The organism is Rickettsiella endosymbiont of Litargus connexus (assembly GCF_964277335.1).
Lineage (GTDB): Bacteria > Pseudomonadota > Gammaproteobacteria > Diplorickettsiales > Diplorickettsiaceae > Aquirickettsiella > Aquirickettsiella isopodorum.
Genome location: NZ_OZ195516.1, coordinates 863,650 through 921,320, shown reverse-complemented (window position 1 = coordinate 921,320; position 57,671 = coordinate 863,650). Strand labels below are relative to the sequence as shown.

Sequence of the window (57,671 nt, the reverse complement as noted above, 5' to 3'; positions counted from 1 at the left end):
ACAGCAGGAGGGGCTATTGCCTATGCGCAAATGAAGCTCTTTGCGACAGCGATCACACACTATTTAACGAGTTTTAATAGTTACATTAATCCATTGTTACATTGGGGACAATGGTTATTCCTATCCTTATTAACTATTAATCTCGTTTGGATGGCTTTATGGCATGCGTTTGATCAGGATACTTTTTCGCATACCATGCCTACTTTTATCAGAAGATTTTTTGTTATTAGTGTTTTTTACACCATCATGATCCATCCTGAGTGGTTAACACAATTACTCCAAACGTCAGAGTATATGGGGGGAACATTAACAAAAATAAGTTTAACACCACAAGCGATTATTCTCGCGGGTATTAAGCTCAGTAATAAAATAATGATACCACTAGCAGGCGGGAATTTATTAACCGGTGGCGTTGGATTTATCGTGGCGTTATTGGTTTCTTTACTGGTTTTATTTGTATTTCTTATGGTGAGCTTAGATCTGCTGGTGACTTTGATTACAGCCACGCTATTAATTTCGATGGCTAGTTTTTTTCTGGGCTTAGCTCCACAAAGTGAGACGGTGGGACGTCAAGCTTTGAATGCGATATTGCGTAACTGTATGAAGTTATTTGGCTTATATGTGGTGGTCGCAGTAGGTTTGCAAGCCATGAAGCCATTAACTGCCATCGTACCGATGCAATATACTCAGCTCGATCCATATGTTTGGATCAGTGCAGTGGTCTTACTGTTCTGGCTTTTATCAAAAAATGTGCCAAGACAATTGAGTGCCATTATAATCGGGTTTATTGAGATAACACCCACGGCAACATCAACGAATCTGACTAGCAGTAGTCAGACGTTGCAAACACTACAGACTTCCGCTACTGAAACAATGGGCTCTATAGTTATTCCATCTTTGGTCCAAGCGGAAAGCAGCCAGTTGAGTCCTATGTCTACAACCCTTCATACGACGCTTTCTAACGGAAATTTATCGACCCAATTTGGACAGATTGTTCGTAAATTAGCAACGCGATCAAGGATGACAAATCCGCATAAAAATAATAAAAAATCTAAGGTTAATAAATAATGTATGTTTAATTCTGATGCAGAAAATCCTTATACCAAAGGATCGGAAGGACGTAAAGAATGGAATGATCGTTATAGCAACCTGCAACAATCCAGTCGTTATTGGCAGCGCGCGTTTTTTTGTTCCATACTGATCAATATTATTTTTGCCCTGGTCATTGCCAAGATTGCGACACAGTCACAGATAAAACCTTTCATTGTTGAGACCAATCGCGGTATGCCTTATGCGATAACTGCACTGCGGAATGTTTCTACCTCCGATCCGCGCATTATTAATTTTGCAGTCAATCAATACATCATCAATGCGCGTAGTATTATTCACGATACAACCGCAGAAAAAAGTTTACTGAACAAGGTTTATGCGTTTTCGGCCGATCAAGCGATCCCTTTTCTACAAGATTATTACCAAAAAAATGATCCGTTTCGTTTAAGTGCACACTATACGGTGGCCGTCCAGATTATTAATTCCTTTCCGCTCAGTCCGCATACCTGGCAAGTTACATGGGATGAAACTCAATATAGTCGTCTTGATCATCATATTCTCAATGTCACGCGTTGGGTGGCGCAGTTAACCCATCAATTCGGAAAAATTAATCCTAATTTTATTAATGATAATCCCTTTGGGTTGTATATCACCCATATTACTTGGTCGAAGAATGAGATAGGAGCTAATAATGCAAATTAAAATGATTGGCAGCATTTTGTTGTTCATGTTGATATCAGGCTGTGCTAGCCTCGCTGAGCCCGCCCCGGTTTTTATTCCAGCAAAAAAAAATCAGCTACAACCTCAGCCAGCGATAATAAAAAAGTCTAATTATCACTTAAGTTACGGTACTGATCCCGCTTTAGAACAAGCGTTTGCTCGTTATTTAAAGTCAGGTAAAGCACCTAACATTGTGAGTAAAGGGTTTGTTAATTTTGCGTATAGCGCTAATGATGAGCCGATCATTAATACCATCCCTTTACAAGAAACGGTGGTTTCACTGGAACCAGGAGAAAAATTTGAGAATATTTCCACCGGTGATCCAAGTCGTTGGTCCTATGCGATAGCGACATCGGGTCAGGGGTCGTTACAGCAACAGCATATTTTAATTAAACCCTCTGCGCCTGGAATTAGTACTAACATGGTGATTACAACGAATAAACGCATTTATAATTTGCGTTTACTCTCCGGATCCAATCCTGACAGCAATAGCATGCGCATGGTGCGCTTTTGGTATCCGGCTGAAATGCAGGCAGCGGCGACAGCAGGCACAAGTGATGCAATGAGTACGGCAGCGGATGTTGCATTAAACCACTTGAATTTTGATTATCAGTTAAGTAGTACAAGAGGACACTCTCTACCGAGTTGGAAACCCACACGCATCTTTGATGATGGAACACATACGTACATTCAATTTCCAGCGACGATGGCTAGCACAGATATGCCCGTTTTATTTGTGTTGCGTGGTAAAAGCAATGAATTAGTTAATTACCGTTATCAATCACCCTATTTTGTTGTAGATAAACTATTTAAACAGGCCGTATTGATATTGGGCGTAGGTAGAGCGCAAACCCGATTACTTATTACTAATAAAATGTATGCAAGAGCCCTATAACATGTCACCACAGCATCCAAAAACAGTCGTTCTAAGAAAAACATGGATCTTGATTGCCACTATTTTATTGCTCGTCATTATCTCTTTAATCCTAAATAACCTATACCGAGCGTCTCATCAATCTCACCGATCCAACGAGGTGGATAAAACATTGGTGGCTTCCAGCCCCGCTAATACCCGTTGGTATCAACAACAAACGGTTGCGGAGTTACCTACTCCACCGGTCATCTTGCCAATGCCTATTCTGAAACAGGAAAACGAATTTTCTGAAGCGGATTTAAAAGCGATGTCGGAACCCATTAGCAGTCATCAACTCAAAGCGGCGCTACCTTCTGTGACTAACACAACAAATAGTACGACAGAAAAATCCGGTACGGTTCAGAATAGGCAAAGTGAAAAAAAAGCTTTTATACAAATCAAAGCGACAGATAGTAATGTCAGTAATTCTTTAGTTTCTCGGTTGCAAAATTTGGATACTCCCTTTGAATTACAAGCGGGTAGTATTATCCCAGGGGTTATGATAACAGGAGTTAACTCGGATTTGCCTGGGCAAATTATCGCACAGGTACGATCAAATATTTATGATTCTCCTACGGGTAAATATTTATTAATTCCACAAGGTTCGCGCTTAACCGGTCAGTACGATTCACAAATTACCTATGGTCAGCAACGAATTTTGATTATTTGGAAGCGAATTATTTTTCCGAATGGGCAAAGCATTGATCTTCAAGGCATGCCTGGTATCGATAGGCAGGGTTATGCGGGATTTAAAGGCGATGTAAATAATCATTATTTACGTCTTTTTGGCTCAGCCATCTTGATGAGCATTATTGGGACAGGAGCGCAACTTGCTGCGCCTATCCCCGATAATGTGCTGACGCCCCTAACGGTAAAACAAGCGTTAGCGCAAAGTTTGAATAGCAATTTAGTGAATATCAGTTCGAGCGTTACTGCCAAAAATCTTAACATTCAACCTACTCTGGAGGTGCAACCTGGATATGAATTTAATATTTCTGTGACTAAAGACATGGTTTTTCCGAAATCCTATTCCTTTTAGTGTGGTTTAACTATTTTATTTTAATGAGGGAGTTGTTGACGAATAAGTATCAAAAATTCTAATAAATAAATGGGTTACTTATGAAAAAAATAACAAAATCAGATAAGCTTAGAAAAATAAAATCTATTGATAAATGGCGGACAACTTATTTAGTGGCTTCTATTTTTTCTATCTCATTTCTTTTGTATGGATCCGCTGCAAGAGCAAGTTATGGGATTTACTTTAACAATAATACAGCAAACAAAGTTAACTATCGTTCTTTTCTTAAGCTTAATAAACAAAACGCAATTTGTTCTGGTTTAGATCCGCATTATTATCATGCGTATTCGGGTATTGCGAACCCGTATCAAAAAGTCAAACTGTTTGACATTGATTATGGTAAAGGCATGAGTAAAGGAAAGTTGTTTTGCTTACAATCTCATTTTACTATCCAATCTAAAAATAATCCTTCCAGTGCCACAACAACAGCTCGGATTTCCGGCGCTTCAGTGGGCTCAGAGATTAAATCAGTATCCTTGACTATAAATAAGCAAGACTATCCATTGTTTGCTTCAAAACCTTATCCCCATCCAGTGGCTTTAGCTCAACTAAATAATTTAAAATTGGGTGGTGATTCGAATTATTCTTTTTATGCAGCGGCTATCCACTATTTTTTTTCTGATCAATCCACTAATGAAATAGATTATGTACTTTCATTACCGCAAACGCGTTTTTTTAGAAGTAACCATGACAATCAACTTGCCATAGGGACTTACAATGTTCAGCTATGGCCATTTTATGCCAATTCGTCTATGCGTATGAATGAAGCCAAAATGCGCGCACAACTTATCCCGTTAAACCTTACGCATTACGATGTTGTTGTATTAGAAGAATTAATGGACAAGAAGTATCGCGATACGGTGAATACACTCATGAAAAGGGACTATCCATATCAATATGGTCCGACGATGGATTATGCACCCTTAAGTGGAGGGACGGTTATTTATAGTCATTGGCCTATCCTAAAAAAAGATTCTATCATTTATCAGGATTGTAATAAGCTTGACTGTGGTGCGGCTAAAGGGGCGCTTTATATTAAAATAAAAAAAGGAAATACCGTTTACAATATTTTTGGAACCCACTTACAGGCAACGGAGGGGGCTAGTACGGCTGCTGCGGATAGGGCAGCACGTGATCAACAATTTATTCAGCTGCGTCAATTTATAAAAAAGCAAAAAATTAATAAAAATCAAGCGGTCGTTATTGCGGGCGATCTCAATATTGATTATCAAGCCTGTTTTCTGAATAAAGATTGTGGAGAATATCAAAAAACGATTCAGTCGGTGGATAAAAATTATCCTCGTTGGAATAATATCAATACCGTACCTTTTGGTAGCGATCCGAGTAAAAACCTCATGAATACTGACCCGAATGGTGAGATGGAAGATTATGTTTTGCCGGTTTCTATCGGGTATTTGGTGCCTACGACACAACAATCACATATAAGAGTGATTCGTGAGCCAGCGATACCCCTCATGTATGATGGTGGTTTACAAGTTTTTCATAATCCGTTTGGTGACTTAGATTTATCGGACCATTTTATGTTGGAATCTATCTTGTCTTTCCCCTCTGTCAAGAAACAATAATTTTCACGTCGCAACGTTAGAATGGTGGTACTTAACAGTAAGAAGAAATAAAAAATGAAAAAAATAGTATTAATAGGGCTCCCTTTATTAACCAATCTTTATTTTTGCAGCACGGCTGCTCAGGAATTAAATACGCCAATTAAGTTACTCCCGCCCATCCACAAAATATATGTATTCGGCGATAGTTTATCAGATACGGGGAATCTTGAAGCAGCCACATTGTCCTTTTTACCCAATGCGAATAATTATTTTATGGGTAGATTTTCTGACGGTTATCTGTGGATTGATGATTTAGCAGAAAATTATCACACGACCGTCCAAGATAACCAATTTATCAAAAATTATGCCGTGGGAGGAGCCACGGCGTTTCCTTATGTAAATCAGGTTTCTATTTTTCATTGGGGCTATTATTTGGTAGGTTCTCTGGGTAACCAACTTTACCAATTTACTAAAACTTATCATAAATTTGAACCGGATGATTTAGTGATTGTATGGATAGGTGCGAACGATTTATTGTGGGCAGGGGACATGTATTTTTGTGGAAAACTGACCAAAGCGTGTATTGAAGGTCAGGTAGAGAAGCCTGATCAAACTATCATCGTTCAAAGGGCAGCCCATGTTGTACAAAGGCAAGTGCAAAAGATGGAAAAAGATGGGGCAAAACACATTATTTTAATAGGATTACCTGACTTCTCGATTGTTCCCCGATATATCTTTCAACAACCTGCAATAGCCGCTTTGAAAAAAGCCGATGTTACATCTTATAATGACAAACTGAAAACTTTCGTGAACGAAAATCAAGCGCAAGGCCATGATATTCTTTTTTATGATTTAAACAAGCTTTTACAAGGGTTGATTCACAATAAAGCAGAGCAAGCTCAAGACAAAATTACGGATGTTGTTCATTCATGCTTGTATCGTAATCAGGAACCGCAGGCTATTTGGGAATCTATGGCACTGGATCGTTACAATCCTTTATCCATGTATGCGGTTATTCCTGTATTCAGAGACGCTTTATCGGGCCCCAATTATTATAGAAGCGGTGGTTTTAAAGAGTTTGTCGATAAAAAATGTGGTAATAGTTATTTATTTTGGGATACCTTACATCCTACCAAGAAAGGACATTTTATAATTTTTCAACATCTTTTAAACTATATACACAGTCATTTTAATCTAAGCCGAGCAAATACAGATATCGGTTTTTGTTATAATCTCCAAGTCATCAATAAAGGATGGTACGTATTAGATGTATCACAAAAAAATAATCCATGTGGTCCAAAAAATACTTATATGCTAAAGAATAATGAAAAACTGGTGTCAGTAGAATACAATAAACCAGTAAAGTTTAAAGCGGTATTAGGTAAATCTATTACTTTTTTTCATTTGCCCACGCCTATTCAAGGTCTGGGAGCAAAAATAAAATGTACTGGCACAACGATTATAGATTTTAGTTGTAAACAAACCACTTAAGTTTTATTAGTTAACTTACGCATTCTTTTTATTAGAGAGTGCGTCAATGTTTAATTTATTCGGGTAGCCGAAAATGGAATCGAACCACTGACACTAATGTTTTTTAGCTTATGCAATAATATGAATCCGATTTTATGGAAAAAACCACCTGCCAAATTATCGATTTCGCGCTCAGAGTTACATGTTTGGCGAGTCCATTTAGATCATGTTAAGGATCAACATAAATATCTTATCTCACTACTTTCGCCCGAAGAGATAAAGCGATCCGAACGATTTATTTTTGAGCGTGACAGTTATCGCTATCAAGTGACACATAGCATGAAACGCTTGATTCTAGGCAATTATTTAGATTGTGATGCACAATACTTACGTTTTGAAGTTGGAAATTATGGAAAACCATCACTCGCTAGCTTACAAAACGCATTGAATATTCAATTCAATCTATCTCATTCACATAATCTTATTCTTATAGCGGTAACACGAGCAGATTCGATAGGTATCGATATAGAATATTACAAAAAAAAACTATCGATAGAGAGTCTAGCTGAAATTATTTTTTCACCTCTCGAAAGGAAATTTTTTTCAGAATTGAAAAGCCAGCAAGAGAGAAAGAAGGTCTTTTTTCGTTGCTGGACCAGAAAAGAAGCTTACTTAAAGGCCATAGGAACTGGATTAACGCAGGATATTTCTAAAATTTCTGTGGATTTAAGCGAATTTTCAGTGCAAAATTGGTTACAGGTTCCGACGCTTAGCAAAACAGAGAATACCCAATGGAAACTTTTTACGTTGGATATGCGTAATGCTTACATGATTGCGATCGTTGCAACAGCTTTTCAATGTTATTTAACTGGTTTTGATTTAAATATATTACATGAATAACACAGTCATTCTCAGTAGGGTTTGAGATTTATTTTTCAGTTATAGGTACCGGAATTTCAATTTTAAATTTGGCTGCTTTTACACCTAAATCAATGAATGATAACAGTGGAATATCATTAGGGTCGCAAACGAGTATATGGGTTCGAAAGGAAGATAGTTTTTTCGTATAGACTTGAACACTATTTAAAGATTCTATATTTAATCTCTCATTAAGAACCATTGATCCTAATGTAAACGGCATTAATCCCGCTTCGCTAGATTCAAGTGAAATAACCATGCCTGTTTGTAGTGCACAGTCTAATAAGCTGACAATGCTTCCTTGTGTGTTTAAAGAGAGTTTTGCTCGAGAAGTATTTTTATACACATCGACGTAGTCAATGCATTGAAAGTAGGGACCATAATCAATGCCTAATTCAGAAAAAGCATTATAGACTTGTAACGCAGAGTATCGGGTTAAAGGGTTAGATTTTAATGTGTGTTTTACCTCCTCTAACCATGATTTTGGCAAAACTAAAGAACTTTTTTCAATGAATTTACCGAATGAAAAGCTTGTTTCCTGTAAGTCCTTGAACTCAATTTGGTACCCCTCTTGTATGGGTTTTAATGTGATAGATAAAGATAAATTGACCTCATCCGCTTTGATAGTGATAGGCCTTATCCAATAAAAATTTTCTACAGCAGTTAATGGCGATTTAATGCCAGCGCGTTGAAGTACCATCATGGCGAATTCAATATGAGCAACCCCCGGTAATATCTTTTGTTTGAAAACACGATGATCCTCTAAAAACGGGTGGTTATTGGCTATAGTTAATCGGTACTCATGAGGACTTAATTTATGTAAACTAATATTTGTCAGTAAAGGTTTGACGGTAGTTTTATTGCTTAATAAATTTGTGTACCAGTAATTTTGCTCATCAAATGTATAAGGCGTTAAGCTGATACGTTGGAATGTGTTATCTGTGAATAAAGTTTTCCAATTAACAATTTCTTTATTGAGATAGGCCCGATAATAAGAGGCTAATTCGGGAAATTTAGTAAAATCAGTCAATTTCTGATCTTTTTTTTCTATTGTCGACAACTGTTTTTGTAATTCTTCGCGATTCGAAGCGATAAATGCTAAGCGATAATTCACAAAATGGTCACGTCCTATGGCTAAGGTATAGGCGATATCTTTTAAGCTAATTGACGGCGATAAGGAGTGTAAGTCTTCTATTAAGCTTAGAACCCGTGCTTTTAATGACTTCTCATTTTTTGCTGAAAGAATAATGAGTGATGCCTGTTCATCTTTTGGTGTTTCACTTTGTGAAGGGATCGATAAATTGGATACGACCACGTGAGCATTCGACCCTCCAAAGCCCATCGAACTTATTCCCGCTACCAATTCATCACCAACCCAAGCTTGGTTTTCGCTTAAAATTTCTAGAGAGGAAGCACTAAGATCGATAAGCGGGTTTAGTTTTTTAAAATGTAAGTTAGCTGGGAGTTGTCGATGACTCATAGCTAATATTATTTTTAGCAGTGATGCAAATCCAGCGGCCGCTTCCAGGTGACCGATATTTGTTTTTACTGCTCCGAGTTTTATCCGATTAGGATTATGAGTGAGAGCACTGTTTGCAAATGCTTTTAATGCATCAATTTCGATAGGATCCCCCAGTTTTGTGCCTGTGCCATGCGTTTCAATATAACTTAATTTATTAGCTAAGCTAGAATCGTAGGCTTCTAATAATAAGGCTAATTGCGCCTCTATATTTGGCGCACTAAGCGATTGTGCTTCTCCGCCATGGTTTTCTGCAACCGATTCAATGACTGCGTGAATGGTATCTCTATCTTTTTCAGCATCCGCTAGAGGTTTTAATAAGAACCCAATAACACCTTCCCCTCGAACATAGCCATCGGCCTCTTCCGAAAAGCTCGCACAACGGCTATGTTCGGATAAAAAATTACCGGCTTGCAGTGCTTCACTCAAATGATTATCCGCTATCAAATTAACCGCAGCAACAAATGCCATCTTATCGCGGGTTAAACAAAGTTGATCACAGGCTCGAATGAGTGCAGTCAGCGAGCCGCTGCAGGCGGTATCCAGCGTCATGGATAACCCATGCCAATTAAAATAATAAGATAAACGGTTAGCAAGTATGGCAGTGGAATTACCCGATAACGAATAAGGGTTTGCTTGCAGTGAGTCTTTAATTTGTGCGAGTAAATAATCCATGCCAGTAGCAGCGACAAAGCAGGAGATGGGAGAGGATCGCAACGCTTCGGCGGAATAACCCGCCTGTTCAAGTGTCTTCCAGGTACATTGTAATAACAAACGTTGCCTTGGATCCATTCTAGCGGATTCAAGCGGAGAGAGTTTAAAAAAACGTCTGTCAAAGCGTTCAATATTATCGATATAGCCTGCTTTATCAGTACTATTAAGCCAATTTCTATGGTGTGAGGAGACTCGATTTTCATGGTTGATGAGTGAATGCCAAAATGATTTTGCATCCAGTCCACCAGGCATTAAACAGTCATAACCAATAATCGCTATTTTTTTCGACAAACGCTTTTTATGTGGTAAATGGCAGCTTGATCGTTCAACGTTATCTTGATTTTGCAATCGTTTAGCAATATCAGCGATATGGTTTGTTCTATAAAACTGATGTGCAGGAAAATCTACAGAAAATATTTGTTTTATCAACATCGATAAACGCGTAAAACTCAATGAATTGAAACCATAAGCAGTGAGTGATAGGCTCGTATCATCGATAAGTATATCGAAATGATCTTTAATAAGCTTGCACAAGCGGTTCACCTGACTATCATTCTGTGCGGGTGTGAATTGTTTTCTAGAAGAATGAACTTGTGGTTCCAGTTGCGATAAGGGCATATTGGCTAAAGCATTTTTTTCAATTTTACCACTGCGGGTCATAGGAAAGGTAGGGAGGTAGATTAAAGCGTGTGGGCACTTATAATCAGGTAACTGGAGTTTTAGTTGAGATAAGACGTGGTTATTATCAATTAAACGATATTCGCTGTTAGTATAAAAACAACATAGGTGTGTCTCGGGTTGTGCTCGCATGACTGTAACAACATCAATACCTGGTAAGATAGTTCTAACTTTTTCATTAATTTCATTGAGTTCTACCCGATGCCCTCTTATTTTAACTTGTTCATCCATTCGATTGAGGTATTGAATTTTATCTTGACCAAATGCAACAACTTTATCGCCCGTTAAATAAGCTTTTATCCCTGTTTTTGAGATAGTAAACGCGTTACTCTCACGGTTGCTATAGCCTTTTGCTACACACTTGCCGGTTATGAGTAATTGACCAGGCATACCTAAGGCAGGTGTTTTTCCTTCTTCATCGATAACATAAATTTCGCTATTGTCTACAACGGCACCAATACAAATAGGCTCATTTTTTTTTACTCTATTGACGGAAGCCCAAATAGTCGTTTCTGTAGGACCGTACATATTAAAAAGGGTATGCCCTTGATTTAAAAAATACTCTGTAAGAGAAAAGGGCAATGGTTCGCCGCCAATCCATAGTATTAAGCGTTTTTTACTAAACCATTGGTGGTTTTTTAAGAGTAAATAGCTTGATGGAGTAGCTTGAATAACCGTGATAAATTGCGTCTCTATTATTTTTGCTAACTCCGCCGCATTTTTTCTTAATTTTTCGCTAACGATATAAAGCGAAGCCCCACAAAAAAGAGGTAATAACAATTCTGCAATAGAAATGTCAAAACTAACAGGTGTCATCGCTAAGAGTGAATCAACTGCCGTTAAACCGGGTTTAAACGCCATGGATCTAAAAAAATTGAAAAGATTTTGATACGTGACCCTTACCCCTTTCGGTTTACCACTAGAGCCAGAAGTAAAAAGTGTATAGGCAATATCTTGTTTAGAAGTAGAATTAAAAGACTCAGCGCTAAGTTTTTGTTGTGTTTTTAATTTTAAGATCGCATTGATATGGATTAATTGGTATTGACCCGTGTCATTCTTGATTCGATGTAATGTTTGGTCATCAACGATAATAAGTTTTAAATTGGTATCATGAATTATTTCATTAATAACTAAGTCAGGTAATTCGATGGCAAGAGGGATAAATAGGGTAGAAGAAAAAATACAAGATAGCATGGCGACAGGTAAATAATATTCGCGCGCCAGGTAAATGCCTATGCCTTTATCTCGTATTGTGCCATCAAATTTTTTTAATTCTTGATAAATACATTGCACAGCGCAGGCAATCTCATAGTAACTCATTTGATGTGTTTCAGATTGAATCGCTATTTTTGATGCATATTGTTCAGTTATTGTAAACAGTTGTTCCGCGAGTGTTATTTTTGGCAGAGCAGTGATACGACCCACTGAGATAGGGGTTGCTTGAGTAGAAAATTTAAGTGAACTAATGTAATTATGAGTGTTTTGTGTGATGAAATCGATCGTTTTTTCAAAATTTTTAGCTAATTGATTGAATAATTCAATGGCAAACTCACCACGGTTTGATTCAAGTTGAATGACCATTTTTTTTTCATTAAAATTATAAACTAGTGAGAAGCATTTAAGGCTGCTTTGACTATTGATAGAGGTGACTGAAGAAGGTTTTCCTTTAATACGAGGGCTTTCTAATGGCAATAGACCCGGAGAATGATTGATAAGTACATTAAATAAATTGGGATGGTGATTGAGTTTTTCATCAAGCATTGAGATTAATTTAGAAAAGGAAATGCTTCCCGCTAAACGATGTTGTTTTCTCTGTGTTTTAATTTCCTCTAGCACGGTTAATACGCTGCTTTTTTTATTACAGGTAATAAATAACGGTAATAGGGTAAGATAACAGGCAATGGCTTGATGTGGCAGTCTCTGACTAGCGCAGTAAGAAAGCACTAAATTGTTCTCTGTAGTTTCTTCATTAGTCGAATAAACATGAATAAGTATGGCGACTGCCGCTGTGATCACTTGAAAGAGTGTAAATTTATGTTGCTCTGTGAACTTTTTTAAGCGTGAAAAACAAGCGGGGCTAATATTCCAACGTGTCGCTATAAACGCTTTATCAGTTATTTTTGGTAAAAAGGGGAGTGCTTGATAGACCGATTTATAGTTCAGTTGCTTCTGCCAGTAATTAATAGCATTTTTTTGATTTTCCTGTATCTGAAAATCGGAGTTAAAGTTTATTTGATTAAGCTTATTAGCAAATACACAGGATAAGGCTTTACAAAAATCAGAATAACAAGCCCCGTCAAAAATTAAATGGCTTAAATGAACAATAAGCGAACCACTTTTAGAATTTTTTTTCCACTCGAAGCAATACAATGGAATACTATGGATAGTAAAAAGTTTTTTTACAGGTTTAATAGGTTCTAAAATTAAGCTCACAGGATTTAACGAGGGATCTTGCCGCTGCTTTAATAAAATCAAATCTTTTTCAAAAAAACGATATGTAAATCCTGGGCAAATTTCGGTTAATAATAAATAAATGGCGGTTTGTAGTTCGTCTATTTTCATCGCAGCGGTGATATGAAACTGATATGACAAGGTATTGGATACTAAATTCCCCTCTTTTTTCATGCTATCAAAGATTAATTTTTCCGACTCACTGGCATGTAGAATTTCATGATTCAGTTTAGGCATAGGGTTTTTCGACCTTTAAGAGGAATGCTAATAAATCAGGATTAAATTGATGGGTTTCAGTAAGAGGAATAAAATGGCCGCTATCAACGTAGGGCTTAACTTTTGATCCTTTAATATAAGCGAGAAATTTATTTTGCTCTGTACTTAATAGGGGATCTTTTTCACCATAGACAATCAGTGTGGGTATATTGATCTTTTGCAAATCAAAAGCTGAAATATTTAGTTCCATCAACGACTGGTAGTAATAACTTAAAACACTCATTTCAGATTTTGCACCAATGTGTTTATCAATATCGTCTTGTGTTTGATAGACAATCGATAGGAAATTTTGTAGGGATTGAAGTTCATTTTGTATCGCTATGGTTTTACCAAATAATTCACTATCGAAATAGGTTGCACTACTGACTAAAGTCATACTCTGCACCAAATCTGGTTTCGTTAATGCAAGCAGTAAACTAAGTATGCCGCCTAGAGACCAACCAATAAAATGGGCACGAAGCTTATTTTTATCGAGATAATGAATAATTTGATTAACGATATTTTGCAAGGAAAAGGGCTGATTAGGATCGAATACAGAAGGATAGTGACCGGGATAGTGGGGAATATGTAACTGATAAGCTTGAGCATGTAATAAGGGAATTTGTCTTAACCAAGCGAGGTAATTCGTATTTAATGGTGGCAATAATATAATAGGTATACCAGGCTTCTGACTGACTACCCAACATAGCGCTGAGGGTGGTGATTCTTTTAAAGATAAGCCTAGTGAGTTTAAGTTTTTTTCACTAAAGGGGCTATAGGATATTATCTCCTTATTTTTTTTCAGACTATCAGCAAATTTTGTTAGCGAAGGAGCATTCCAGACGGATTCTATTTTGACATCAATATTTTTCTCACGTAATGCGTCAATAAGTTGAATCGCCGTTAATGAATCGATGCCTAATTCAAGCAGTGACTTATTTTCATCAATAGCAAGCTTTTCATAATGTAGTAAAGAAGAAAGTATAGATTTAATGACTTCTAAGATTGCTTCGAGCGGTTCATTTTTTTCATCGGGGAGGGTGAGCGAGTGAGTTATCCAATATTCCTCTTTTAAAAAAGGATAGCTAGGTAATACATGAGGGCTTAAGTGTAAAGACGTTGAGAGTTGCGTATTATCACCCTTTAACCATGCTTGAATAATAGCGTGAGCACTATTATCTTGTCCCTCTGCATAAAATTGAACGATTGATGATTGCAGAGAGATATTTTGCAAATTTAAAATTAAGCTATGATGGTCTTTTGCATAGACCGCTATTCGATGTGAAAAATATTTCGGTTTTCTAATCAAGCGAGCACTCATATCAGCAAGCGAAATCTCAGTGGTTGTGATTAAGAAATCGCGTAGATGATTAATAATAATTTCAAGTTTTTCATTATTTTCAGCACTGAAAATAAAAAAATGTTCGAAAAGATGAGATGGGTTGACGGTTTTTTTATGAGGAAACTTTAGAATTAAGTGAGCGTTTGAGCCGGTAAAGCCAAATGCACTGATCCCCGCATAGTATTTATCGTCTGGCCATTTGACAGTGGTTTGATTAATCGTAAAAGGAGCAATCGAGGCATGCTCACTTGCTTTCTTGAATAAGGGGTTAGGTGGAATAAGTGCGTGTTGATAGCTGAGCAAAACTTTAATGAGGCTAGCTAGACCTGCGCATACTAATGTATGGCCGATAATAGTTTTTGAAGAGCCTAGATAACAGGATCCTTTAATGACTGTATCGCCTAAAGCGCCGGCTAATCCTCTAAGCTCAATTAAATCGCCTAGTTTAGTCCCTGTTCCATGTGTTTCAATCATGGCTAAATCATTGAAGCTAAGCTCGCTATGTAACGCCCGTTGTATGACAGATTGTTGTGAGCGTGAATTGGGCGCCATCAAACCATTACTTAAACCATCATGATTCCAGCACAATGACTCAATAAGACCATAGACATGGAGTTTTAATTCAATGGCTTGTTCGAGTTTCATGATGACAAGCATGACAGCGCCTTCAGAAGGAACAAATCCATCCGCGCTCTCATCAAATACAGCACAATGCTGATTCGCTGAAATCATATCTGCCTGGGAGGCAAGTTGATGAAATTCAGACGTAGAAAAGAGTGTCGCTCCACCCACTAATGCGGCCTTGCATTCACCACTTTCGATAGATAAACGCGCAATATTTAATGCCGACAAACCAGAAGAACAGGCGGTATCTATGGTAATTGAAGGGCCATTAAAATCATAAAAATAGGAAAGACGTCCTGATAAAGCGGAAGGCGCGTTACCTAAAAAACTATAGGTATTGGAAGAGGCTTTTTTGTTTAATAGTAATAAATTCTTATAATCACTAGGAAGACTAGAAGTGAAAATACCGGTATTGATTGATTTTAATGTTTCAATGGATACCCCGCTCGATTCAATGGCTTGCCAAGATACTTGCATTAACCATCGTTGTTGGGGATCCATACATAGGGCTTCGTAAGGGGATATATTAAAAAAAGCAGGATCAAAACATTTAATGTCAGTTAAAAATCCAGCTTTAGTCTCATACCCATCCTGCCATTTTCTTACTTGATTGGCGCATTCATTGCCTGTAATTAAATTTTTCCAATAAGTATCTAGAGATTCAGAGCCAGGTAGTTTACATGCCATGCCAACAATGCAGGTTTTGTTTAAATCTTTTTCTGTCCAAGTGTCTAAAGTAGTGGGTTCTTTTGCTAATGCCGTCATTAAATGTTCTCCCTCAATTCAGCGATGTCATTTAATGCAACAGGGATCTCATCATCAAACCAATAAGGTTTAAGGTCAAAACAATATCCCGGTAGATGGTGTTTTTTTATAGAAGTATTTCCGTATAATTTAGACCAGTCTAATTGTTTACCTTGCAAATAAGCTTGCATTGCATCGTCTGCATTCATTTGAGAAGAGAAATCATTGGGTTTGAGCGTGGTATTCACAATACCGCTATAATGACTATTCGTTAGTGCCTCAATGAAGTCATTAAGATTATCGCTGACTACCGCCATGCGATGTCTAAAATGTTCTCGTGCTGTATTTAGCGTAAATGAAAGGGAGAGCAGTGAGTAGTCGCTCCCTTCTTTTTTTAAAAAAATGGCAAGTTGTTGCCGCATTTTAGTTAATGAATTTTCAGAAACTGCCGATAAAGTAAATAAATAGCGTTTAGTTTCTGTCAATTGATCAGTTGTCGGCGTTGCTTCATAGCGCATCATGACTAAATGCGCATTGGAACCGCCAAAACCAAAAGAACTAATTCCTGCTACGAGGGGATGTTTACTCTGCCATGATTTATTTTCTGTTAGTAGTTCAAAGGGCGTATTTTCTAATTGAATGTAAGGGTTTTGCTGATTAAAGTGGATATTTGCAGGTAAATTTTTGTTTTTTAATGCATAAATAACTTTCATTAATGCAGGAATACCCGCTGCGGGTTCTAAATGCCCTACATTGGTTTTAACGGCACCCAGCTGAATGGATCCTTTTTCAGCATCAGGATTAAGAATAGCAAAAGCTTGAGTTAATGCATCAATTTCAACAGGATCGCCCAGTTTGGTACCTGTACCATGTGTTTCAATATAACTCACTTGTCTCGCTAATGAGGGACTATACGCTTTAAGTAGTAATTGTTTTTGTGCTAAAGGTTTAGGTGCGGTCAGCGAGTTTGCTTTACCACCGTGATTTTCAGCAAAACTTTTTATTATCGCGTGGATAGGGTCATTTGCTTTTTTGGCATCTTTTAGCCGTTTAATCAAAAAGCATCCAACCCCTTCACCTCGGACATAACCATCGGCATTTTTGTCAAACGTAGCACATCGATAGTTAGGAGATAATATCCCCATACTGCTTGCAGCATCGGTCACGACAGAGTCAATGAGCAAGCTGACAGCACCTGCTAAAACCGCTTCACATTCACCATTTTTTAAAGCGATCAAGCCACGATTAATAGCAACTAAGGTGCTTGAACAGGCGGTATCAATCGTTTGACTGGGCCCATCAAAATTAAATAGATACGAAATACGATTTGCAAGCATCGCATGAGCGTTACCGGTCGCTGCATAAGCATGATTACTTCGTTGTTGTTGCTGCAATAGGCCTTGATAATCATTAAATTGAACACCCACAAATACACCGACATGGTGTAGTTGTGAGGGAGTATAAGCGGCATTTAATAAAGTATTATAAGCCGTTTGTAGAAATAATCGATGCTGAGGATCCATTAACGTGGCTTCGCGCTTAGAAATACCAAAAAATTTAGCATCAAAACCCCGTATATCGGCTAGCGTTGCTGCATAATAGTTTCCATTTTTCCAACGTTCTACTTTTCTAACCGCAGATTGATTATTCAGTAAACTTTGCCAAAAGCTGGCTATATCAGGTCCTCCTGGTAATAAACCATCTAAACCAATAATGGCAAAATCATCCTCTGACTCACCATAAATAGAAGGGGTACTTAGTATGGATTCATGGTTAAGAGCAGTCTGTTTAATAGCAGAGTCTGATTTTTTGACAATATAGTCAGTGATTTTTTCTAAGCTGTTGTAAGTGAAGAATGCACTGGGTGCCATAACAATGTCAAAGTAATGGCGTATTTCGCTTGCCATTTCAGTTAACAATAGGGAATTAAAGCCTAAATCACTTATTTGCATCTTTAAATCTAAATTTTCAGCAGGCATTTTTGTTATTTTTGTTATGATCTGTTTTAATTTTTCAAGTACATTTTCTTTATCTAATATGTGATTATCAGACGTTGAAGAAGCCACTGATTTATAAATTAAATTATCTTTTATCTTTTGATGGGTTCCTAGCAATGGAATTATTTGTGAGGGGATCTGTTTATTTAACAAGCTATCAAATAAATGAACGCCTTCTTCTTTTTTCAATGGGCGTAATCCTGTGGTTTCAGTAATATAATCAACCGTCGCTTGATCAATGGCTAAGCCTTCAACTTGCCAGAAGGGCCAATTAATTGAAATGCTAGTCCCTGATCGTAAACCGCTCTTAACCTGCTGGGCTCTATTATTTGAAAATAAATCTAAAAAGGTATTAGCGACACAGTAATCTGCTTGGCCGACATTACCAAATATGCTTGATACAGAAGAAAAACAGATAAAAAAATCGAGTGCTAAATTTTTTGTTGCTTTATCAAGATGAATAGTTCCATCAATTTTACTGCCTATGACGGCGTTAAAATCAGCAAAACTTTTTTTGTTGAAAAGGCCATCGTTCAATACAGAAGTGCTTTGTATGACCCCATCTAAGCGCCCATGTGATTGTAGGATATGGCTAATGCATCGTTCGACTTTTGCAAGCTGGGTAATGTCAGTGACATAGTATTCAAGCTTTCCTTGCGACTTGCTTAATTGATCAAACAGTTTCTGTTTGTGAGTGCTTAGATTGGATCGGCCAATAATAATAATGGTTGCGTGATAATTTTTTAAAAGCATTTCGCTAATTAATAGACCGATAGCGCCAAGACCTCCTGCGAGCAAATAAATACCGCCTTTTTTAAGTAAGCTTATTGACGGATATGTATCTACCCCATGAATTTCAGTGTACTGATGCTCATACCAGCTTTTTTCTGAAAAAATAGTGTGTTGATAAGGAATATCATTTTTTTTGAAGCAACCTTGAGTGTTTTCTATTAAGTCAGCTAATAAGTTATCGGATTCTATCAACAGCATATGGAAATTAGACTTCTCTAAAGAGATGACTCGGAACAAAGCTGAGAGTGATTTAAGGTGTGCAAGTTCGGCATTGCTACGATAGGGCGTGCAATGTTGGTAGTATAAGGTTTGATTTAAAGAATAAACAAATTGAGCGAACTCAAAATGTAATTTAAAAAATTGTTTTATATCGGGTTTGATTTCGTAGGCGCATAGGTTAACAATAAAGACATTGAGCGAATCTATGCTGGCTATACGAGACCGTAATGCTTTTTCCCAATCGTTATTTTCATCCAATAGAATACAGTGATGATGAGTGTCATTAAGTATTTTTTCGAGAGTGGCCATTTGATGAGCAAGACATAAATATATTTTTGGCGAATCTTGCTCAAGCACTAAGGGGGGAGAGCATTCGCTACGATTTGGCGTTAGCAATAGTGGGTTAATGTTGATATTCTCTCTAATAACGACGGGATCGGTTTTATCAAAAATTCCGATTGCCCAATAAGCTTGTTGATTAAATAGTTTGTTGGGTTTTGCTAATACTTTACGTTGATGTGACGGAGGCGGACTTTTTAAAATGACGTGAGCATTCGATCCTCCTGCACCAAAGGCACTAATTCCTGCATAAAGACAATTCTGTTCAGTTTTCCATTCACACAATTCTTTCTGTAGCTTTAAACGACTATTTTTTAAAGGTAACTGTGGATTTTCAATGCTACAAAAAAGAGAAGGGACTAATGTGCGGTAGTGCATTTGTAGAAGAACTTTTACAATAGAGGCTAAACCTGCCGCTGATTCTAAATGACCAATGTTACTTTTCAGTGAGCCTATACCACATCGTGTTTGCGTTTCTGTTCCATAGGCGGTATTCAAGCCTTCAATTTCAATCGGATCGCCTAACGAAGTTCCTGTGCCATGTGCTTCAACGTAGCTGATTTTATTCGCAGAAAGTTTGGCTTGTTCCAATGCGTTAGAAATGACGATGGCTTGGGATTGAGCAGAAGGAACGGTGAAAGCACTCCCGCGACCCACTGCATTTAATGCACTCCCTTTTATAACCCCATAAATCTTATCTTCATCAACGAGGGCTTGTTTGAATGGTTTGATGACTAATGCGATGGCACCTTCACCAGGGACATAGCCATCTGCGCCGATACCAAAACTATAGCAGCGACCGGTAGGGCTTAAAAATTTCCCTTCACTCAAGAATCGAAATTTACCCGGATGGCACATGATATTGACGCCACCTACTAAAGCGGCTTTGCATTCTTTTAAACGTAAACTATTAATGGCTAGGTGTAGTGCGCTTAAAGAACCAGAACACATGGTATCAATGGATAGGCTGGGCCCTTTAAAATCAAAGTAATGAGAAAGATGATTGGCTATTCCTGCAAAAGAGCTATTAATTAACTTTTGTTGAGACTCTAAAATTTGATAATGGCCATACATAGCCGCAATAAAGACACCGACGTTGGAAGTAAAATTCGAAAAAAAATCACAATCAGCGAGTGCCAAATAGCTTTGATGTAATAAACGGCGTGCTTGCGGATCCATTTTTTCTGCTTCGATCGGTAAAATTTTAAAAAACTGAGCATCAAACATCTCAGCGTGTGTGATGAATCCTCCATGTCTTGCATAATTAGCGCCAGATTTTTGTGGATCGTTAGTAAAGTAATTCCGCCAATTCCATCGAGAAAAAGGAATTTCTTGAATAGCGGATTGACCTTCCTTAAGGAGCTGCCACAACTCAATAATATTGTCTGCTTTAGGAAATTCTCCGGCCATACCAATAATAGCAATATCTTCTTCATCTTCTTCGCGATCCGTATCGTCGGTTATTAATGTTTCTGATAGCGAAGGTTGCAAGCTATTTTTTTTCTTACTTATGAAAGAATCCGTCATCTTGGTGGGTATTAAAACGTCGTTTAAAGCAGAATAATAATTTTCAATTAAAAATTTTGCGATAGCGCCTATCGTTCCATATTGAAATACTAAGGTTTTAGTAATGCTGATTTGATTCTCGCGATGAGAAAGTGATTGAGAAATGCGAACAGCGATATTAATCGCAATGATTGAGTCTACCCCTTTTTCTAAGAGATAGTCATGATTTTTTAAATCACGTAGCTTAGTACATTTTACGATGATTTCGTGAACCCATGCTTCAATTGATTTCAAGGATAGCGATTTAGAATCCGCTTGTGTTTTTAATGTTAAAGCTGTTTTTTTACTTGTTTGGTCAACAAGACTATAGGCTCCTTGGTATATAGCGGCTATTTCAACTTGCTGTGCTAATAGCTGGCACATCGATGCTAACGCTTTTTGAGGTAACATGGCTTCCAGCAAGGATGTGTTTTCCATTTGCATGCCTGACTCTGATTGCCAGAGTCCCCAATTGATGGAGTACCATTTGCTTAGCGTATTAGTTTTGTTGTTATGGCGGGTGATGGCGTTTAAAAAAGCGTTAGCTGCGGCATAATCGGTTTGACCTATATTGCCAATGATGCCGGAAAGAGAAGAGAATAATATCACCCAATCCAATTTAAAGTCTTTGGCTAATTGTTCTATGACTAAAGTACCACCGACTTTTGGTGTTAATGTTTTTACATAAGTTTCTATTTTTTTTGATCTAAACAAACTATCGTTCAGCGTTCCGGCAAGATGGAAGATTCCGGTAATTTTTCCGTAGTTTTTTTCTAGGTAAGTCGCTATTTCTTTCATTGCAACATAGGCGCTGCAATCTACTTTAAAGTAAGCTTTAGCGCCGGTTATTTTTAGCTGTTTAGAAAATGCAGGATCTAATTCACGTCGTCCGGTTAAAAAAACTCGACAGCTAAATTCATTTTTTAAATACGTCGCTAAGATTTGTCCTAAAGCACCATTTCCACCGGTTATAATCACATTTCCTTGAAGAAAGGGAGGATGAATGGGTTCTAATGCGATACTAGACCATTGTGTGTAAACTAATTGATTTTGTTGTAACTTAAATTGCTTATAGCCGTGCGAGAAACACGTCTCAAAATAAGTAGGGAAGTTTTGCCAGAAACTATTATCAATCTCTAAGTGACAATACTGAAACGTCGGGACTTCTTGTGTTAGAGATAATGCGCTGCCATGAAATAAACTAGCGGCCATATTATCGGAAGATGAAACTAATAATAGCCGACAAGCAAATGATTGTAAGATTTCGAGTAATTGATAATTAAATTTTGCGGCAGATAGCCATGTGTTTTGATTCAAGGTTTGCTCTTTGTAAGCAAAGATTATATTTTTTCCAAGCGAAGAAAGAAAATTTTTTAAAGCAATATGCAGGCTTTCCCTAGAGAAGACATCCGTATCATTGACATAAAAACGAGTTAAAGTCGGTGCTGCTTTTTTAGATTGGTTATAGAGCTTTTCATCATTGGTAAAAAAAAATGTGGCTGAAAAAGGTGGAGGTGTTATTAAATCACAAGGAGTGAATCGTTCACCTAAAATATTATTAATTAAATGTTCCATTTTTAATTATTACTCATGCTAAACAGGATGCACTCAGAGCAATTGGATTTTTGGCAAGGCGCTGTGAAAATGAGCAACCGGAGTGTATTACAAGATACATGAGGATTGCGAGTTGATCGGCAACGCAGACAAAAATTCAAGTGCGAAGAGTATATAATTAATTTTAATAATACAGGGACAATTAGTTCACATCAACTGCTTAAATACTTTAATAAAAGGATGACAGGTTCTACAAAACTGTGATTTAATAATACAAATAATGGACAAAAAATTAAATCAAAATGGACAATGTAACTGATAATTTAATACTGAACTTTGAGTGTTCAGATAAGATCATTTTCACGCCTAAATGGACCGCTTATTCTTTTTCTTCAGACAAGAAATCGGTCAATAAAAAATTAATTTTTATTATTCCTCGAGATCAATTTCATCTTAAAGATCGGCTTTCCACAATATTACCTAATGCGGTTATTTTTTTATTAGCGAATGAATCATCGATTTTAGATATTTCACAGCATATCGACAAAACGGAAGCAGTTCATGTTTTCTTTGCTTGCCAAACCAGTTGGCACCAAGGGATCGATGAAACCGCTTATCGTTTGTTTCTTGCCTTGATACAAAAATTAGCTAATAACCCAGTTACATTGCATTTTGATATTGTTGCAACTAGCGCACTTTATAATCCCTATATGAGTCATGTGATACATCCTTTTGATGGCATCTATATTGGCTTTGCCCAAACCATGCAAAAAGAGCTGCTACACTGGACCATCAGAATATTTAATTTAGATCATTTTAATCAAGAAAATATTAATAGAATTCTTTATCAAACGATTGAAAAAAGTGTAACTGGACCTATTCATATCGCTAATAATAAATACTATATCAGTGGTTTAGAGGCATTCACGTTCCAACCCAATTTAGCGCAAAAAGGTTTTAAAGAAAAAGGAACCTACCTGATTATCGGTGGAAATGGGGGCATTGGTTCTGCGTTAGCAGATTATCTTATACAACGTTACCATGCCCATCTTATTTTAGTGGGACGGTCTGAACCCAGTTCAGAGCAAAAGGTACGCTACCAAGATCATTCAGTTATTTTTGAAACAATAGACATTTGCTCGACACCTTGCGTAGATAAACTTTTTTCTCGATATCCCACTATTAATGGCATTATCCATTCCGCTTTAGTGCTCGATGATGCTTCTATTTTGACAATGACAGCATCACAATTAATTAAGGTTATTGCGCCTAAAGTGCAAGGTACTTTTAATTTGATGAATGCCATTCGTTTCCGGCAACTTGATTTTGTTTTATTTTTTTCGTCGATCCAGTCTTTTATCGCGAATTCAGGTCAGGCCAACTACACAGCGGCTTGTGTTTGCAAAGATGCCATGGCGCATTTATTAAATGATGCATTTTTAGTAAATAGTAAAATAATTAATTGGGGGTTTTGGGGAAGTGTAGGTATTGTTGCGGATGATTTTTATCGTAACCGTATGAAAGAACTTGAAATTGCTTCCATTGAAGTTCAAGAAGGAATGCGTATTATCGAAAACTTTTTGCAAAGTGATGTTCGTCAAATCTCGGTTGTGAAGGGTTCGCGTGCTGCCTTACAGCGTTTAGGGATTGAATTGAGTGATGAGCATTCTCAACGCCATTTTCTGTTGGATGCAAAATCAAGCAATGATAATACGCCGAAATTTATTTCCTCAGTGGTAAATAAATATAATCCGACCAGTGCAGATGTCATACGTAATAAAAATTCAATAAAAGCGCTGGATAATTATACTAAATACCGATTGCAACAATTGGTGTTGCCCGATCAGGTAATTCCGCGTTATAAACCATTGCAAGCGGCTATTTCAATAATGGATTCAGCCTATTCGCCTCCTATGACATCCGTCTTAGCTTCCTACCCTGAACTGAAACCGCATATTGCACTGCTTGAAAAATGTTTAGCTCATTTACCGCGAATACTCAAGGGAGAGCAAGATGCCTTATCCATACTATTTCCTAGCGGGAGCTTTGAGCTCGTAGAGCCTATTTATCGTAATAATCCGGTTGCGGATTATTATAATGTTCAAGTTGCGGAGACAGTGCTTAACTATATTCGTGAAAAAATAAAATTAAGCAATAAAACGATCAGAATATTAGAAGTAGGTGCGGGCACAGGCAGTACGAGTCAAATCGTCATACCCGCCATTGCTGACTATAATGTCAGTTATTATTACACCGATCTATCAGCAGCCTTCTTAAATAAGGCGATGCGTCGCTTTTCTAATTATAATTTTATTAATTATGAAATTTATAATGTTGAAGAACCTTATAAAGAAAGTAACTATTTTGATATTATCATTGCGACAAACGTTATTCATGCGACTCGTGATATCCATAAGACCATCACTAATCTTTATCATGCCTTACGTAGTAAAGGTATTCTTATTTTAAATGAAATTACGGAATGTCAAGATTTTGCGACGCTAACTTTTGGTCTCACAGAAGGTTGGTGGTTAAGTCATGATCCCTTTCGAATCCCCAATAGTCCATTACTGACTATAAAGACATGGCAAGAAGTTTTAACTTCTTGTTGCTTTGATGAGCTTGCAACACACGGCGATAGCGGACAGCATATTATTGTAGGTTATGTCGATAAAAAAAATATAAAAACAGATCATGATATCGCTTATTCACCCTTAAGCAACGTAAATAAACCGCTTACCAACAAACATCAAACTATCGATCAGCATCCAATTAAAACCTGGTTAAAAGAATTAATCTCTACGGTTATGTTGCTACCAACCAATGAAATTGAAGATGATTTGCCGTTTAATCAATATGGCATTGATTCGTTGATTGCCATTGAGCTGATTACACCGATGAGTAAAAAATTTGGTTATGTCCCAGCGACGTTATTATTCGAATATCCAACTATTAACCTATTGGCGGATTATTTATCACAGATTAAAATTGATTCAACGAGCAATGAAGCTAAAACCTCTGAAGCTTTGGATGGGGCACAAGTCACGACTACAAAAAAAATGATTGATGAGGGAAAGCATGCGTTTTTAAAGGACGATGTAGCCATAATAGGAATTTCTGGGCAATTTCCTATGGCGAGAGATTGTGACACTTTGTGGTCTTTACTGAAAGAAGGAAAATGCACTTTTACAGAAGTACCGAAAGAACGCTGGCATGAATCGTTAAGTGATAAATGCTATACCCAAGTGGGTGCATTTCTTGAGGATATCAATGCGTTTGATCATGCTTTTTTTAATATTACGCCCATTGAAGCAGAGCGTATGGATCCCCAAGAGCGGTTATTTTTACAAACCGTTTATCATGCCATTCAAGATGCCGGTTTATCACTAGAATCTTTATCTGGAAAAGAAGTCGGTTGTTATGTTGGCGTCATGAATCACGGGTATTCGTGGTTTTCATTGCTCGATAAAACACAAGGGAACCCTAGTTCATTGTTTTGGTCTATTGCCAATCGAGCCTCTTATGTATTTAACTGGAATGGTCCCAGTTTTGCAGTCGATAGCGCCTGTTCTTCATCGCTTACTGCTTTGCATACCGCAATATTAGGTTTAAAAAATAGTGACTGTGAAATAGCTGTCGTTGGAGGAGTTAATTTAATTGTGCATCCGCGGCAATATGAAGATTTATGTCAGCTACATATGTTATCACCTCGTGGACAGTGTGAACCTTTTGCAGCAAGTAGTGATGGCATGGTGGATGGAGAAGGTATTGTTTCTATCGTTATCAAGCGGTATCAAGATGCGATAGCTCACCAAGATAAAATTTATGGCGTCATACGGGGTTCCGCTGTAAACGCGGGGGGTAAAGCAAATGGTTATACGGCTCCCAATCCAGATGCGCAAGCGACAATGATTCAAAAAGCGTTACGACGCGCTAAGCTTGAGGAAAGTGATATTGGCTATATCGAAGCGCATGGTACGGGGACAGTATTAGGTGATTCCATTGAGATTCGTGGTTTGACAAAAGCGTTTTCTAAGCTTAAAAAACAATCTATTCCGATAGGATCGCTGAAAGGTAATTTAGGTCACTTAGAATCAGCGGCAGGGTTGGCAGCGGTTGTTAAAGTATTACTTCAATTTAAAAATAAAATGCTTGTGCCGAATATTGCGTGTGCTAACGAAAATCCTCATCTTCAATTAAGTGATAGTCCTGTTTATGTCAACAAATCGCTAACAACCTGGCCAGAAACCTTACCGATGCGAGCGTGTGTGAGTTCATTTGGTGCAGGCGGGGCTAATGCACATGTCATCATCGAAGCGTGCGATGCTATAAATACGATACAAGAGGAAGAATCTTATTATTTATTCCCACTCTCAGCGCATAGCATGAAGTCATTGCAAACACAAATTAATGATTTACGGCAATTTGTTTTAACGACTCAGGCGAGTATAGCTCAAATCAGTTACGGTTATTGTAATGTGCGCAGCCAACTGAAGTATCGTACAGGTTTCATAGCGAAGGACAAAGCCAGCTTAATTTCAAATTTAAATGTCAGTCTACAGCAACTCTATAATGATCGTACACGCTTTGAGACTATAGATTGTAATGAGGTGTTGAATGAATTTTTACATCGTCAGCGAAGCGATCTATCTTTAGCAAAGCGATTAATGAATGCTTATGTTGCTGGAAATTCTATTCCTTTTGATAAACTTTTTACCAATAGAATGATTGCAACTATTCCAAACTATGCTTTTGACACACATCGGCATTGGGTTGACGCTAAAGAATCGGGTTTTAATCGTCACGAAAGTATTGTTAGCCAGCATACTATTTTAGGCCAACCTATGGCCCCCGCTGCTTTTTCAATTACAAAATTGCTTGAAACTAGCAGTGCGAATGTTTTACAATCCGTCACATGGAAAAATATCATTTTAGATATAAATAAATTTGAATTATCGATAACTGATTCTAGTTTTCAATTGAAAGATAAACGAGTCGCTACGAAAATTTATTGTGAAGGCCTGTTAAGCAAAGAAATACTGAATGATTATAGAGTTAATAGTCACTATGACAATCAAAGCAGATTTATGACGAATCGAGAGATATATCAATACTTCCATGAAATGGGTTATGACTATGGAAATTACTTTCAAGCGATTAAATGGGCCTATGTGAGTCAAGATAATATTTATTCTTTAATTGAAGTCAATCAAGATTGGAACTACAAATTATCACCCGTTATTATTGATGCGGGGTTGCAAAGCGCGATTTTATCTAGGAAACCATCGCACGACAAAAATAATACGATCATGGTGCCTTATTATATTGAAAAGATCATTATTTTTCGCTTTCCTGAAAATGAACCTATTTATTGTATCTGTAAACCTAAAAAACAGATGAGTGATCTCAGTTTTATCTTTGATATTGAGCTCAGTGATGTTTATGGACGGATTCTCATTCAATTGCTAGGAGTGACTTCTGTGCAGACGTCAATCAATAATTTTATGAATAAGCTTAGCGATACAACGTCTATGATGGAAGCACAAATCTATGAGCTTAATTAGGATGTATTGATGCGTATTTACATGTTTCCAGGCCAAGGTTCACAAGCAAAAGGAATGGGAAAATCAGTATTTGGACGTTTTCCAGAACAGTGTGATAGTGCTTCTAAGCTATTAGGATATGATATCGTTGATCTATGCTTGAATGATAGCAATAATCAACTTAACCAGACTTACTATACTCAGCCAGCGCTTTATTTTGTTTCGGCACTCACTTTTATTTCTGAAGATGATAAACCGGATTGTTTATTGGGACATAGTCTAGGTTTGTATGCTGCACTGATGGCCGCAGGTGTATTTTCACTTGAAGAAGGTTTAGAAATCGTGCTTAAAAGAGCGAAATTGATGTCGGAAGCCAATAACGGTTCTATGATGGCTGTGATGGGCGATGATCTTATCAAGTTTGAAGATGAATTAATAAAACTAGAATTTTATGATATTGATATTGCGAACTATAATTCTGACAATCAAATCGTTTTAAGCGGAAGTCAAGCGCGACTGATTGAACTGCAGCCGCTTTTAGAAAATTTATCCTATAAAGCTGTTTTATTACCGGTTAGTGGGGCTTTTCATTCGCGTTATATGAGACCTGCTTCAGTTGCATTCTTAGATTATTTATCTAAAAAAACATTTAATGACTTTCAATTGCAAGTTATCTCCTCAATTAATGGTGAGGTATTAACAACGAGTCATTTAATCGAGGAATTAGCTTATCAGTTGATATTGCCGGTGCGATGGCAGCCTGTAGTTTCGTATCTTAAGAAAAAATGGCAATCAATAGAATTTAAAGAGATAGGTCCCGGGGCTGTACTTCATAGACTAAACAATCAAATAAACTAATAAATAGACTCACAGACAAAAATTTAATTGCGAAAAATATAATCAAAGGATTTGAAGCGTGAAAAAAATTGCGATTATTGGTGGCGGTGCTGCCGGCAGTGCCGCTGCCTGGATTTTAAATAAAAAATATGATGTCACACTTTATGAAGCAGGTTCTTATCTGGGTGGGCATGCTTATACGCATGAATTAACGATTGATGGTGAAAAGATATCAGTTGATATGGGTGTTGAATATTACCATGAGCGTTTATCGCCAAATTTTTCAGCGTTATTGAAATACTTTAATCTTGAAAGCTATATCGCACCACTTTCGTTTAGAGCATTTAATCCTCTCGAACCTAATACCGATTACTGGAGTAATAATCATTGTGGCGGAAAGCTCAAAAGTAAATTGTATGATGAAATGAATCGTTTTCACTTAGACATGATTGAAGTCATAAACGATAAGCAATCTAAAGAAATGAGTATGAAAGATTTTTTAGATAGTCGAGGATATTCCAATGAATTTAGAGAAAAAGCATTATTGGCGTTAATGAGTACTTTTTCAGGGTGTAAGAAAGTATCGCTTGATTATTCATTAACCTATTTTGCTTTATCTTTTAATATGAATTTACTTTCTTTTTTTACGCCTTCCCACTGGCGGAAGCTAAAAGGTGGAATTCACGTTTATTTAAAAAATATTCAGCAAAGCCTGAAGGGGAAAGTTTTCCTAAATACTAAAGTGACTTCAGTTGAAAAAATGCCGAACGGTATCAAGGTTACGCTAGCGGATAATGTAAACCATTATTACGATGAGGTTATTTTTGCTTGCCAAGCGTATATCGCGAAAAATTTGATTAAAAATAGTAGTACACAGCAACAGGCCTGTTTAAGTGCTTTTGACTATGTTGATGTGCAAAGTACGCTTCATTCAGATAATGCAGCCGTTAGTAGCCAAACATTGTCCGATGAATATTGTCAATTTCAGCTCGCTACACCATCAAACTCAGTGACAATAGGGAGTTTAACACGCGTAAATCATCATTTACATGCGTATCAACATTTAGTTAAACCAATCTATGTTAGCTTTGATAATAGAGATAGGATTGATCCGCTTAAAATAATTTCCAAAAAAGACTGGAAATTACCTAAACTTAGGCCAATTGATATTCAACATAAACATAAAATGAGTAGGATTCAAGGTAAAGATAATTTATGGTTTTGTGGTACAGATTATTCGTTAACCGGGCATGAAGGTGCAATTGTTTCTGGTTTAGTGATTGCTAATCACCTTGGAGCAGATTACCCGTTTAAAGATAATTACTTAGCGAAGGCACAGTTTGATTTAATTAAAAGTTTTATGGGTATCTATTCGCGAAAGCAAAAATTAGCTGAACACGTGATAGGTGCGCTCTTTATTATTTCCAAGTATTTCAATTTACATCAATATTTATCCGGTCGGTTTATTAAAGATCTATTATTTTAAGGATATGTTATGTTAGTCAATAAGGATGAAGCTTGTTTAATTCTCTTTAATATGCAATTGGAATTAATTCCTCTGCTGCATAATTCTTATCAATTAGTACATGATAGTCTATGGCTTGTAGACTTATTTACAACACATAACTTACCGATAGTACTGACCGTACACAAAAAATTGGGTCATTTGATTGCTAATATTCAAGATATCGCGCTAAATGCTAAGGTTTTTGAAAAGAAATATTTTTCTGTTCATAACGAGCTATGTATCATGGATTATTTATCATCACTCAATAAAAAACAGCTGATTTTTGCGGGTGCGGAATCACATATCTGCATGCTTCAATCGGCATTTAATTTGAGGCTACTAGGGTATGAAATTTTTTTTATATCCGATGTTATCTCTGCCCGAAGCTCGGTTGACAACGAAGCGGCTAAATCTCGTTTGAGCGATCATAACTATCCGCTCATCACTAAAGAGATGTTGTTTTTTGAGCTTATAGAACATTCAGAATTATCACATTATCTCGACTTAAGTTTAAAGTTTTTAGATGGTCGGTATATTAAACATAAAGGGATTTCAACATGCCTACTAAACGGAGTTCAAACGGTTTAACCATCAGTGTCATAGCATTATGCTTAATAATGTTTATTGATGGTATTGGAATGTCATTAGTGTTGCCATTAATAGGCGCATTGTTTTCTAGTGATGCACAATCTATTATTACTTCGAGCACTTCCAATTTAGTCTATCAATTTTATTATGCTGGCAGTTTAGTTTGCTTTTCTGGCGCTATGATTATCGGCGCTACTTTCCTAGGCCAACTATCCGATTATATGGGTCGAAAAGTGACCTTACAACTATCGCTCATTGGAACTGTAATAGGTTATTTAATTTGTGCATTCGCAGTTATCGTTAAATTCCCTCTATTATTTTTAATAGGACGGATTATTGATGGTTTAACAGCCGGTAGTATACCGGTTGCGCAAGCGATGTTAATTGATAGGGATAGTAGACAAAATAAAATGACAAGTATTGGATTAGTTATGTTTGCGGTTACGTCTGGCTATATGTTTGGTCCAGTTATTTCAAGTATCGTATTTAATTATCAATCGCTCACTCATGCACTCTATCTCCCCTTTTTATGGGTAGCTATTTTAAGTATGATTTGCTTAGGTTTACTAAGCTACATTAAAGAATCAAGTATTAAAAATACCACTTTAAATCTAGACTTAATGCTCTCTTTTAGACAAATTAAAGCATTATTACGAGAACAAACGATATTTCATGGCCTTTGTGGTTTTTTCCTTTTTCAATGCGCTTGGGTTTTGTTTTATCAATATCTACCCAGAATGACACTGTATATGCCCAGCTTATCTTCAGCAAAAATAGGCCTATTATTAACTGAAGTGGGTATTGGAATGTGTGTTGCTTTTTGCTTGGTTGTGCCAAAAGTGCAAACTTATTTATCACCCAAGCAATTGATAATAAGTTGTGTTGGATTATTTACATTATCGGGTTTTTCTTTTTTAGCCTTCAATGAAAGTTGGGTACAGTTACAGTTAATCAGTTTAATCATGGCAGTTTTATATGCGGTAGGCTATTCAGCGATGCTGGCTTATTTGCTTTCGATTGCAGATGATAGGCAAAAAGGTTTAATTTTAGGTTCTTTGGCTTCTATTTGTGCGATTTCAGCCATGTTCACGGCTTTATTAGGCAGCACATTAATGAGTATAAGTTATCTGGCATTTTTCCAAGTTATTTCATTTGCCAGCCTAATTGCATTATTACTTTTTTTGAAAAAAAAGAGAGTGGCATTGAGTACAACGGCCTAGATCCTTCATGTCTCGAGTCATGATTGAAGCGTCTAATCTAACTTGTCAGTTAGATAGGCAATCGCTTGATTTATTCACTGACCTTCGATTAACACTTAATAATACAAGCTATTTTCTAATTGGTAGAAATGGCTGTGGTAAGTCCATACTTGCCACATTACTGGCTAAGCCCTCTAAGCAGGTTAAACATTTCGGCAGTGTGGGTTATTTACCACAAGGATTGGATCCATTTAAGGGTGCTGTTGCTGAAAAATTAGGTATCGAAAAATATCTTATGGCCTTAAATCGTATTAAAAAAGGCTTTGTTGAACAAACGGACCTTAACTTATTAGAGGGTAGATGGGATATTCAATTGCTTATAGAAAAAGAGCTGCAAGCTTATGGGCTTTCAAAAGATATTTTATATGTGCCATTTAATCAGTTGAGCGGAGGAGAGCAAACTCGTTTATCGCTTTTAGCGCTACATCGTGAAAAGCATGATTTTTATATTTTAGATGAGCCATCCAATCATCTGGATGAAAAAGGAAAGCAATACCTATTATCTTGGATAAAATCGCATCCGGCTTGTCTTATTATTAGTCATGATGTGTTATTGCTACAACAAAGTAAAATTATATTAGAACTGACTGGATTGGGGCTCAATATCTATCGTGGAGGTTGGGAAGATTATCTTTCTTCTAAAAAGCAATTAGAATTGTCTATAGAACGTCGCATTGTACAAACTGAAAAAGTGCATCAAGAGAATCTAAAAGCGAGACAAAGAAGCCAAGAAAAGCTAGAAGCTAAGCGTTCAGCAGGCAGTAAGAGCAGAACACACAGTAATCAATCAAAATTGATATTAGATAAGAAAAAAGAACAATCGGAATCGACTAACAAACGCTTGTCAATGCTGAATCAACATCGGCTTGCTCATTCATCTGAAAACTATCGGCAGGCGAAAGAAGCACTGGAAATTATTAAACCCCAAGCTTTTATTATGTCTGATATTGAGAATAAAAAAAAGAAGTCGCTTATTATTGAGCATTTAGTTTTACCTTATGGTCAACAAACGCCGATCTCATTTAATTTGCCATTTGGACAGCATCTTTGGGTCTGTGGTGATAATGGTACGGGAAAATCGACTTTATTTAAAGTGATTATGGGAATTTTGCAGCCATTATCAGGATATATCTCATCGACTAGCAGTATAGCGATGCTGGATCAGCACTTTTCTTTTTTAGATAGAAAAACGAGTGCGCTTGATAATTTTGAACGTTTATCACCCGGTTGTTCTAACGATCGATACAGGACCATTTTGGCCCAACTTAGATTAAGAAAGGAGGCTGCTTTGCTACCTGTTAATACGTTAAGTGGTGGGGAACGATTAAAACTAGCGTTGGCTTGCATTTTTAGCGGTAAGGAATCCCCTGCGCTTTTATTATTAGATGAACCGGATAATCATTTGGATCTGGAATCAAAGACGTTATTAATAAGTACGTTAAAACAATATCAAGGAAGCCTGTTAATCATTTGTCATGATGACGCCTTTATTAAATTAATGGGTTACTATCGGAAATTATGTATGAAAATACAATTGCCAACGCACTCTAAGCGGTAAAGACGGATACCGGTAGTTCATTTCTTACACTTTTTAATCGATCGGTCCTCTAGTCTAATTTTTTTCGCTAAGCAATACTATATATGAATTCAAATTAATTTCTTTGGAAGGAAATAATTATGTTTAAAAAAATAACAAACCTAAAAAAATTTATTAATCCCTATTTATACAGCAATAAGTCCAATGTAGTTAGGTTAAGTACGGCTTTTTTTCTTGATATTTTGACTACAACACTAAATATAGTGCCCATTATTGTAGCGAAAAATATCTATAAGAATGAAAAAAGAGAATCCTCATCCATTGAATTAACGGATGAGGATATGTTGATCATTGGCATATTAAATAGTTCTCTCATTTTATCTAAGCTATTGCCGTATTTTCGCAACAGATTACTAGCAGGTGTTCGTGCCAATCTGCAGTCAGAAATTATAGCCGATATGTTACAGAAAACATTCGAGTTAGAATTAGATGATCATTTATCCACACCAACCGGTGAGTTTGCTCAGTTAATGACGACTGTTTACACATCCGCAGCGGATATTGTTCCTAGTCTATTTGGTCAATTGGTTCCCGCCAATATAGGTCTTTTAGGACTTGCAGGGGGTTTATTTTATATTGACTGGCCAATGGGAGTGGCAACGATTAGTCTTACGGTTGTCCATATACTCAATGCATGTTATGGGGCTAAAAAGAGTGGAGAAATACGCGAAGCGCTTTTAGTGAATGTATATGAAGCTTATGGTGCTTTATTAGATTCCATTAAACGTTATCAAGTAGCTCATTTTTTTAATAATGTATCGTATGAAATTAGAATGGTACGCCATAAGCTGGATGCACAGGCACAAGCTTATATTAAAAGTTATATACAAAATGAAGTCAATATATTACGTGGTAATTTAATAGAATCGATAGGGTTTACTATTTCGGTTCTTTTTTCTCTTTATCGATTTTTGAAAGGTGAAATTGAAATTATCGATTTTACGTTATCGACTTATTTCTTAATGCAGACAGGAAGTCTTTTGAAGCAAAATTTCGAATCCATTGAAAAATTGTACACTGCATCCATAGAATGCAATAAAATTACTGAATTTAATGAGAAGCGATCCTCTGTTGCAGATGCTGATATGGCAATAGATTTGTTTCTTAATAAAGCGCCGAAGATTGAGTTTAAAAATATCAGTTTTTCATATAATAACGGAAAAGAAAACGCACTTAACGATATTTCTATTACGTTTGAGCCGGGTAAGAAAACAGCCATCGTAGGTGAAAGTGGATCAGGAAAATCGACACTGATAAAATTATTGATGCGCTTTTATAAACCTGAACAGGGCGAGATTACTATCAATGGCGTGAATATCAATCACTTACGCGCTGAATCAATGCGTTCAGAAATTTCTATTGTTTCACAAAATTCTGATTTATTTAATGATAGTTTGGCTGAGAATATTCGTTATGGTCATTTATCAGCAACGATTGAAGAAATAACAGCAGTTACTCAGCAGGTTGAACTACAAAATTACGTTGATACTAATGGGCTTGAGGTTAACTTAGGTGAGAAAGGAGAAAAACTATCGGGTGGTCAACAACAGCGTGTAGCCATTGCGCGCGCCATTTTAAAAGCAGGCTTTATATTTGTATTAGATGAAGCCACTTCAGCTTTAGACATACAAACCGAAAGGGAAATTATGGATAATCTCGATAGGTTGACTACGGGGTGTACGGTGTTAATTGTAACGCATCGTTTAAGCAGTATTATTAACGTAGATAAAATTATATATATGAAAGGTGGAAAAATAATTGAAGAGGGTAACTTTAAGCAGTTAATGGATCAACAAGGTGAATTTTTTAAACAGATTAATATAGAATGCGAAAAGCTAGGTATTAATCCAAATAGTATCAACTATAGGGAAGAACAAAATAGAAAACCAAATACTGATTTTTTCTTAAAAAGGAGAAAATTAGTCAGTCAAAATAATGAGATACCCACGTGCATTTATCAAATATGAGCAGAGGGTTGTTTTATTGCCTATGGAGCCCTTTAAAATCAATAGGTTACGCGTAGGTTTTGGTAAAGCTTTTTGGAGCTTTTTGAGTATTTTAACGGCATTTACTTAACCTAAAAATAGGGTAGGAGGCATTTAATGCGGTGATTTGTCAATGTAGTAATTAATGGCAGGTAGCAGAAGGGTAAAAACCCCTTTATACGGTAATCTTCTATAGTTAAAACAACTAGGCTTTTTCTAATTCGATTAATTCTTGCTCAGAAAAGCCACCGGCATTCTTGATAAGATCCAAATCGATCCCTTGATTAAGCAGTTTTTTAGCAAGCGATAACTCACCTTCATGTCGGCCTTGTTGTAGACCTCTCTGTAAACCTTGCTGTTCAATTTTTTGTGCAACACTCATGATAGCTTCCTCATAGATTCGAATATTTTGTAGCTTTTCTAGCAGCTTTTTAACGTCATAAGTATCCGCCTCTCTAAAGGTATAATACAGTAAAGTTTGGCATTGTTCACTGGTCAGATACCCCTTTTCGAGCTCTTCCACTATATTTTCTATCCAGTCTTGTATATCTCGATTTAAGGTAGAGTATTTTTGAGCAAAATCGAGAATAGCTATATTTCCATGCCCTCTTATCTTATCGTCTGACATAGAGGCTATATCGATAACAGGATAAGGCCTTAAATAAACCTTTTCAGCAAGCGCTTTATTTTTTCCGAAGCAATCAAAAATATTACCTTTATATGGATAAGGAGTCACTTTGCCACGATAATATAAAATTGGCACTACAATGGGCAAGTCAGGGTGACCTTGTTTTAGATGTTGATCCATAATTGCATGAACATATCGAGAAATTTTAAAAGGAGTCATTTTCTCAGGAGTCGTTTCATGTTCAATTAATGGATAGAGATAACCTTTCTCTTCTTTCATCTGTACAGAATATAAAATATCAGAAAAATGCTTTCGTAAGTTCTTTTCGACAAAAGAACCAGCTTCAAGCCTTAAAGAAGAAAGATCACATAAGATCTTTATATCTTCTGGCAAATAAACCTGGAAAAAGGTTTTTGCCATGTTGATATCGGTAAGATAGTTTCGAAAAAATGAGTCATGTGGTTGATGAATATAAATCGTCACTTCTTATTTTTCTTATTTGTGATTTAGTAAAAGAAGTTTATCTCAACCTGTCTAAAACGGTAATAATCAATCTATATTTTGAATAAGTGATTATTTCTTTATTATATTTAAATCGAGAGATGATAAAGATACGCGCTTAAATAAGGGTAGCGTCTGTTACAGCCTTACGTGAGAATAAAACAGAAATTCTCGATGTAGAATACGATCATTTTAATCAATTAGTTGCCGATTTATTAGTCACTCGTAGTGCTTTTAAAAGTTTACGTAAATATGTTTCGGCATTTTAACCTTTAGAAAATTATATTTTTAACAGAAAAATATCTAGTAAAAAATAGTTATAGTAAAGAATTAAGTTATAAAAAATAAATGATAAAATATATTAACAACGCCCTCATTTAACATAAAAGAGGCTTTTTTTAATGTGTTCAGAATTATAGGTATAAAAAAATGATAGGAACATCAAAAAAAGATAATAAAAAATCTCCTAGTTTTAGAATTGCACATTGTGGAAATTTTCCGAATTATCAATTAAATGGAGTTTTTTTTAATGAAAGGAATATCATTTACCTTGTCAGTGTGGGGAAAGAAAAGTTTGAAAATAAATGGGTTGAGCGTTTTGTCAATTTTGTTAAGGCAGTTAAACCAAAAAAAACTCTTATTGTAGTGGCGGATACTCTCCAGCGATATAATATTGAAGTGGATGACAATATTGAGCCTAAGCAAGCTTTTACTGAATCTGTCAAGAGAGGAGAAGAATGGACTAGTAAATATAAGCCGCTCTTTTCCAATCTAAATATCAGCTATGAATTTGTTCGCTGGGAAACTTTAAAAGAAGATAAAGATTTTGAATACTATCTTCATGAAACTAAAAAACTAGATAAAGAAAATGTGGCTTTTGAAAAAGCGCTGTCTATTTCTTCAAAAGAGTATACTAATCGTTTTTCTAGAGTAAATTTAGGCACTGACTCCCAAAAAGCAGAGGCAAATTCTCGTCAATTTCTTATAGAAGAATGTGCTGTCTTTAAAGTGCTAGCAAAAGATAAGAATAACCTAGCTATAGTTTATCCTGGAGCGGTAACCGACATACTCGCCTATGCTATTCGACATATTAATGAAAATCACAGAGCAAAAGATCATACTTTCCATTGGCTCAATTTGCGACCTACCAAGAGTAATAAAAAAAAGAAAAATATTGAATCTAAATCAAACGAATCAATTAAGCCTCTTTTTTTTAGAAGTATCTCTTTAAATGAGACTCAATTGCCTAGTCATCAAGTCCATCAAGATTTAGAAAAAAAAGCGACTTTTTTTAGACGCTACTCCTTAGGTTTATATTTTTCTCAATAAAAACTAACCAATATTTCCGCGTTGTTTTAAGGAAAGTGAACATGAGTACAATAACAACCTATGAAAATTTATTAAATATTTTAGCAAAAGCCCCCGGACATATTTATTGGAAGGATGCCCAGGGTGTTTATCAAGGATCAAATGATGCACAGGCTATTTTTTTAGGGTATAAAACCGGCAATGATTTGATTGGTAAAACTGATTTTGATTTGCCTTGGAAAGAACAAGCTATCCATTTACAACAAATTGATAAGCAAGTCATGCAAACACAAAAGGAATATTGTATCGAAGAAATTGTAAATAATTATAAAGGGGTAAAAACAATATTTTTATCTCGAAAGATTCCACTCTATGATCCTAACAATAAAAAGGTAATAGGTATTATTGGAATCTCTTTAGATATTACAGCGAGTAAACAAGCAGAGTTAGCTAAACAACAATTTATCATGAATATGGCGCATGATTTAAGAACTCCCTTAGCCGGTATTATTGGTATTTCAGGTATTCAAGCAGATCAAGGTACAAGTGCCCAAGATAAGCAATATGGACTTTGGATCTTGGATGCTAGCAGGCAACTTTTGGAATTATTGAATGCTGTCTTGGAAGTCATTTCGACAGAACATAAGGAAGATTTATTGACAGAAGATCGCATTGATTTATCATTTCTTACCAAAGAATTATATGATCTGATGCAACCCGCTGTCATTGCTAAAAATTTAAAATTTGAATGGATATTAGATTCTAATTTACCTTTCATTATTGGTGATCGCATTAAGCTAAAAAGAATTTTACTTAATCTTTTGTCAAACGCCATAAAATTTACTAACGAAGGGAAGATTAGCTTAGAGATCAATCTTTTAGCTATTAAAAATGGGCAGGCAAAAATAGAAATGTATATTAGCGATACCGGAATTGGTATTGCTAACGATAACCTCGATAAAATATTTGATCGTTTTTATCGGGCACATCCCTCTTATCAAGCAGTATACTCTGGTTATGGTATTGGTTTATTTTTAGTCAAGAAAGCGGTAGAGCTTTTAAATGGAACCATAAAAGTGACTAGCCAAGAAGACAAAGGAAGTTGCTTTACTTTGGTATTTAATTTTCCTTTAGCTGAGAAACCTATAGAACCATCACATGAAACATTAAAGCAATCCATGTCTGGCCAGAAACAAATAAAGGAACAGAATCTATATTAGTCGTTGAAGATAATAATTTAGTACTTCATCCAGTAAAAAATAGACTTGTTAATTTAGTTTATAAAGTTAATGCGGTTACTGAAGGTAAAGTAGCTTTAAAAATTTTACAAAGTCAATCATTTGCTTGGGTATTACTCGATATAGGTTTACCTGATTTAGAAGGAACGGAAGTTGCAAGGCTTTATCGTCAATGGGAGCAAGAAAATAATAAGCCCTATCTTCCAATCTTTGCTTTTACGGCTCATGCTGAAGAAAAAGTAAAGGAGAAATATAAAGAAGTGGGTATTGATCATGTTCTGCATAAACCTTTTTACAGAAAAGAATATCAGCATGATCAATACATTTATCAAAGAATAGTTTTTCTCTTAGGTTTCTGTGTTATCTATCCGTTAAAAGCAATGTCTAGAGGGGTATTAAAATTATTGGTCATAGCTTGGCAACTACTCAAAGTTCCATCTCAGGAGTTTCGCACCTCTAGTGTTTAAGGATGTTCTAAAATGAGTTTTAAATTTTTAGCAATAGAAGTTTTAATAATCAACCAATCCTATTTAAATAAAATAATTAGTTTTTAATTATGGATCTATTCAATATTTAAAAAATAAATTATACTTTAGGAAAATAGTAAATAAGGATAATCAACAATAAAAGGAATTAATAATGCCAACCTTTAGTGAAGCACTCGATAGATTTAAACAAGATGGTTTTTTTGGATTAGATACAGAATTATATACTGAGCAGATCGAGAAACTTAAACTTTGCGCGAAATTTCTTAAAATAGACAAACCTGAAATACTTCCTTATCAATTTCATTTAAGTAATGTTCAGTTTATCCGAGGCTATTTGCCGAGACCTGAACGGATTATGGCCGGTGCTATAACAGAACATGCGCAACGCAATTGGAATTCTCGAGTTCCTGATGTGGCTCTCTTTCAAATGGCCAGATTGACGAATGAACCCAATACGAACTTAAGGTTTAATGATCCCAACAGCGATTCATCAGAAAGACTGCTTGAATGTGTTTTGTGGGATTTATTAAGTCAATCAGATACCTGGAGCTCGATTAAAATCGATTGGGTATTCTTTCTTCGTTATGGGGCTCCACATTATTTATGCGCCAATTTTCATACTTCTTTATTAAATAGTTTAGCCGAACCTACTGGAACATCGTTAGAAGAACTCAGTTTAAAGCCATTTTCTTTATCCAACAGTTTAACGGCATTAGTTAATTTTTTATCTCGAAACGTACACTTAAAAATTTTACATCTTGAAATAAGTGATGCCAGTGCTAAGGACTGGTTGGAGCTTAGCCAGGCTTTATCAGTACATCCGAATTTAGAATGCGTAAATTTTGGCAATACGCAATTTAATGAAGGCACTTATTCGGTTTTATCAAAATTACTGGATGAAAATTACCGAATCAAAGAGATTAATATAGCCGCGCCTATTGATAATTGGGTATTAATAGACGCTTATAATCAACTTAATCAACGCTTATCGAAACCTTGTCAAGTCCGATTTAAGGAGGAACGATTATCACAAGCTCGGCTACTAGAGGTCGCGTTCCAGACCTTAGTTGAGAGAGAAAAAGTTCAGCTCGAACACCCAGATCGTATGGTAGATGACGGAGAGGAAAAAAAACAAGCGCTATTAATGAGGCGGATTAATTTTTTATTAAGTAATCAGGGAACACTTGCCATTACCGACACTGAAAAAGTAACGTGGTTAAAAGACTCTTACGTATTACCTGAAGTTTATCCAAATCATAAAGAATACATGAAAGAATTTTCTTCTTTGGTTCAACTTCATTTGGGCGAGTTAGTTCTAGGCAGTACTAACACAGTGGGTTATCTTTTATTGGAGAGAGGCTTAGAAATAAGAGATACGCAAATAATTCAGCGTTTGCTGGAATCCAAAGCGGATTTGTTCGAATCTCCTCCAGAAGGTATAGAGAAACCTTTCTTAGTACGCTTGTTTGAAATGGAGGGTCCTTGGCAAGAAGTAGTGATTCACCATCTAAAAAAAGACTTAAATGTCTTAGTCCCAGCCGTAAGAATGTTAAGTCCTTATGAAAAATTAAAGTCTATTTGTGATAGTTTAACGCTACATTTAAACGCTTATTTTAAAATTTTAGAAAAGAGAAAAAAACAGCCAAAACTGTTGCGCTTATTAAATGGAGTCATGTCTAATTTTCAGGACAGGCAGGAGGAATGTGCACAAAGTTTCCATAATTTAGCGTTGTATATCAAAGTGGCTACGGACGACGCTGCGGGAAAAAAAGTGACTTATGACTCCTTGTTTGAAGCGCAAGAAATTTTAGAGCAACTATTGGAGGATTCAAGCAAAGCAAATCGTGGTTTTTTAGGTCGATCCAAATTGCATGATGACTTATTACTTTTAGGAAAGGAGCTTAATAAACAATTAAAGTTTCATCAAAGAGAGCTTTATTACCGTGAGAAAAATAAAAGTATCAATTATTTTACAGACGGTCGTGAGAAAGACAATGAGAATCTTGAAAAAATGAAAGCAGATCTTGCAAAAGAGCGCGAGGCGCGTGAACAAGAGCGCCAGAGGCATGCCCAAGAACAAAAGGAGCGAGAGGAAAGCTACGCACAAGAACAAAAGAAGATGAAAGAAGAAATTGAGAGATTAAGACAACTAATGTTGGCACAAAACAGAACTTCAAATCAAACATCTAAAGAAGCAACGTCATCACAAGAGCAGGAAAGATCAGGAGACAACGCGTATTTTTTTGGTAGACGGTAATATGGTTGAAGGAGGATGTTATTCAAAGAGAGGATGCTAAATAGCTTATTGCAGAACATAGAACAGCGCCTCGCTAAAAAGCCCTTTACATGGATGTCGTGGTGGCGCAATAAAAGGTGGAACACGTTTTTTTTTATTGTTCCAAAATTAACCGAAGAGCGCCCCTTATGGAAGCGAGATGAAACTAGTCTAAATAACTTGCGATTATTTAACTTAGAACCACAAGTATTGCAAGCTGAGATACAAGCTTATTGGAGGAAATCTTTTTGGCAACGATGGTGGTTGGGTTTATTGACTGGGATTAATAACAAGCGCAAGGTATGGTCTTATTATCAACGCTGTCTTGCCTTTGGTGAAGTGCAGAAACAACATTCTTATTTTGTTTCTGTTTTGAAAAGGAGCGAACAAGAGCGAACCCTATTGGCAGAGCTAGTAAACTGGCTTGATGAAAATACGAAGCACTGTGAAAAGACATTGGAAAAACATGCAGGTGATTTAAAATGGCTACAAAATCAGTTTCCATCCGTATTAAGTCAGTATGAGAAAAAAAAAGAACAAGAGTTTTTAAAGCGTTTGGAAAAAAAATTAAAAAAGATAACAACAAAAGAGGATCAAATTCGCCTGCGGTGTCGAATTAAAAAAGAATATCAAGGATTAGTTAAAGTGATGCGTGATTATCTGTTATATCCATTACCCTCCGAACAAGCCAATGTTAGGAATGAAGGGGCAGCAACAGTTATTACGGCAGATGAGGTCACAGAACAAAGTGTTATTGTATCGGATAGACATGAACTGGTTTATGTAGGCCCTGCCCCTGTTACTGTCACAAGAAATATGTCGCGTCTGTGTCTTACAGGAAAAGCGCATCTTGGTGATATGGGCAAAGTAGGTAATTGGGTTTTTTTTCAACGACAAAGGATAGCGAGCTTGCTAGAGGAAGGAAAGCCTGAAGCGTGTATCGAGATAAAAACATTATTAGAGCAAAGTCTAAATAGCATAAAGATGTTGATAGAACCGCAGATACAGGGGTATCAACAATTGATCAATAAAGCTAGGCAAGGTAATGTTAACTACAAGGTAGCGATAGAATGCTCAGAAGATCTGCAACGCCGCTTAATGAAGTTTTTTCGCAGCAGTGTTTTGTTATTTCATCCAGACAAATCAAATGGAAACAAGGATTTAAGCCAGATACAGACAGAGTTTTTTCGACAATTTAGGCAATTCTCAGAAATTTCACGTGAGGCAGTGAAAGACGGTTTAGAAATACTAAAAACCTATGCTCCTCAATGTGAAGCGGAGATTCAAAAAATATTAGACGAAATAGAACGTGATCGTAAAGCATTTAGAACCGAACTTGCACAAGTAGGAAAAGAGATTGCACAGATGAGAAAAGAGCGAGAAGAAGCGGCAGCAAAACGCGCGCAAGAAAGAGAGGAGGCAGAAGCAAAACGAGCACAAGAGCGAAAGGAGATGAAAGAAGAAATTGAGAAATTAAGACAACTAATGTTGGCACAAAACAGAACTTCAAATCAAACATCGAAAGAAGCAACGTCGTCACAAGAGCAGGAAAGACCAGGAGACAGCGCATATTTTTTTGGTAGACGGTAATATGGTTGAAGGAGGATGTTATTCAAAGAGAGGATGCTAAATAGCTTATTGCAGAACATAGAACAGCGCCTCGCTAAAAAGCCCTTTACATGGATGTCGTGGTGGCGCAATAAAAGGTGGAGCACGTTTTTTTTTATTGTTCCAAAATTAACCGAAGAGCGCCCCTTATGGAAGCGAGATGAAACTAGTCTAAATAACTTGCGATTATTTAACTTAGAACCGCAAACATTGCAAGCTGAGGTACAAGCTTATTGGAGGAGACCTTTTTGGCAACGATGGTGGTTGGGTTTATTGACTGGGATTAATAACAAGCGCAAGGTATGGTCTTATTATCAACGCTGTCTTGCCTTTGGTGAAGTGCAGAAACAACATAATTATGTTGTTTCTGTTTTGAAAAGAAACGAACAAGAGCGAACCCTATTGGCAGAGCTAGTAAACTGGCTTGATGAAAATACGAAGCACTGTGAAAAGACATTGGAAAAACATGCGGGTGATTTAAAATGGCTACAAAATCGGTTTCCATCCGTATTAAGTCAGTATGAGAAAAAAAAAGAACAAGAGTTTTTAAAGCGTTTGGAAAAAAAATTAAAAAAGATAACAACAAAAGAGGATCAAATTCGCCTGCGGTGTCGAATTAAAAAAGAATATCAAGGATTAGTTAAAGTGATGCGTGATTATCTGTTATATCCATTACCCTCCGAACAAGCCAATGTTAGGAATGAAGGGGCAGCAACAGTTATTACGGCAGATGAGGCCACAGAACAAAGTGTTCAAAGTGTTATTGTATCGGATAGACATGAACTGGTTTATGTAGGCCCTGCCCCTGTTACTGTCACAAGAAATATGTCGCGTCTGTGTCTTACAGGAAAAGCGCATCTTGGTGATATGGGCAAAGTAGGTAATTGGGTTTTTTTTCAACGACAAAGGATAGCGAGCTTGCTAGAGGAAGGAAGGCCTGAAGCGTGTATCGAGATAAAAACATTATTAGAAGAAAATCTCAATAGTATAAAGATGTTGATAGAACCACAGATACAAGGGTATCAACAATTGATCAGTAAAGCTAGGCAAGGTAATGTTAACTACAAGGTAGCGATAGAATGCTCAGAAGATCTGCAACGCCGCTTAATGAAGTTTTTTCGCAGCAGTGTTTTGTTATTTCACCCGGACAAATCAAATGGAAACGAGGATTTAAGCCAGATACAGACAGAGTTTTTTCGACAATTTAGGCAATTCTCAGAAATTTCACGTGAGGCAGTGAAAGACGGTTTAGAAATACTAAAAACCTATGCTCCTCAATGTGAAGCGGAGATTCAAAAAATATTAGACGAAATAGAACGTGATCGTAAAGCCTTTAGAGCAGAGCTTGCACAAGTAGGAAAAGAGATTGCACAGATGAGAAAAGAGCGAGAAGAAGCGGCAGCAAAACGCGCGCAAGAGCGAAAGGAGATGAAAGAAGAAATTGAGAAATTAAGACAACTAATGTTGGCACAAAACAGAACTTCAAATCAAACATCCAAAGAAGCAACGTCGTCACAAGAACGGGAAAATAGTAATGGGCTCTTCTTTAGACCCTAGTTAAGGAAGCCAATATATAGAAAGTCATGCGGAGTTAGGTTTTAAATCTAATGGATAAGTATCTCTCCAACAAGGTTTAAAATTAATTAGAAACGAAATATAAATCTATTTTTATGTATCCAATTGTTCAGCTTGAAAATGTGAATTTGGTAAGTAGAAACTTGAAGTTGTAGAGAAGTTTGTTAGTTTATTTATTTTACTTGATTATTCTGGTGGCCGAAGGTGGAATCGAACCACCGACACAAAGATTTTCAGTCTTCTGCTCTACCGACTGAGCTATTCGGCCAGGTTGACGTTTTTTGGTGCAGATTCTATTTTTCGTAAACTTGACGTTAGGTTGCGTATTAAAGCGTTTAGTTAAAGTTGAGTCAAGCGAATCATAAAATTTATTAATTAAACCTGAGTGCAAACGGATAGTTTAAAATACTCATTTTAAATCATCACTAGGATAGCAAGCTAACTCGATGACTACCTGACATTTCTCAACTTTAAATTTGTAGTCAGTTGCTGTATGATTCCCGGCATAAATGATAGAATATTAACCAAACTAGGTCATAGGACTATTTATGGCACGGGTTCCTACAGCAGCACATTGGCGTGATTCGGCGCGTATACCGCGATTCTTTTTAATCGATGCGCGTTCGGCTTTCCCGTTACTTTTATTTTTATTGCATATTCGCGTTTGGAGCTTTCTATTAGCAATAGTCGCCATGGCGTTTTTTGGTTTATTAGAGCACTATGGCTTTTCTGTTACGGTTTTTTTACGTTGGTTACGAACGGTGTTAGCCGGCCCGCGTAAGATGGCTATTCCGTGGTGGAAGGAGTAGAAGTGACATGGAATTAAAAAGAGCACTACATTCCATTGCTATGGCATTAAAGGTCAATTTTACACTGAAGGGTAGGCCCATTACCTATGATGAGGTTTTTTCTGAGGTAGGATTGTTACCAGCAATTGCGCGCCGTGCGGATCAACTCTGCTCGCTCTGTTTAGGTTATGGAATTGGTGTTAGTTTTGATGAAATAGAGCAATCTTTATTAGGAGTGAAAGCAAGCTTTGATGAAGTAACCCCTAATAGTTTACGCTATCTTTGCATTACGGATGTATTATGTGAGTTGATGCAAAATGGAGGCTCAACTGCTCAAACCCCGCTTGATGAACTTATGTACGATTAGTAGTCATTTAAAAGACAACGGATATGAATTATTCTGCATAGAACGTTGGTTAATGCTTTTAAAATACTCACAATTAGATTGTTGGTAAAATGTCGCGTAGTGAAGTAACCGGAATGTATTAACTACATGAAAATTACGAGTCGAGCGACAATGCAGGCAAAAAATTCAAGTGCAGAGTAAATAAAAAAAAATAATTTTTCGGAATTTTATAGAGGCTCAAATGTCGGTTCCCTTAATATCAGTTAAAAAAAATCCGTTAAGATTGGCTATTGCGCAAGCTTATTATGCAGATGAAACGACGTGTGTTAAACAGTTATTACAACAAGCTGCTTTACCTCGTCAAGCGATACAAAAAATTTCACAATGTGCTGCTCAATTAATTGATCAAATTCGTAAGCAGCGTTTATCGAAAGGTGGCTTAGACGCTTTTTTATACGAATACGATTTATCGAGTGAAGAAGGGATTGCATTGATGTGCTTGGCAGAAGCATTGTTACGTATACCTGATAGCAAGACTATCGATGCCTTATTAAAAGATAAAATTACTCATGCCGATTGGGCTTCACACCTAGGTCAAAGTACTTCTTTTTTTGTTAATGCCAGCACTTGGGGCCTTGTTTTAACAGGAAAATTATTACAATCGGATCAAGCGGGTAGTTTGGGTAATGTATTGCGCCGCTTTGTCAGTCGAAGTAGTGCACCTATTATCCGTAAGACAGTCAAACAAGCCATGCAGGTATTAGGTCGTCAATTTGTCATGGGGCAAGGAATTGATGAAGCGCTCAAACGTGCTAAAGCCTATGAAGCGAAAGGCTATTGTTTTTCTTACGATATGTTAGGTGAGGCGGCACGTACCGAAAAAGATGCGGAACGTTATTTTCGAGCCTATTACACTGCAATCACTGCGATTGGTAAGGCGGCATCAAGCAAATCTTTAAACGATGCACCTGGTATTTCAGTTAAATTGTCTGCGCTGCATCCACGATATGAATTTGCTAAAAAAGAAGTGGTGGTTCCTTTTTTAATTAAGCAGTTAAAAATATTAGCTTTAGCAGCGAAAGCGAATAACCTGACACTGACAGTGGATGCCGAAGAAGCTGATCGTTTGGATATTTCCTTAGATATTATTGCTGCAGTATTTTGTGATCCCGATTTAGCGCATTGGGAAGGATTTGGTTTGGCGGTGCAAGCTTATCAAAAACGAGCCCCTTTTGTTATTGATTGGTTAGTTGATCTAGCAAAAAAACAAAATAAACGTTGGATGGTTCGATTAATTAAAGGGGCTTATTGGGATACCGAAATCAAAAATGCACAATTAAAAGGATTGCAAGGCTATCCGGTCTTTACGCGTAAAGCGGCAACGGATGTTTGTTTTGTTGCCTGTGCAAAAAAATTACTGGAACACGCTGCACAAATCTATCCGCAGTTTGCGACACATAATGCTTATACCTTAGCAACGATACTCGAGTTGGCTGGAAAGAATCGAGATTTTGAGATGCAATGCTTACATGGTATGGGTTATACCTTATATGATCATATCGTAGGTTCTAAGCATCTTAATATTCCTTGTCGTGTGTATGCACCGGTAGGCGGGTATGAAGATTTACTTGCCTATTTGGTGAGACGTTTGTTAGAAAATGGCGCGAATACTTCATTTGTGAATCGTATTATTGATCCGGCTATTCCTATCGAAGAAATGTTAGAAGATCCAGTACAAAAATTATCTCAATTGAAAGTCATTCCACATCCTAAAATTCCTTTACCAAGAGATATTTATGGACCCGGCCGCAAAAATTCTCGAGGTATCGATTTTTCAGATAGTGAAACCTGGGAACCACTGGCCAGTCAAATAGACATAGCCTCTAAAAAGTCTTATATCGCGGGACCTTTGATTAAAGGTGTTTTAGTCGATGGCGAGAAAACACGGGCTATCAACAATCCGGCTAATCCACAGGAAATCGTTGGACATGTTAGTTTAGCGAGTGTCGAACAATTGGAACAGGCGATAAGCAACGCGCATCAAATAAATTTTACTTGGGCAAATACACCGATAGAAACACGTGCGACTTGTTTAGAGCGTGCTGCGGATCTTTTTGAGCAACGCTTAAGTGAATTTATGGCGCTAGCGATCAAAGAGGCGGGTAAAACACTCAATGATGCACTGGCTGAAGTACGAGAAGCCGTAGATTTTTGTCGTTATTATGCCATGCGCGCGCGCTTAGATTTAATACCTCAATTATTACCTGGGCCGACGGGTGAGGAAAATTGGTTAAAATTTCAAGGTCGAGGGGTTATTGCCTGTATTAGTCCCTGGAATTTTCCGTTAGCGATTTTTATTGGTCAAGTGACCGCCGCTTTAGTAACGGGTAATACAGTGATTGCTAAGCCTGCAAGTCAAACACCGTTAATCGCTAATGCAGCGGTACAACTTTTACATGAAGCAGGAATTCCAGGGGATGTATTACAACTTGTACCTGCGAGTGGTGCGGTTATTGGGCCAAAAATAACCTTTGATCCTCGGATTAAAGGTATTGTATTTACTGGCTCTACTGAAACTGCGCGTGAAATCAATCAAGGTTTAGCTAGTCGTGAGGGTGGAATTTTACCTTTTATTGCGGAGACCGGTGGACAGAATGCTATGATCGTTGATACATCGGCACTTAAGGAACAAGTGGTGGTTGACGTATTGAACTCCGCTTTTGGTAGTGCCGGACAACGTTGTTCCGCATTACGTGTATTGTTTATCCAAGAAGAAATGGCAGAATCCTTAATTGAAATGCTATGTGGTGCGATGGCGGAACTCAAATTGGGTGATCCTAGTGAGTTGTTTACCGATGTGGGCCCTGTGATCGATAGTATGGCGAAGAAAACCTTACAGGAACATTTTGATCGCATGTCCCAAGAAGCTAAATTGCTTTATCAATGCAAGCTGCCGAGTGGATTGGATCAAACGAACTTTTTTGCTCCTAGTCTATTTGAGTTAACAAGTTTGGATCTTTTAAAACGTGAAGTTTTTGGTCCTATCTTGCATGTAATTCGTTATACCGTTAAAGATCGTGAGCAAGTAATCCAGGCTATCAACCATACTGGGTATGGTTTGACTTTAGGGATACAAAGTCGGATTCAACAAACGGTGGACTTGATTTCGCGCCAGGTTCATGTCGGAAATCAGTATGTGAATCGTTCTATGATAGGCGCAGTGGTGGGCGTACAACCTTTTGGTGGGGAAGGTCTTTCTGGAACAGGACCTAAGGCAGGCGGACCGCATTATTTACCTCGTCTGTGTTTAGAACGTTCATTATCCATCAATACGACGGCGGTGGGAGGTAATGCCTCTTTGCTTTGCCTGGAGGAATAATGGATCAAAGTTTTGTCTTTTCTATTTTTGTCATTTTTACCGGTGCGGCCGTATTAGCAACAATAGCACTGTATACGCGTCAATCTTTATTAGTTGCTTATATTTTACTCGGCTTGATATTAGGTCCTAGTTGTTTAAAGTTAGTGCCAAACTTGGCTCTAGCACGCGACATTGGCGATGTGGGCATTATCTTTTTGTTATTTTTAGTGGGTCTGGATTTAACACCGCAAGAGTTTTATCGTAGCTTACGTAAAACAGCCATTGTGACCTTAGTTTTTAGTGCTTTGTTTACAACGATAGGTTTTGCAGTCGGCTATTTATTTAGTTTTACTCTCTTAGAAAGTTTATTAATCGGCGCTAGTTTAATTTTTTCGAGTACTATTATCGGTCTTAAATTATTGCCCACACTCGCGTTACATCATAAGCCGATTGGTGAAACGATGATCAGTGTGTTGTTGCTACAAGACTTATTAGCCATTGGCATGTTGTTGTTTGTGCATGGTGCCCATCTAACCGGTTCTAAATTAGCCGATTTGGGTTTAACCTTAATTACTTTTCCTTCATTGCTTGCTTTTGCATTTGTCGTCCAACGCTATTTCATTAGTAAATTATTTATTCGTTTTGATCGTGTCCAAGAATATCTTTTTTTAGTTGCGTTAGGTTGGTGTTTAGGGTTAGCGGAATTATCGCGTGCATTGGGCTTGTCAGCAGAAATAGGTGCTTTTTTAGCGGGTGTATCGATAGCAGAAGGGCCGATTGCGGTTTTCATTGCCGATAATTTAAAACCATTGCGTGATTTTTGTTTAATTATGTTTTTCTTTGCGATAGGCGCAAGTTTTGATTTACATTATTTACCGATGGTCATTATACCCGCATTCTTATTAGCAGGATTGGTGTTGTTAATTAAACCCTGGTTATTTCAAGTATTATTGCAAATGTCCGGTGAAAAAAAATATATCGCTCGTGAAGTCGGCGTACGTTTAGGACAAGCCAGCGAATTTTCTTTATTAATTGCTTATTTAGCCGCTGAAACGACACCGGCCTTAATCGGCGATAAAGCAAGCTATTTGATCCAAGCGGTCACTATTTTGACATTTGTGGGTTCATCTTATTGGGTCGTATTACGTTATCCTACACCTTTGGCCTTGAATGAAAAGATGCGAGTAGACTAAACTATGTCTTTTCACTATATATTCACGCCTATGCGAAGAGTATATACTCACATCTGTGCGAAGAGTATAAAGCCGAATAATAATTTTTAAACATAGGGCTAGGATGCCCGGAGGAAGATTATGACATTTATTACACTGTTACTGTGCTTAGCATTGGAACGTTTCTTACATCGAGGTAACTTTTTAGCTCGTTTTAATTGGTTTGAGGAATATGTCAGCAAAATAAATGATATGACTAAAAATAAAACTTGGACACAGCAATATTTTATCCCTTTAATATTAGTCGTATTACCTATTGTGATACCTGTGGCCGTGATTTATTTTTTAAGTGCTGCTTTTATTCAAGGTTTATTAGCTTTTTTAATAGGTGCCGCGGTGCTTTTTTATTGTTTGGGCCCCATCAATATTTTTGATACCAAGCAAATACATCAGCCAATATTTTGGCAAGCCAATGAAGCCTTGTTTGCAGTAATTTTTTGGATGGCCTTGTTAGGCCCTATCGCCGCATTAGTTTATCGTCTTGTTGAACGTTCTGCACACATCCATGCCAGTTATCCTGCTTTAGGAAAGTCAGCTCAACAAGTTCGAGCGTTATTGGATTGGTTACCGGTACGTTTATTTTCAATATTGTTTGCCTTAGCGGGTAATTTTGTACAAACCAGTCAATTTTGTTTCGATTATTTGCTAAGAGATGTTTCATTTAATCGAGAGCTCATTGAAAAAAGTGGGCGCATTGCTTTAGGACTCGATGAGACGGCTGAATTTACGAATGAGAACTATGGTTCCGCTTTAAAACTCATAGACCGTGATTTAATTCTCTTTTTAATTATCGTATTCGCTGTGACGCTGGGCGTGCTGTTATAATTGGCTCACTAAACAGTTAGTACAAAAAATAATCAATCATCAATAGAAGAATTTCTAAAGGTAAGCCTTATGACACAGCAAACTCCTTATCTAGATAAGGATCCGCTTGAAACCAAAGAGTGGATAGATGCCCTTTTATCTGTTTTAAAGTTTGAAGGAGCAGATAGGGCACAATTTCTTATCCAACAACTCGTCAATAAGGCGCGTCAACGGGGCTTAGAGCTCACGACAGATCTCACACCTTATGTGAATACGATTCCTGTCGAATTAGAGCCGTCTTTTCCTGGGGATGAAAAACTAGAGAAACGCATTGCCGCGTTAATTCGTTGGAACGCTGTGATGATGGTGTTACAAGCGGGTAAAGTTTCTTCTGAGCTCGGAGGTCACATAGCGACCTATGCTTCGGCAGCGACCTTGTATGAAGTAGGCTTTAATCATTTTTTTCATGCGGTTAATGCTGAACACGGTGGCGATTTATTGTATATTCAAGGCCATTCTTCACCGGGTATTTATGCACGTGCCTTTTTAGAAGGACGCCTTACAAAAGAGCAATTAGCCCTTTTTCGTCAAGAAATAGGCGGAAAAGGTCTTTCTTCTTATCCTCACCCCTGGCTTATGCCAGAATTTTGGCAATTCCCAACCGTTTCCATGGGCTTAGGTCCTATGCAGGCCATTTACCAAGCACGTTTTTTAAAATATTTACAAAATCGTGGATTATTAGACAACAAAGATAGAAAAGTGTGGATGTTTTGTGGTGATGGAGAAATGGATGAGCCGGAATCACTCGGCGCGCTCTGTATTGCCGCGCGGGAAAAGTTAGATAATCTCATTTTTGTTATTAACTGTAATTTACAACGATTGGATGGGCCCGTACGAGGAAACGGTAAGATAGTCCAAGAATTAGAAGGAGTATTTCGTGGTTCAGGTTGGAATGTCAATAAGGTTTTATGGGGTAGTGCTTGGGATCCATTATTTAAAAAAGATAAGCAAGGTTTGTTACCTCAATTAATGATGGAAACCCTTGACGGTGAATATCAAAATTTCCGTGCGAAAGATGGTACTTACATTCGTGAACATTTTTTTGCGAAATATCCAGAATTAAAAGCTATGGTTGCCGATATGAGTGATGAACAACTATGGCTTTTAAAACGTGGCGGTCATGATATTAAAAAAGTTTATGCGGCTTATAAAGCGGCAGTAGAACATAAAGGTCAGCCAACAGTGATCTTAGCGAAAACTATTAAAGGATATGGGATGGGCACGGCGGGTGAAGGCCAGAATATTACGCATCAACAAAAAAAGATGACACAAGAACAATTACGTACGTTTCGTGATCGTTTCAAACTCTCGATGAGTGATACGGATATTGAAAATTTAAGCTTTTACTGTCCTGATGAAAAAAGCCCAGAAATCAAGTATTTAAAAGCACAGCGAAAAAAATTGGGTGGATATTTACCTGCGCGTCGTATGCGGTCTGACGAAAGTTTAATAGCACCGCCATTAAATAATTTTGACAATGTGTTACAAGGGTCTAAAGGACGCGAAATCTCTACAACCATGGTATTTGTAGAAATTTTGCGTCATCTGTTAAAGGACAAAACCTTAGGTCCGCGTATTGTACCAATAGTACCTGATGAATCACGTACATTTGGTATGGAAGGTTTATTTCGTCAGATTGGTATTTATTCTCCGGTAGGTCAACTCTATGATCCCGTCGATGCGGGTCAATTAATGTATTACCGTGAAGATAAAAAAGGTCAATTATTAGAAGAAGGGATTAATGAAGGGGGTGCATTTTGTTCTTGGATGGCGGCTGCCACTTCTTATAGTACCAATAATTTAAGTATGATCCCTTTTTATATTTATTACTCCATGTTTGGCTATCAACGGGTGGGTGATTTTGTTTGGGCCGCAGGGGATATGCAAGCGCGCGGATTTATTTTAGGTGCCACAGCGGGTAGAACAACCTTAGCGGGTGAGGGATTACAACATCAAGATGGACATAATCTGTTGTTTTTTTCGGTAGTGCCTAACTGTGTGGCTTATGATCCTTGTTTCGGTTATGAATTAGCGGTCATTATTCAAGAAGGCTTGCGTCGCATGATGCAAGAGCAAGAAAATAGTTTTTATTATCTAACTTTAATGAATGAAAACTATGCACATCCTGCATTGAACGAAGCCCATAAAGAAGGCATTCTTAAGGGAATGTATTTATTATCCGAAACCAAACCGAGTAAACGACACGTACAATTATTAGGTTCAGGCACAATTTTAAATGAAGTGATAGCGGCGGCAGAATTATTAAAATCGGATTTTGATGTGACCGCCGATATTTGGAGTGTCACCAGTTTTTCAGAGTGTCGTAAACAAGCCTTAAGCATTGAGCGACATAATTTATTACATCCTAACGAACCCGAACAACAGAGTTATGTGGCGCAATGTTTACAGGATCGAATAGGACCAGTGATTGCTGCAACGGATTACATACGCTTAAATGCCGATCAAATTCGCGGGTTTGTTAAAGCTCCTTATGTGGTATTAGGAACCGATGGATATGGGCGGAGTGATACGCGCGAGCAATTGCGTCAGTTTTTTGAAGTGAATCGTTACTACATTGTGATAGCCAGTTTACATGCCTTGATGGCAGAAGGTTCAGTCAGTACGACCCAAATCGAACAGGCCTTTAAAAAATATGCGATTGATTCTGAAAAGCCAAATCCTTTTACCATTTAACGTTTATTATTTGTGTATGAATATACATGAGGATTGCAAATTGAGCGGTAACAAAGGTAAAAATTCAAGTGCGAAGAGCATTGAGGAGAAAACGTTTGTCTAGTTTAAAAGAAATACATGTTCCAGATTTAGGTAATGTGGCGGCTGCGGCTATTATCGAAATACCCGCTAAAGTAGGACAAGATATTGCGGTAGAAGATGCGCTCATTACATTAGAAAGTGATAAAGCATCGATGGATATTCCATCGCCTTTAGCCGGAAAGCTAAAAGAGTTGAAAGTCAAAGTAGGCGATAAAGTCACTAAAGGTGATTTGATTGCTATTTTAGAAACTGCAGACGCGAGTTCCTCCACTGAAAAAGCGAGTGCGACTTCGGCTGCACCAGCGGAGGTAGAAAAAAAATCTACCCCAGATACAAGCACTAAAATGGCTGGATCAGAATTATCAAATAAAAATATAAATATTTCATCTCGATCGGCAGAGTTAAAGGACGAAATACAAGAAGAAGAGAAGGATGACGAAGAAGATATCCATGCCGGGCCTGGTGTGCGACGTTTAGCACGTGAGTTTGGGCTCGATCTGAATAAAATTAGCGGTACCGGACAAAAAGGTCGCATTATTAAAGAAGACTTACAGAAATTTGTTAAAGCTCATCTAAGTCAAAGTGGTCAGATGGGTTTACCATCCGCGCCGGAGATTGATTTTAATCAATTTGGTAAAACAGAAAAGCAGGCTTTAACGCGGATTAAAAAATTAACCGCTCAATATTTACATCGCAATTGGTTGTTGGTTCCGCATGTCACCCAATTTAACGATGCGGATATTACAGAATTGGAAGTTTTTCGCAAAGCACAAGCGGGGTTTGCTGCCAAGCAAAATATTAAATTAACCCCATTAGTTTTTATTACGAAGGCAGTTGTAACCAGTTTAAAAGCATTTCCATCGTTTAATGCTTCTTTGTCAGCCGATGGCGAGGACTTGATCCTGAAAAAATATTATCATATCGGTATTGCCGTTGATACACCGGAAGGTTTAGTGGTGCCGGTGATACGGGATGTGGATAAAAAAAGTCTTTTAGAATTAGCAAAAGAATTAGGAACAGTGAGTCAGAAAGCACGTGCTAAACAACTGACGGCTGCTGATTTACAAGGTAGTTCATTCACTATCTCAAGTTTAGGAGGTATCGGCGGTACAGCATTTACACCTATAGTGAATGTACCCGATGTGGCTATTTTAGGTGTCTCTAAGGCACAGTTTAAGCCACTCTATCAGGATGGAGAGTTTGTGCCACGATTAATGTTGCCTTTATCGTTATCGTATGATCACCGTGTCATCGATGGTGCGGAAGGTGCTCGTTTCATTATGCATTTAACGGAGTGTCTGTCAGACATACGACGTTGGCTATTGTAATATTCTTCGCACTTGAATTTTTGCCTGTGTTGCCGTTCAACTCGTCATTCTCTTCGCGGCACTTGCCAAAAAACCAATTGCTCTGAGTATATCAAGAAGACTTTGGTATTATTTATTTATATATTAAAATTATTTTAGAGGAATATATGGCTGAATTAGAAATTAAAAAAACCGAAGTACTCGTATTAGGTAGCGGCCCGGGTGGTTACAGCGCTGCATTTCGCGCCGCAGATTTAGGTAAAAAAGTCATACTAGTGGAAAGAGAATCGACATTAGGGGGTGTTTGTTTAAATGTCGGATGTATCCCCTCTAAAGCGTTATTACATGCGGCTAAAGTGATAGAAGACGCCAGCGCCATGGCTGAATTGGGTGTAAGTTTTGGTAAACCTAAAATTGATATCAAACAATTGCGTAGCTGGAAAGATAGTGTCGTAAAAAAATTAACTGGTGGCTTATCCCTGTTAGCTAAACAACGTAAAGTTGAATGCATTGTTGGTGAAGGAAAATTTACCGGGAAAAATGAATTAACGGTTGGAAAACAGAAAATTGTTTTTGAACAAGCCATCATTGCGGTGGGTTCGCAGCCGATACGTTTGCCTTTTTTACCGGATGATCCCCGAATTATCGATTCAACCGGTGCACTTGAATTAAAAGAAGTTCAGCGTAATCTCTTAGTGTTAGGTGGCGGCATCATCGGTATGGAAATGGCAACAGTTTACCATGCCTTGGGTAGTGATATTACCGTGGTAGAAGCTGGTGACATGATCATCAATGGCGCTGATAAAGATATGGTAATGCCTTTATATAAACGTTTGCAAAAACAGTATAAATTTTTATTAAAAACCAAAGTAACCAAAGTCGAAGCTAAGAAAGATGGCCTATGGGTGACGTTTGAAGGTGAGGGAGCTTCAAAACCACAACGATTTGATCAAATTTTATCTGCCGTAGGTCGTAAACCAAATGGAAAATTAATGGGTGCCGAAGTCTTAGGTATCAATGTCACTGAACAAGGTTTTATTCCGGTCGATAAACAACTGAGAACCAATATCCCACATATTTTCGCTATTGGGGATGTCATTGGTAATCCTATGTTGGCACACAAAGCCGTGGCAGAAGGGCGTGTCGCAGCCGAAGTAATTGCCGGTAAAAAGCACTTTTTCGAACCGCGTTGTATTCCTTCCGTGGCTTATACTGATCCCGAAATTACTTGGGTTGGCTTAACGGAAATACTTGCTAAAGAGAAAAATATTCCTTACGAAAAAGCCGTTTTTCCCTGGTTAGCGAGTGGGCGTTCCTTGGGACAAGGGCGTGATGAGGGTTTGACTAAATTATTATTTGATCCCAAAACCCACCGTATTTTGGGCGCAGGCATCGTCGGTCCTAATGCAGGTGAACTGATTGCTGAAATTGCATTGGCGATAGAAATGGGTTGTGAAGCCGAAGATATTGCATTAACGATACATCCTCATCCCACACTATCTGAGACTGTGATGCTAGCCAGTGAAATCTTTGAAGGAACGATTACTGATTTATATATGCCTAAGAAAAAAACGAGT

Annotated in this window: 33 protein-coding genes and 1 tRNA gene (2 of these 34 only partly in view); 29 read left to right on the top strand and 5 right to left on the bottom strand. The window is 37.2% G+C overall.

The window, feature by feature from the left end; genetic code table 11:
• The 8 genes from ACICP9_RS04125 to ACICP9_RS04090 form a co-directional block, all read left to right on the top strand.
• Positions 1–34, top strand: partial view of a helicase HerA domain-containing protein gene (locus ACICP9_RS04125; RefSeq protein ID WP_071662176.1) — the 3' portion only. It extends 2,399 nt beyond the left edge of the window; the window shows 34 of its 2,433 coding nt (coding positions 2,400–2,433); its start codon lies off the left edge, out of view; it ends in the stop codon at positions 32–34.
• Entirely contained in the window at positions 31–1,068 is a 1,038-nt protein-coding gene (locus ACICP9_RS04120; RefSeq protein WP_395497016.1) for a type IV secretion system protein, read from the top strand. Before ACICP9_RS04125 ends, ACICP9_RS04120 begins: the two co-directional genes overlap by 4 nt.
• A gap of 3 nt (positions 1,069–1,071) precedes the next feature.
• A complete protein-coding gene (locus ACICP9_RS04115) occupies positions 1,072–1,752 on the top strand; it encodes a VirB8/TrbF family protein (protein ID WP_395497014.1) in 681 nt (226 codons plus the stop codon).
• Positions 1,742–2,665 carry a P-type conjugative transfer protein TrbG gene (gene trbG / locus ACICP9_RS04110; RefSeq protein WP_395497012.1) on the top strand — a complete coding sequence of 308 codons (924 nt, stop codon included), beginning with the start codon at positions 1,742–1,744 and terminating at the stop codon, positions 2,663–2,665. Before ACICP9_RS04115 ends, trbG begins: the two co-directional genes overlap by 11 nt.
• Entirely contained in the window at positions 2,649–3,722 is a 1,074-nt protein-coding gene (locus ACICP9_RS04105) for a TrbI/VirB10 family protein (protein WP_395497010.1), read from the top strand. Before trbG ends, ACICP9_RS04105 begins: the two co-directional genes overlap by 17 nt.
• An 80-nt stretch (positions 3,723–3,802) precedes the next feature.
• On the top strand, positions 3,803–5,347 hold the full coding sequence (locus ACICP9_RS04100) for a sphingomyelin phosphodiesterase (protein ID WP_071662181.1): 1,545 nt from the start codon (positions 3,803–3,805) through the stop codon (positions 5,345–5,347).
• Positions 5,348–5,401: 54 nt separating this feature from the next.
• Positions 5,402–6,817 carry an SGNH/GDSL hydrolase family protein gene (locus ACICP9_RS04095; RefSeq protein ID WP_395497008.1) on the top strand — a complete coding sequence of 472 codons (1,416 nt, stop codon included), beginning with the start codon at positions 5,402–5,404 and terminating at the stop codon, positions 6,815–6,817.
• 120 nt (positions 6,818–6,937) lie between these two features.
• Positions 6,938–7,696, top strand: coding sequence for a 4'-phosphopantetheinyl transferase family protein (locus tag ACICP9_RS04090; protein ID WP_395497006.1), 759 nt, complete (start codon positions 6,938–6,940; stop codon positions 7,694–7,696).
• A gap of 28 nt (positions 7,697–7,724) precedes the next feature.
• Here the strand turns inward: ACICP9_RS04090 and ACICP9_RS04085 are convergent, their stop codons facing one another.
• The 3 genes from ACICP9_RS04085 to ACICP9_RS04075 are packed head-to-tail and all read right to left on the bottom strand — an operon-like array spanning position 7,725 to position 22,508.
• Positions 7,725–13,313 (bottom strand): beta-ketoacyl synthase N-terminal-like domain-containing protein, encoded by a 5,589-nt coding sequence (locus ACICP9_RS04085; RefSeq protein ID WP_395497004.1) that lies wholly within the window; start codon positions 13,311–13,313, stop codon positions 7,725–7,727.
• A complete protein-coding gene (locus ACICP9_RS04080; RefSeq protein WP_395497002.1) occupies positions 13,306–16,062 on the bottom strand; it encodes an alpha/beta fold hydrolase in 2,757 nt (918 codons plus the stop codon). Before ACICP9_RS04080 ends, ACICP9_RS04085 begins: the two co-directional genes overlap by 8 nt.
• Positions 16,062–22,508: an SDR family NAD(P)-dependent oxidoreductase gene (locus ACICP9_RS04075; RefSeq protein ID WP_395497000.1), complete on the bottom strand. Its 6,447-nt coding sequence runs from the start codon at positions 22,506–22,508 to the stop codon at positions 16,062–16,064. Before ACICP9_RS04075 ends, ACICP9_RS04080 begins: the two co-directional genes overlap by 1 nt.
• A gap of 281 nt (positions 22,509–22,789) precedes the next feature.
• Between ACICP9_RS04075 and ACICP9_RS04070 the strand changes: the two genes are divergently transcribed.
• From ACICP9_RS04070 to ACICP9_RS04040, 7 genes are all read left to right on the top strand, one after another.
• Positions 22,790–28,051, top strand: a complete 5,262-nt coding sequence (locus ACICP9_RS04070; RefSeq protein WP_395496998.1) for an SDR family NAD(P)-dependent oxidoreductase — start codon at positions 22,790–22,792, stop codon at positions 28,049–28,051.
• Positions 28,052–28,060: 9 nt separating this feature from the next.
• Entirely contained in the window at positions 28,061–28,888 is an 828-nt protein-coding gene (locus ACICP9_RS04065) for an ACP S-malonyltransferase (protein WP_395496996.1), read from the top strand.
• Positions 28,889–28,946: 58 nt separating this feature from the next.
• Complete coding sequence (locus tag ACICP9_RS04060) at positions 28,947–30,353, top strand: FAD-dependent oxidoreductase (protein WP_395496994.1); 1,407 nt, start codon at positions 28,947–28,949, stop codon at positions 30,351–30,353.
• A gap of 9 nt (positions 30,354–30,362) precedes the next feature.
• A complete protein-coding gene (locus tag ACICP9_RS04055; protein ID WP_395496992.1) occupies positions 30,363–30,962 on the top strand; it encodes an isochorismatase family protein in 600 nt (199 codons plus the stop codon).
• Positions 30,932–32,182: an MFS transporter gene (locus ACICP9_RS04050; RefSeq protein WP_395496990.1), complete on the top strand. Its 1,251-nt coding sequence runs from the start codon at positions 30,932–30,934 to the stop codon at positions 32,180–32,182. The genes ACICP9_RS04055 and ACICP9_RS04050 overlap by 31 nt, the downstream gene beginning before the upstream one ends.
• 7 nt (positions 32,183–32,189) lie before the next feature.
• Positions 32,190–33,779 carry an ATP-binding cassette domain-containing protein gene (locus ACICP9_RS04045; RefSeq protein WP_395496988.1) on the top strand — a complete coding sequence of 530 codons (1,590 nt, stop codon included), beginning with the start codon at positions 32,190–32,192 and terminating at the stop codon, positions 33,777–33,779.
• 119 nt (positions 33,780–33,898) lie between these two features.
• Positions 33,899–35,785 (top strand): ABC transporter ATP-binding protein, encoded by a 1,887-nt coding sequence (locus ACICP9_RS04040; protein ID WP_395496986.1) that lies wholly within the window; start codon positions 33,899–33,901, stop codon positions 35,783–35,785.
• 223 nt (positions 35,786–36,008) lie between these two features.
• Here the strand turns inward: ACICP9_RS04040 and ACICP9_RS04035 are convergent, their stop codons facing one another.
• On the bottom strand, positions 36,009–36,914 hold the full coding sequence (locus ACICP9_RS04035) for an Rpn family recombination-promoting nuclease/putative transposase (RefSeq protein WP_395496984.1): 906 nt from the start codon (positions 36,912–36,914) through the stop codon (positions 36,009–36,011).
• 447 nt (positions 36,915–37,361) lie between these two features.
• Between ACICP9_RS04035 and ACICP9_RS04030 the strand changes: the two genes are divergently transcribed.
• The 6 genes from ACICP9_RS04030 to ACICP9_RS04005 all read left to right on the top strand — a co-directional run bounded on the left by ACICP9_RS04030 (position 37,362) and on the right by ACICP9_RS04005 (position 45,406).
• Positions 37,362–38,261 carry a hypothetical protein gene (locus tag ACICP9_RS04030; RefSeq protein ID WP_395496982.1) on the top strand — a complete coding sequence of 300 codons (900 nt, stop codon included), beginning with the start codon at positions 37,362–37,364 and terminating at the stop codon, positions 38,259–38,261.
• Between the two features lie 41 nt (positions 38,262–38,302).
• Entirely contained in the window at positions 38,303–39,460 is a 1,158-nt protein-coding gene (locus ACICP9_RS04025) for an ATP-binding protein (protein ID WP_395496980.1), read from the top strand.
• Positions 39,406–39,945: a response regulator gene (locus tag ACICP9_RS04020; protein WP_395498921.1), complete on the top strand. Its 540-nt coding sequence runs from the start codon at positions 39,406–39,408 to the stop codon at positions 39,943–39,945. The genes ACICP9_RS04025 and ACICP9_RS04020 overlap by 55 nt, the downstream gene beginning before the upstream one ends.
• 172 nt (positions 39,946–40,117) lie before the next feature.
• Positions 40,118–42,223 (top strand): hypothetical protein, encoded by a 2,106-nt coding sequence (locus ACICP9_RS04015; protein WP_395496978.1) that lies wholly within the window; start codon positions 40,118–40,120, stop codon positions 42,221–42,223.
• A gap of 33 nt (positions 42,224–42,256) precedes the next feature.
• Entirely contained in the window at positions 42,257–43,831 is a 1,575-nt protein-coding gene (locus tag ACICP9_RS04010; RefSeq protein WP_395496976.1) for a hypothetical protein, read from the top strand.
• Positions 43,832–43,864: 33 nt separating this feature from the next.
• Positions 43,865–45,406, top strand: coding sequence for a hypothetical protein (locus ACICP9_RS04005; RefSeq protein ID WP_395496974.1), 1,542 nt, complete (start codon positions 43,865–43,867; stop codon positions 45,404–45,406).
• A 210-nt stretch (positions 45,407–45,616) separates the two neighbouring features.
• Here the strand turns inward: ACICP9_RS04005 and ACICP9_RS04000 are convergent.
• Positions 45,617–45,692 (bottom strand) — tRNA-Phe (locus tag ACICP9_RS04000).
• A 280-nt stretch (positions 45,693–45,972) separates the two neighbouring features.
• Between ACICP9_RS04000 and icmT the strand changes: the two genes are divergently transcribed.
• From icmT to lpdA, 8 genes are all read left to right on the top strand, one after another.
• A complete protein-coding gene (icmT, locus tag ACICP9_RS03995; RefSeq protein WP_071661885.1) occupies positions 45,973–46,233 on the top strand; it encodes an IcmT/TraK family protein in 261 nt (86 codons plus the stop codon).
• Positions 46,234–46,240: 7 nt separating this feature from the next.
• Complete coding sequence (locus ACICP9_RS03990; RefSeq protein WP_395496972.1) at positions 46,241–46,579, top strand: type IV secretion IcmS family protein; 339 nt, start codon at positions 46,241–46,243, stop codon at positions 46,577–46,579.
• 220 nt (positions 46,580–46,799) lie between these two features.
• Positions 46,800–49,937: a bifunctional proline dehydrogenase/L-glutamate gamma-semialdehyde dehydrogenase PutA gene (putA, locus tag ACICP9_RS03985; protein WP_395496970.1), complete on the top strand. Its 3,138-nt coding sequence runs from the start codon at positions 46,800–46,802 to the stop codon at positions 49,935–49,937.
• Positions 49,934–51,109, top strand: coding sequence for a cation:proton antiporter (locus ACICP9_RS03980; RefSeq protein WP_071661921.1), 1,176 nt, complete (start codon positions 49,934–49,936; stop codon positions 51,107–51,109). Before putA ends, ACICP9_RS03980 begins: the two co-directional genes overlap by 4 nt.
• Positions 51,110–51,229: 120 nt before the next feature.
• The gene (locus ACICP9_RS03975; protein ID WP_395496968.1) at positions 51,230–51,973 is read left to right on the top strand and encodes a hypothetical protein; all 744 of its coding nucleotides are present in this window, start codon (positions 51,230–51,232) and stop codon (positions 51,971–51,973) included.
• A gap of 69 nt (positions 51,974–52,042) precedes the next feature.
• Positions 52,043–54,706: a pyruvate dehydrogenase (acetyl-transferring), homodimeric type gene (gene aceE / locus ACICP9_RS03970; RefSeq protein ID WP_395496966.1), complete on the top strand. Its 2,664-nt coding sequence runs from the start codon at positions 52,043–52,045 to the stop codon at positions 54,704–54,706.
• A 95-nt stretch (positions 54,707–54,801) separates the two neighbouring features.
• Positions 54,802–56,115: a 2-oxo acid dehydrogenase subunit E2 gene (locus ACICP9_RS03965; RefSeq protein ID WP_395496964.1), complete on the top strand. Its 1,314-nt coding sequence runs from the start codon at positions 54,802–54,804 to the stop codon at positions 56,113–56,115.
• A 146-nt stretch (positions 56,116–56,261) separates the two neighbouring features.
• Positions 56,262–57,671: the 5' portion of a dihydrolipoyl dehydrogenase gene (lpdA, locus tag ACICP9_RS03960; protein WP_395496962.1), read on the top strand. It continues 3 nt past the right edge of the window; the window shows 1,410 of its 1,413 coding nt (coding positions 1–1,410); it begins with the start codon at positions 56,262–56,264; the stop codon falls past the right edge of the window.

Coding starts and splice junctions, on each gene's coding strand:
- ACICP9_RS04040 (WP_395496986.1), top strand. CDS start 33,899: ATGTTTAAAAAAATAACAAACCTAAAAAAATTTATTAATCCCTATTTA.
- ACICP9_RS04085 (WP_395497004.1), bottom strand. CDS start 13,313: ATGCCTAAACTGAATCATGAAATTCTACATGCCAGTGAGTCGGAAAAA.
- ACICP9_RS04070 (WP_395496998.1), top strand. CDS start 22,790: ATGGACAATGTAACTGATAATTTAATACTGAACTTTGAGTGTTCAGAT.
- putA (WP_395496970.1), top strand. CDS start 46,800: ATGTCGGTTCCCTTAATATCAGTTAAAAAAAATCCGTTAAGATTGGCT.
- aceE (WP_395496966.1), top strand. CDS start 52,043: ATGACACAGCAAACTCCTTATCTAGATAAGGATCCGCTTGAAACCAAA.
- ACICP9_RS04080 (WP_395497002.1), bottom strand. CDS start 16,062: ATGACGGCATTAGCAAAAGAACCCACTACTTTAGACACTTGGACAGAA.
- ACICP9_RS04115 (WP_395497014.1), top strand. CDS start 1,072: ATGTTTAATTCTGATGCAGAAAATCCTTATACCAAAGGATCGGAAGGA.
- ACICP9_RS04065 (WP_395496996.1), top strand. CDS start 28,061: ATGCGTATTTACATGTTTCCAGGCCAAGGTTCACAAGCAAAAGGAATG.
- ACICP9_RS04095 (WP_395497008.1), top strand. CDS start 5,402: ATGAAAAAAATAGTATTAATAGGGCTCCCTTTATTAACCAATCTTTAT.
- ACICP9_RS04010 (WP_395496976.1), top strand. CDS start 42,257: ATGCTAAATAGCTTATTGCAGAACATAGAACAGCGCCTCGCTAAAAAG.
- ACICP9_RS04050 (WP_395496990.1), top strand. CDS start 30,932: ATGCCTACTAAACGGAGTTCAAACGGTTTAACCATCAGTGTCATAGCA.
- ACICP9_RS04005 (WP_395496974.1), top strand. CDS start 43,865: ATGCTAAATAGCTTATTGCAGAACATAGAACAGCGCCTCGCTAAAAAG.
- ACICP9_RS04105 (WP_395497010.1), top strand. CDS start 2,649: ATGCAAGAGCCCTATAACATGTCACCACAGCATCCAAAAACAGTCGTT.
- trbG (WP_395497012.1), top strand. CDS start 1,742: ATGCAAATTAAAATGATTGGCAGCATTTTGTTGTTCATGTTGATATCA.
- ACICP9_RS04120 (WP_395497016.1), top strand. CDS start 31: ATGAAGCTCTTTGCGACAGCGATCACACACTATTTAACGAGTTTTAAT.
- ACICP9_RS04075 (WP_395497000.1), bottom strand. CDS start 22,508: ATGGAACATTTAATTAATAATATTTTAGGTGAACGATTCACTCCTTGT.
- ACICP9_RS04030 (WP_395496982.1), top strand. CDS start 37,362: ATGATAGGAACATCAAAAAAAGATAATAAAAAATCTCCTAGTTTTAGA.
- ACICP9_RS04100 (WP_071662181.1), top strand. CDS start 3,803: ATGAAAAAAATAACAAAATCAGATAAGCTTAGAAAAATAAAATCTATT.
- ACICP9_RS03975 (WP_395496968.1), top strand. CDS start 51,230: ATGACATTTATTACACTGTTACTGTGCTTAGCATTGGAACGTTTCTTA.
- ACICP9_RS04045 (WP_395496988.1), top strand. CDS start 32,190: ATGTCTCGAGTCATGATTGAAGCGTCTAATCTAACTTGTCAGTTAGAT.
- icmT (WP_071661885.1), top strand. CDS start 45,973: ATGGCACGGGTTCCTACAGCAGCACATTGGCGTGATTCGGCGCGTATA.
- ACICP9_RS04025 (WP_395496980.1), top strand. CDS start 38,303: ATGAGTACAATAACAACCTATGAAAATTTATTAAATATTTTAGCAAAA.
- ACICP9_RS03990 (WP_395496972.1), top strand. CDS start 46,241: ATGGAATTAAAAAGAGCACTACATTCCATTGCTATGGCATTAAAGGTC.
- ACICP9_RS04015 (WP_395496978.1), top strand. CDS start 40,118: ATGCCAACCTTTAGTGAAGCACTCGATAGATTTAAACAAGATGGTTTT.
- ACICP9_RS04055 (WP_395496992.1), top strand. CDS start 30,363: ATGTTAGTCAATAAGGATGAAGCTTGTTTAATTCTCTTTAATATGCAA.
- ACICP9_RS04090 (WP_395497006.1), top strand. CDS start 6,938: ATGAATCCGATTTTATGGAAAAAACCACCTGCCAAATTATCGATTTCG.